Annotated in this window: 46 protein-coding genes and 1 tRNA gene (2 of these 47 cut by a window edge); 21 read left to right on the top strand and 26 right to left on the bottom strand. The window is 72.4% G+C overall.

All coding sequences use genetic code 11. From position 1 onward, the window contains the following. From boxB to Q7A36_RS07155, 3 genes are all read left to right on the top strand, one after another. Window positions 1-296, top strand: partial view of a benzoyl-CoA 2,3-epoxidase subunit BoxB gene (gene boxB / locus Q7A36_RS07165; RefSeq protein WP_305102980.1) — the end only. 1,156 nt of this gene lie to the left of the window's left edge; 296 of the gene's 1,452 nt are visible here — the last part of the coding sequence; its start codon lies beyond the left edge, outside the window; the stop codon is at window positions 294-296. A gap of 10 nt (window positions 297-306) precedes the next feature. Then, window positions 307-1,527: a benzoyl-CoA 2,3-epoxidase subunit BoxA gene (gene boxA, locus Q7A36_RS07160; RefSeq protein WP_305102979.1), complete on the top strand. Its 1,221-nt coding sequence runs from the start codon at window positions 307-309 to the stop codon at window positions 1,525-1,527. A 67-nt stretch (window positions 1,528-1,594) separates the two neighbouring features. Then, the gene (locus Q7A36_RS07155; protein WP_305102978.1) at window positions 1,595-2,041 is read left to right on the top strand and encodes an acyl-CoA thioesterase; all 447 of its coding nucleotides are present in this window, start codon (window positions 1,595-1,597) and stop codon (window positions 2,039-2,041) included. Window positions 2,042-2,067: 26 nt separating this feature from the next. Here the strand turns inward: Q7A36_RS07155 and Q7A36_RS07150 are convergent, their stop codons facing one another. The 5 genes from Q7A36_RS07150 to Q7A36_RS07130 all read right to left on the bottom strand — a co-directional run bounded on the left by Q7A36_RS07150 (window position 2,068) and on the right by Q7A36_RS07130 (window position 8,416). Continuing rightward, window positions 2,068-2,979: a helix-turn-helix transcriptional regulator gene (locus Q7A36_RS07150; RefSeq protein WP_305102977.1), complete on the bottom strand. Its 912-nt coding sequence runs from the start codon at window positions 2,977-2,979 to the stop codon at window positions 2,068-2,070. A 68-nt stretch (window positions 2,980-3,047) separates the two neighbouring features. Beyond that, window positions 3,048-3,569 (bottom strand): signal peptidase II, encoded by a 522-nt coding sequence (gene lspA / locus Q7A36_RS07145; protein ID WP_370655639.1) that lies wholly within the window; start codon window positions 3,567-3,569, stop codon window positions 3,048-3,050. A 4-nt stretch (window positions 3,570-3,573) separates the two neighbouring features. Beyond that, a complete protein-coding gene (ileS, locus tag Q7A36_RS07140; RefSeq protein WP_305102976.1) occupies window positions 3,574-6,525 on the bottom strand; it encodes an isoleucine--tRNA ligase in 2,952 nt (983 codons plus the stop codon). A gap of 158 nt (window positions 6,526-6,683) precedes the next feature. Then, complete coding sequence (locus Q7A36_RS07135; RefSeq protein WP_305102975.1) at window positions 6,684-7,373, bottom strand: hypothetical protein; 690 nt, start codon at window positions 7,371-7,373, stop codon at window positions 6,684-6,686. 161 nt (window positions 7,374-7,534) lie between these two features. After that, entirely contained in the window at window positions 7,535-8,416 is an 882-nt protein-coding gene (locus Q7A36_RS07130) for an aldo/keto reductase family oxidoreductase (RefSeq protein WP_305102974.1), read from the bottom strand. A gap of 93 nt (window positions 8,417-8,509) precedes the next feature. Here Q7A36_RS07130 and Q7A36_RS07125 point away from each other — a divergent pair, with 93 nt between their 5' ends. Then, the gene (locus tag Q7A36_RS07125; RefSeq protein ID WP_305102973.1) at window positions 8,510-9,412 is read left to right on the top strand and encodes a LysR family transcriptional regulator; all 903 of its coding nucleotides are present in this window, start codon (window positions 8,510-8,512) and stop codon (window positions 9,410-9,412) included. Between the two features lie 51 nt (window positions 9,413-9,463). On the opposite strand, the gene Q7A36_RS07120 is transcribed toward Q7A36_RS07125, so the two are convergent. Together Q7A36_RS07120 and Q7A36_RS07115 are read right to left on the bottom strand one after the other, a co-directional pair. Beyond that, window positions 9,464-10,432, bottom strand: coding sequence for a tripartite tricarboxylate transporter substrate binding protein (locus tag Q7A36_RS07120; protein ID WP_305102972.1), 969 nt, complete (start codon window positions 10,430-10,432; stop codon window positions 9,464-9,466). A 93-nt stretch (window positions 10,433-10,525) separates the two neighbouring features. Continuing rightward, complete coding sequence (locus tag Q7A36_RS07115; protein WP_305102971.1) at window positions 10,526-11,695, bottom strand: alpha/beta hydrolase; 1,170 nt, start codon at window positions 11,693-11,695, stop codon at window positions 10,526-10,528. Between the two features lie 114 nt (window positions 11,696-11,809). Between Q7A36_RS07115 and Q7A36_RS07110 the strand changes: the two genes are divergently transcribed. Beyond that, window positions 11,810-12,871: an LLM class F420-dependent oxidoreductase gene (locus Q7A36_RS07110; RefSeq protein WP_305102970.1), complete on the top strand. Its 1,062-nt coding sequence runs from the start codon at window positions 11,810-11,812 to the stop codon at window positions 12,869-12,871. Between the two features lie 131 nt (window positions 12,872-13,002). Here Q7A36_RS07110 and Q7A36_RS07105 read toward each other — a convergent pair whose 3' ends face one another. From Q7A36_RS07105 to Q7A36_RS07060, 10 genes are all read right to left on the bottom strand, one after another. Beyond that, on the bottom strand, window positions 13,003-14,595 hold the full coding sequence (locus tag Q7A36_RS07105) for a zinc-binding metallopeptidase family protein (protein WP_305102969.1): 1,593 nt from the start codon (window positions 14,593-14,595) through the stop codon (window positions 13,003-13,005). Further along, window positions 14,595-16,184 (bottom strand): ABC transporter substrate-binding protein, encoded by a 1,590-nt coding sequence (locus tag Q7A36_RS07100; RefSeq protein ID WP_305102968.1) that lies wholly within the window; start codon window positions 16,182-16,184, stop codon window positions 14,595-14,597. Before Q7A36_RS07100 ends, Q7A36_RS07105 begins: the two co-directional genes overlap by 1 nt. A gap of 103 nt (window positions 16,185-16,287) precedes the next feature. Further along, window positions 16,288-16,437: a hypothetical protein gene (locus Q7A36_RS07095; protein WP_305102967.1), complete on the bottom strand. Its 150-nt coding sequence runs from the start codon at window positions 16,435-16,437 to the stop codon at window positions 16,288-16,290. A gap of 206 nt (window positions 16,438-16,643) precedes the next feature. Next, window positions 16,644-17,117, bottom strand: a complete 474-nt coding sequence (locus Q7A36_RS07090) for a hypothetical protein (RefSeq protein ID WP_305102966.1) — start codon at window positions 17,115-17,117, stop codon at window positions 16,644-16,646. 26 nt (window positions 17,118-17,143) lie between these two features. Further along, window positions 17,144-18,241, bottom strand: a complete 1,098-nt coding sequence (gene mnmA, locus Q7A36_RS07085; protein WP_305102965.1) for a tRNA 2-thiouridine(34) synthase MnmA — start codon at window positions 18,239-18,241, stop codon at window positions 17,144-17,146. A 35-nt stretch (window positions 18,242-18,276) separates the two neighbouring features. Then, entirely contained in the window at window positions 18,277-19,005 is a 729-nt protein-coding gene (gene tenA, locus Q7A36_RS07080) for a thiaminase II (protein ID WP_305102964.1), read from the bottom strand. Window positions 19,006-19,015: 10 nt separating this feature from the next. Beyond that, the gene (locus tag Q7A36_RS07075; RefSeq protein WP_305102963.1) at window positions 19,016-19,345 is read right to left on the bottom strand and encodes a ferredoxin family 2Fe-2S iron-sulfur cluster binding protein; all 330 of its coding nucleotides are present in this window, start codon (window positions 19,343-19,345) and stop codon (window positions 19,016-19,018) included. Between the two features lie 6 nt (window positions 19,346-19,351). After that, entirely contained in the window at window positions 19,352-20,524 is a 1,173-nt protein-coding gene (locus Q7A36_RS07070; protein WP_305102962.1) for a cysteine desulfurase family protein, read from the bottom strand. Window positions 20,525-20,661: 137 nt separating this feature from the next. Next, entirely contained in the window at window positions 20,662-21,747 is a 1,086-nt protein-coding gene (locus Q7A36_RS07065; protein ID WP_305102961.1) for a cysteine desulfurase family protein, read from the bottom strand. A gap of 12 nt (window positions 21,748-21,759) precedes the next feature. Next, window positions 21,760-22,254: an Rrf2 family transcriptional regulator gene (locus tag Q7A36_RS07060; protein ID WP_305102960.1), complete on the bottom strand. Its 495-nt coding sequence runs from the start codon at window positions 22,252-22,254 to the stop codon at window positions 21,760-21,762. Between the two features lie 470 nt (window positions 22,255-22,724). On the opposite strand from Q7A36_RS07060, the gene Q7A36_RS07055 reads away from it, so the two are divergent. After that, window positions 22,725-23,393: an alpha/beta hydrolase gene (locus Q7A36_RS07055; protein WP_305102959.1), complete on the top strand. Its 669-nt coding sequence runs from the start codon at window positions 22,725-22,727 to the stop codon at window positions 23,391-23,393. Window positions 23,394-23,498: 105 nt separating this feature from the next. Here Q7A36_RS07055 and Q7A36_RS07050 read toward each other — a convergent pair whose 3' ends face one another. The 5 genes from Q7A36_RS07050 to Q7A36_RS07030 form a co-directional block, all read right to left on the bottom strand. Beyond that, window positions 23,499-24,218: a nitroreductase gene (locus Q7A36_RS07050; protein WP_305102958.1), complete on the bottom strand. Its 720-nt coding sequence runs from the start codon at window positions 24,216-24,218 to the stop codon at window positions 23,499-23,501. A gap of 58 nt (window positions 24,219-24,276) precedes the next feature. Further along, window positions 24,277-24,353: transfer RNA gene (locus Q7A36_RS07045), tRNA-Met, on the bottom strand. A gap of 70 nt (window positions 24,354-24,423) precedes the next feature. Then, entirely contained in the window at window positions 24,424-25,401 is a 978-nt protein-coding gene (locus Q7A36_RS07040) for a Bug family tripartite tricarboxylate transporter substrate binding protein (RefSeq protein ID WP_305102957.1), read from the bottom strand. Window positions 25,402-25,726: 325 nt separating this feature from the next. After that, window positions 25,727-27,334 (bottom strand): serine hydrolase domain-containing protein, encoded by a 1,608-nt coding sequence (locus Q7A36_RS07035; protein ID WP_305102956.1) that lies wholly within the window; start codon window positions 27,332-27,334, stop codon window positions 25,727-25,729. Then, entirely contained in the window at window positions 27,334-28,308 is a 975-nt protein-coding gene (locus Q7A36_RS07030; protein WP_305102955.1) for a S1C family serine protease, read from the bottom strand. The genes Q7A36_RS07035 and Q7A36_RS07030 overlap by 1 nt, the downstream gene beginning before the upstream one ends. A 107-nt stretch (window positions 28,309-28,415) precedes the next feature. Between Q7A36_RS07030 and Q7A36_RS07025 the strand changes: the two genes are divergently transcribed. The 7 genes from Q7A36_RS07025 (at window position 28,416) to Q7A36_RS06995 (ending at window position 36,349) form a co-directional block, all read left to right on the top strand. After that, a complete protein-coding gene (locus Q7A36_RS07025) occupies window positions 28,416-29,045 on the top strand; it encodes a NeuD/PglB/VioB family sugar acetyltransferase (RefSeq protein WP_305102954.1) in 630 nt (209 codons plus the stop codon). A gap of 50 nt (window positions 29,046-29,095) precedes the next feature. After that, window positions 29,096-30,445: an MFS transporter gene (locus Q7A36_RS07020; RefSeq protein WP_305102953.1), complete on the top strand. Its 1,350-nt coding sequence runs from the start codon at window positions 29,096-29,098 to the stop codon at window positions 30,443-30,445. A gap of 180 nt (window positions 30,446-30,625) precedes the next feature. Continuing rightward, entirely contained in the window at window positions 30,626-31,648 is a 1,023-nt protein-coding gene (locus tag Q7A36_RS07015; protein ID WP_305102952.1) for an ABC transporter ATP-binding protein, read from the top strand. Between the two features lie 17 nt (window positions 31,649-31,665). Then, on the top strand, window positions 31,666-32,931 hold the full coding sequence (locus Q7A36_RS07010; protein WP_305102951.1) for an ABC transporter substrate-binding protein: 1,266 nt from the start codon (window positions 31,666-31,668) through the stop codon (window positions 32,929-32,931). Next, the gene (locus Q7A36_RS07005) at window positions 32,912-33,925 is read left to right on the top strand and encodes an ABC transporter permease (RefSeq protein ID WP_305102950.1); all 1,014 of its coding nucleotides are present in this window, start codon (window positions 32,912-32,914) and stop codon (window positions 33,923-33,925) included. Before Q7A36_RS07010 ends, Q7A36_RS07005 begins: the two co-directional genes overlap by 20 nt. A gap of 3 nt (window positions 33,926-33,928) precedes the next feature. After that, window positions 33,929-34,807, top strand: coding sequence for an ABC transporter permease (locus Q7A36_RS07000; RefSeq protein ID WP_305102949.1), 879 nt, complete (start codon window positions 33,929-33,931; stop codon window positions 34,805-34,807). Between the two features lie 228 nt (window positions 34,808-35,035). Continuing rightward, a complete protein-coding gene (locus Q7A36_RS06995) occupies window positions 35,036-36,349 on the top strand; it encodes an MFS transporter (protein ID WP_305102948.1) in 1,314 nt (437 codons plus the stop codon). A 16-nt stretch (window positions 36,350-36,365) separates the two neighbouring features. On the opposite strand, the gene Q7A36_RS06990 is transcribed toward Q7A36_RS06995, so the two are convergent. Next, window positions 36,366-37,952, bottom strand: coding sequence for an ABC transporter substrate-binding protein (locus Q7A36_RS06990; protein WP_305102947.1), 1,587 nt, complete (start codon window positions 37,950-37,952; stop codon window positions 36,366-36,368). Window positions 37,953-38,039: 87 nt separating this feature from the next. Continuing rightward, a complete protein-coding gene (locus tag Q7A36_RS06985) occupies window positions 38,040-38,933 on the bottom strand; it encodes a fumarylacetoacetate hydrolase family protein (protein WP_305102946.1) in 894 nt (297 codons plus the stop codon). Window positions 38,934-39,124: 191 nt separating this feature from the next. Here Q7A36_RS06985 and Q7A36_RS06980 point away from each other — a divergent pair, with 191 nt between their 5' ends. The 6 genes from Q7A36_RS06980 (at window position 39,125) to bcsD (ending at window position 50,693) form a co-directional block, all read left to right on the top strand. Then, on the top strand, window positions 39,125-40,189 hold the full coding sequence (locus Q7A36_RS06980; RefSeq protein WP_305102945.1) for a glycosyl hydrolase family 8: 1,065 nt from the start codon (window positions 39,125-39,127) through the stop codon (window positions 40,187-40,189). 282 nt (window positions 40,190-40,471) lie between these two features. Then, window positions 40,472-40,933, top strand: coding sequence for a hypothetical protein (locus tag Q7A36_RS06975; RefSeq protein ID WP_305102944.1), 462 nt, complete (start codon window positions 40,472-40,474; stop codon window positions 40,931-40,933). A 16-nt stretch (window positions 40,934-40,949) separates the two neighbouring features. Continuing rightward, window positions 40,950-41,747 carry a cellulose biosynthesis protein BcsQ gene (gene bcsQ, locus Q7A36_RS06970; protein WP_305102943.1) on the top strand — a complete coding sequence of 266 codons (798 nt, stop codon included), beginning with the start codon at window positions 40,950-40,952 and terminating at the stop codon, window positions 41,745-41,747. Beyond that, window positions 41,744-46,276 (top strand): UDP-forming cellulose synthase catalytic subunit, encoded by a 4,533-nt coding sequence (bcsA, locus tag Q7A36_RS06965; protein ID WP_305102942.1) that lies wholly within the window; start codon window positions 41,744-41,746, stop codon window positions 46,274-46,276. The genes bcsQ and bcsA overlap by 4 nt, the downstream gene beginning before the upstream one ends. Further along, on the top strand, window positions 46,273-50,052 hold the full coding sequence (locus tag Q7A36_RS06960; protein ID WP_305102941.1) for a cellulose biosynthesis protein BcsC: 3,780 nt from the start codon (window positions 46,273-46,275) through the stop codon (window positions 50,050-50,052). Before bcsA ends, Q7A36_RS06960 begins: the two co-directional genes overlap by 4 nt. Window positions 50,053-50,219: 167 nt before the next feature. Continuing rightward, entirely contained in the window at window positions 50,220-50,693 is a 474-nt protein-coding gene (gene bcsD / locus Q7A36_RS06955; RefSeq protein ID WP_305102940.1) for a cellulose biosynthesis protein BcsD, read from the top strand. Window positions 50,694-50,789: 96 nt separating this feature from the next. On the opposite strand, the gene Q7A36_RS06950 is transcribed toward bcsD, so the two are convergent. Then, entirely contained in the window at window positions 50,790-52,844 is a 2,055-nt protein-coding gene (locus Q7A36_RS06950) for a hydantoinase/oxoprolinase family protein (RefSeq protein ID WP_305102939.1), read from the bottom strand. Beyond that, the gene (locus Q7A36_RS06945; protein ID WP_305102938.1) at window positions 52,844-54,559 is read right to left on the bottom strand and encodes a hydantoinase B/oxoprolinase family protein; all 1,716 of its coding nucleotides are present in this window, start codon (window positions 54,557-54,559) and stop codon (window positions 52,844-52,846) included. Before Q7A36_RS06945 ends, Q7A36_RS06950 begins: the two co-directional genes overlap by 1 nt. A gap of 98 nt (window positions 54,560-54,657) precedes the next feature. Here Q7A36_RS06945 and Q7A36_RS06940 point away from each other — a divergent pair, with 98 nt between their 5' ends. Further along, on the top strand, window positions 54,658-56,244 hold the full coding sequence (locus Q7A36_RS06940) for an ArnT family glycosyltransferase (RefSeq protein WP_305102937.1): 1,587 nt from the start codon (window positions 54,658-54,660) through the stop codon (window positions 56,242-56,244). A gap of 87 nt (window positions 56,245-56,331) precedes the next feature. Next, on the top strand, window positions 56,332-56,682 hold the start of the coding sequence (locus tag Q7A36_RS06935; protein WP_305102936.1) for an SMP-30/gluconolactonase/LRE family protein. It continues 594 nt past the right edge of the window; the window shows 351 of its 945 coding nt (coding positions 1-351); it begins with the start codon at window positions 56,332-56,334; its stop codon lies off the right edge, out of view.

Below are 56,682 nucleotides of genomic sequence, written 5' to 3'. Positions count from 1 at the left end.
TGATCGAGAAGGCCGGCATCGACTTCCGCCTGACCCTGCCGCATGTCGCCTTCAACCGGAAGATCGGCGAGTTCTCCGGCATCCATGCCGATCCCGAGGGGCGGGTGATCGATGCGGCGACCTGGGCGGCGAACCGCGACCGCTGGCTGCCCTCCGCCGACGACAAGCTCTACATCACCGGGCTGATGACGCCGGTGGACAAGGCGGGCGCCTATGCCTCCTGGATCGCGCCGCCCAAGGTCGGCATCGACAACAAGCCGGGCGACTTCGAATACGTGAAGCTCTGGAACTCGTAAGGGGCACATCATGGACGGCTCGCAGGCGACGGCGGGGCTGAAGCAGCACCTCATCGACCCGGAGATCTGCATCCGCTGCAACACCTGCGAGGCGACCTGCCCCATCGGCGCCATCACGCATGACGACAACAACTACGTCGTCGATGCCGGCACCTGCAACCACTGCATGGATTGCGTCTCGCCCTGCCCGACGGGCGCGATCGACAACTGGTTCCAGGTGGGCGCACCCTTCAGCATCGAAGAGCAGTTCTCCTGGCAGGAACTGCCGCCCCGGCCGGCGCTGGCCGAGCCGGCGGTCGACGCGCTGGACGAGGAAGCCGCCGCGCTGCTCGCCGATGCCCATAAGGGCGCGGGCGGCGCGGCGCGTGCCCCGGCCTCGGCCAGCAAGCCGCGGGTGAACCTGTTCAACCGCGCCGGTCCCGCGACGGCGAAGGTGACGGGCAATATCCGCGTCACCAAGGCCGGCACGGGCAGCGACGTGCACCACATCATCCTCGATTTCGGCACCGTGCCCTTCCCGGTGCTGGAGGGACAGAGCATCGGCATCGTCCCGTCCGGCACCGATGCCAACGGCCGGCCGCATGCCATGCGGCTCTACTCCATCTGCAGCGCGCGCGACGGGGAGCGGCCGAACACCAACAACCTGGCGCTGACCGTCAAGCGCGTGGCGGAACCTCAGCCGGACGGCTCGGTCTTCCGTGGCATCGCCAGCAACTACCTCTGTGACCTGGCGCTCGGCGACACGGTCGAGGTCATCGGTCCCTTCGGCGCCACCTTCCTGATGCCGGACGACCCGGAGGCGGACATCCTGATGCTCTGCACCGGCACCGGCGCCGCGCCCTTCCGCGCCTTCACCGAGCGGCGCCGGCGGCTCGGCACCCAGGGCCGCGGCCGGCTGCACCTGTTCTTCGGGGCGCGCACGCCGCAGGAACTGCCCTATTTCGGCCCGCTGCAGAAGGTGCCGGCCGCCGTGCTCTCGCAACACCTGGTCTTCAGCCGGCTGCCCGAGGCGCCGAAGGAATACGTGCAGGACCGGCTGCGCGCGCAGGCCGAGGAAGTGGCCGCGCTGCTGCGCAAGCCCACCACCCATATCTATGTCTGCGGGCTGCGCGGCCTCGAGACCGGCGTGGAGGAGGCCTTCGCCGCCATCGGGCGGGAGCATGGGATCGACTGGCACGCGCTGCGCGCCGGCATGCGCGAGCAGGGACGCTACCATGTCGAGACCTACTGAGCCGCCCGATCGCCGAAGGGCGGAGGCGGAGCCGAGTACCGCAGGCGTGAATCGGACGGCCCATGGCGTGCCTTTCGTCCATAGCCGTCGTATCCTCTGGGGCGAGACGGATGCGGCGCGCATTGCCTATACCGCGCGCTTCCTCGACTTCGCCATGGAGGCGCTGGAACGCTGGTTCCAGGAGCGGCTGGGCTGCGGCTGGTACGAGATGAATGTCGACCTCGGCATCGGCACGCCCTTCGTGCATGCCTCGATGGATTTCCGGAGCCCGGTGACGCCGCGCGACGTGCTGGACAGCGAAGTGCGGCTGGTGAACCGCGGCCGTTCCTCGCTGCGCTTCGCGGTCACCGGCCGAATCGGCGAGCGCCTAGTCTACGAGGCGGTGCTGGCCTGCGTCTTCGTGGAGGCGGCGGCCATGAAGCCCGTCCCGGCGCCGGAGCGGTTCGCGGCGGCGCTGGCGGCGGAAGACGCGCTGGGGGCGTGCCAGACCCAGGCCGGTCCAGGGGGCGCCTGACCCCCGGCAGGGATGCCCCTCCTTCGCTATCCCGCCTCCGCCAAGGTCACGCCCGGCAGCGCCAGCAGCGCCCGCAGGCTCTCCTCCACTGTCCGGCCGCTGGTGTCCACGGTGAAGTCCGCCTTGGCATAGAGCGCCTCGCGGCTCGCCAGGATGGCGCGCAGGTCGTCCATGGCCCGCTTGTTGTCGCGCATGGGCCGCAGGTCGCCCTGGTCCTGCACCCGGCGCATGTGCTCCTCCGGGCTCGCCCGCAGCCAGACCGTCGCGCAGGTGTCGAGCAGGAACTCGAAGGTCTCCGCCTCCGCCACGATGCCGCCGCCGGCCGCGATCACTGCCGGCGTGCCTTCCCGCACCAGGCGCTGCAGGGCCGCCCGTTCCAGGCGGCGGAAGCCGTCCTGGCCCTGGCTGGCAAAGATGTCGGAGAGTTCCATGCGGCCCTCCCGCTCCACCTCCCGGTCCAGCTCGACGAAACCGATGCCGAGCTTCTGCGCCAGCAGCCGCCCGAGCGTGGACTTGCCGGCACCGCGCAACCCGATCAGCGCGACGCGCCGGCCGCGCGACTGCGCCTCCTGCCGGCCGAAGCGCGCCTGCAGCAGCGCGCGGGCCTCGGCCAGGCGGGATTCCGGCAGTTGCGCCACCACCTGCTCCAGCAGCAGGCGCTCGACGCTGCGCTCCGGCCGCTCCGCGACCAGCTCCTCGGCGCCGATGCCCAGCGCCCGGGCGATCCGCCGCAGCAGCAGGACGGAGATGTTGCCCGTGCCGGATTCGAGCTGCGCGATGTAGCGCTCGCTGACCGCGCTGCGGCGGGAGAGGTCGCGGCGCGTCACGCCGCGGCGGGCGCGGGCCGTGCGCAGGCGCTGGCCGATGGCCTGCAGGAAGGGCGCGTCGCCCGGTTCGCTATGCGCCCGCTCCGGCGGGGCGCGGTCCTCAGGGTCCATGCGGCCAGACTAGGCCAGCGCCGCCCGGCGCGGGAGGCGCTGTCTCGCTTTTCCGGCGCCGGCCGCGTTCAGCCCGGCGCGGGGCGCCGCAGCAGCGCGTCGGCGATCAGCACCGCGACGCCGCAGACGATGGCGGCGTCGGCCACATTGAAGACGTACCAGCTCCAGCCCCAGGCATGGGCATGGATGAAGTCGACCACCGCGCCGAAGCGCAGCCGGTCGATGACATTGCCGATGGCGCCGCCGATGACGGCGCCGAGGGCCACGGCGACCGGCCGCGTCTCCGCCCGCGCCAGCCAGCGCAGCAGGAAGGCGGCGATGGCGGCGGCGAGCAGCGCCAGCAGGACATGGTTCAGCGGCCCCTCGCCCGAGAGCAGGCCGAAGGTCACGCCGCGGTTCCAGACCATGGTGAGGTCGAGGCCGAGCGGCCCCGCGGCCAGCAGCGGGACGCTCCGCAGCTCCGGCAGGCGGAGGCCCTCCAGGATCCACCACTTGCTCGCCTGGTCGGCGGCGAGCAGCAGGAGGGCGGCGAGCAGGCCGAGGCGGAGGCCGCCGCGGACCGGGGCCGCGGCGGTGGTCGTCGCGCTCAAGGCGTCAGGCTCCCCGGGCCTCGACCACCGCCTCGCAGCGGCGGCAGAGCGTCGGGTGCTTCTTCGAGAAGCCGACCTCCGGCAGGACGCGCCAGCAGCGGTCGCATTTGGCGCCGGGGGCGACCTCCACCGTCTCGCCGGTCTCGGCCGCGCGCGCGACCTCGGCCTGGGAGACGATCAGCACCTCCTCCCATTCGGCGGGTGAGAGCACGTCGGCGGCGTCGCCCTCGGCAAAGCGCAGCAGCGCCTTCGCCTGCAGCGAGGAGCCGATGGTGCCGGCGCGGCGCTTCTCCTCGATGTCGCCGGTGACGCTGCGGCGGAACTGCCGGATGGCGGCCCAGCGCGCCGCCAGCGCCTCGTCCTTCCAGCCCTCCGGCACCAGCGGGAAGTCGGTCAGGTGGACGCTCCCTTCCTCGTCCGCGAAGCGGGCCAGCCAGGCTTCCTCCGCGGTGAAGACCAGCACCGGCGCCAGCCAGGCGCAGAGGCAGCGGTGCAGCACGTCCAGCACCGTCCGCGCGCTGCGCCGCCGGTGGCTGTCCGGCGCATCGCAGTAGAGCGCGTCCTTGCGGATGTCGAAGTAGAAGGCCGAGAGGTCCGTCGAGCAGAAGTTGTGGATCTCCGGCACCACGCCGGTCCAGTCGAAGCGCGTCGGGCTGTCCGGGTCGGCCGCGGCGCAGACCTTGGCGTTCAGCTCCGTCAGCCGGTGCAGCACCCAGCGCTCCAGCTCCGGCAGCTCGGCATAGGGGACGATCTCCGCCTCCTCGAAGCCGGCGAGGTTGCCGAGCAGCCAGCGCAGCGTGTTGCGGATGCGCCGATAGAGCTCCGCCTGCTGCTTCAGGATCTCCGGCCCGATGCGCAGGTCGTCCGAGGTGTCGGAGTTCATCACCCAGAGCCGCAGGATATCGGCGCCGTACTGCTTCAGCACATCCTGCGGGGCGGTGGTATTGCCCAGCGACTTCGACATCTTGCGGCCCTGCTCGTCGAGCACGAAGCCATGCGTCAGGACCGACTTAAAGGGCGCGACGCCCCTGGTCCCGACGCTCTCGAGCAGCGAGGAATGGAACCAGCCGCGATGCTGGTCGGAGCCCTCGAGGTAGAGGTCGGCCGGGAAGGGCAGGCTGTGGTCGGGCAGGACGAAGGAATGGGTGCTCCCGCTCTCGAACCACACGTCGACGATGTCCATGACCTGCTCGTAGTCGGCAGGGTTGCGTCCCTCGCCCCCGCCGGCGGAGCCGGCATCACCATTCAGGAAGCGGGAAGCGGCGCCCGGCTGGTACCAGGCATCCGCGCCTTCCACCGTGAAGGCATCGACGATGCGCTGCATGACGGCGGGGTCGCGCAGCACCTCGCCGGTCGCCTTCTCGACGAAGACGGCGATGGGCACGCCCCAGGCGCGCTGGCGGCTGATGCACCAGTCCGGCCGTGCCGCGACCATGCTGCCGATGCGGTTGCGGCCCTGGTCGGGGACGAAATAGGTCGCGTCGATCGCGGCCAGCGCCTTCTCCCGGATGCGGTTGCCGTCGTCCATGGCGATGAACCATTGCGGTGTCGCGCGGAAGATCACCGGCTTCTTCGACCGCCAGCTATGCGGGTAGCTGTGCGTCAGCTTCGCCTTCGCCACCAGCGTGCCGGCCGCCGCGCAGGCGGCGTAGATGGCGTCATGCGCCTTGAAGACATGCAGGCCGGTGAAGCCGGCCGCCTGCCGGGTGAAGGTGCCGTCGTCGCCCACCGTCTCCGGCACCGGCAGGCCATGCGCGCGGCCGAGGTTGAAGTCGTCCTCGCCATGGCTCGGCGCGATGTGGACGAAGCCCGTGCCGGCCTCGGTCGTCACGAAATCGCCGGGCAGCAGCGGCACCGGGAAGTCGTAGCCGCCGACCACCTTCTCGTCGACGCCCGCCGCCTTCAGCCGCGCCTGCGCCAGCACGGCGCTGTCGACCCCGAGCGCCGCGGTAAAATTCGCCGTCGCCATCGGATGCGCCGCGACCGCGCCGGCCAGCTCCGCGCCCTTCAGCACGCGCCGGACGGTATGCGCGCCGAGCTTCGCGTCCTTCTCGAATTGCGGCAGCAGCGGCAGGGCGACCAGCAGCCGCTCGCCCGGGACCAGGTGGCTGCCCTCGGCCACCCCCTCGACATGCACCAGCGCGTAGTCGATCTCCTCGCCATAGGCGATGGCGCGGTTGGCGGGGATGGTCCAGGGCGTCGTGGTCCAGATCACGACCGAGGCGCCGACCAGGTCCTCCGCCGCCGCCTGCCGGACGCGGAAGCGCGCCCAGAGCGTCGGCGAGACATGGTCGTGGTACTCGATCTCGGCCTCGGCCAGCGCGGTCTTCTCGACCGGGCTCCACATGACGGGCCGCAGGCCGCGATAGAGCGAGCCGTTCATCAGGAACTTGCCGATTTCCCGCACGATCGCGGCCTCGCTCGGCAGGTCCATGGTGGCGTAGCGCCCGGCCCAGTCGCCGAGGACGCCGAGGCGCTGGAACTCCTCCCGCTGCACGCCCAGCCAGTGCTCGGCATAGGCGCGGCACTCCGCGCGGAACTCCAGCACCGGGACGTCGTCCTTGTTGCGGCCGCCCTGGTACTTGCCCTTGGGATTCCGGTACTCCTCCTCGATCTTCCACTCGATCGGCAGGCCGTGGCAGTCCCAGCCCGGGACGTAGTCGGCATCGCGGCCGGCCATCTGCGCGGCGCGGTTGATCACGTCCTTCAGGATCTTGTTCAGCGCGTGGCCGATATGCAGCGGGCCGTTTGCATAGGGCGGGCCGTCATGCAGGACGAACGTCTCCCGCCCCTTCGACTGCTCGCGCAGCCTCTCCCAGAGCCGGATGCGCTGCCAGCGCTCGAGCCATTGCGGCTCCCGCTTCGGCAGGTCGCCGCGCATGGGGAAGGGGGTCTCGGGCAGGAAGACGGTGCCGCGGTAGTCGCGGGCGGGGGCTTCGGCGGGTGCGTCGTTCATGGCTTGGATTCCTGGCCGCGGCGGCCTGGCGCCGGCGGAGCGGTGGATGCGCGCGGAGAGGTCCCGGCCCCGGCCTGGCGGGAAGACCGCCTCAGGCGAGGACCGGGCCAGGAATTCGGCCGCTGCCGCTGCGATGCGCCCAACGCTGCATGGGAGGCTTATGGGGAGCGCGGCGGGGCCGGGTCAAGCCGCGCGAGGGCTGGCCGCCGCGCCGGCGGGCCAAGCAGCGCGCCCTCGCACCGGCCGCGCGCCGCCGGCTCCTCCGCCGCGCCCGCCAGCAGGGCGCAGAGCAGCGGGGCGCGCAGGTCCCAGCGCTGGCCCGCGGCAGGCGGCGCGCCGGCGGCGATGCGGAGCGGTCCGCCGAGCGCCGCCGCGGCGGCGAGCGACGGCGCCGGCTCCTCGGCCGCGCGCAAGGCGGTCTCCCCGGCCGGGCCGAGGCCGATGGCGACCAGCAGGCCGGCCCCGGTCTCCGCCTGCAGGGCCTGCAGGGCCGCCCGCAGCGCCGGCCCGGCATCGGCGGGCGGCAGCGCGGCGACGGGCGAGAGGCCCGGCACGCCGGCGCGGGCGGCGTGCGGGTCGAGTTCCAGCACCGCGGCCTCGGCGGCCAGCAGCGCCTCGACCAGCCGCAGGCGGAGCGGCGTGGGCGCGGGGCCGTCCGGCAGCAGGACGACGGCCGCATCGCCCGGCTGCCAGCCGGCGGGCAGGCTGAGCAGGGCAGGGAAGGGGACATCCGCGCCCGGCGGCTGGAGCCAGAGCGGCTCCCACCACGCGACCTCCCCGGCCCGGGCGCCGGGCGCGAGGAGCAGAAGCAGGGCCAGCAGGGCGGCGCGGAGCGGCGGGGTGGGCATGGGCGCGGCTCTCCCTCGGGCGGATTGGGTCCGAGGGTGAGGCAAACGAAGTGGTTACGACAGTGCCGTGGCGCACAGGGAGGGCGCCGTGCCTGGGCGAAAGCGCAGGGGCGCGATCGTGACCGCCATCGGCAGGCCGGGCTCCACCGGGCCGGGATCGGTCAGGCCGTCGCGCCCTCCGCCGCGATCCGGTCCAGCACCGCCACCGTCCCGTCCGGCAGCACGAGCGAGGCGGCGGCAAGGTTCTCCCGCAGATGCGCCACCGAGGAAGTGCCGGGGATCAGCAGGATATTGGGCGAGCGGCGCAGCAGCCAGGCGAGCGCGACCTGCATGGGCGTGGCGCCCAGGCGGCCCGCCACCTCCGACAGGGCCGAGGATTGCAGCGGGCTGAAGCCGCCGAGCGGGAAGAAGGGGACATAGGGGATGCCGGCGCGGGCGAGGTCGTCGATCAGCGCATCGTCGCCGCGATGCGCGAGGTTGTAGTGGTTCTGCACGCAGGCGATGTCGCAGAGCCGGCGGCCCTCGGCCACCTGCGCCGGCGTGACGTTGCTGAGGCCGATATGGCGGACCAGGCCCTGCCGCTGCAGTTCGGCCAGCACGGTGAGCGGTGCCTCGATCGAGCCCTCGGCCGGCCCATGGACGTCGAACATGATGCGCAGGTTGACCACCTCCAGCACCTCGAGGCCGAGGTGGCGCAGGTTGTCATGCACCGCCCGGGTCAACTCCTCCCGCGAGAAGGCCGGGAGCCAGGCGCCCGTCCCGTCCCGCCGGGCGCCGACCTTGGTGACGAGGGTGAGGTTGGCGGGATAGGGCGCCAGCGCCTCCCGGATGAGCTGGTTGGTGACGTGCGGGCCGTAGAAGTCGCTGGTGTCGATGTGGTCGACGCCGCTGGCGACCGCCTCGCGCAGCACGGCAAGCGCCGCGTCGTGGTCCCGGGGCGGCCCGAACACGCCGGGGCCGGCAAGCTGCATGGCGCCGTAGCCGAGCCGCGTCATGCGGCGGCTGCCAAGGCGAAAGGTCCCGGCCTGATGGATGCTGGTCATGGGGGCTCTCCTTCGTGGTGCCCCCTGGCTACGTCCTGTTGCGCTGCGCGATAACAGGGTACAATCCGCACACCCTGTGCGAGATGGCGAACAATGCGGGCCGATCTCGGCGACCTCCAGGCCTTCCTCGCCGTGGCGCGCGCCGGGGGCTTCCGCGAGGGCGCGCGGGTGGCCGGCACCAGCGCCTCGGGCCTCAGCGAGGCGGTGCGCCGGCTGGAGGCCAGGCTCGGCGTCAGGCTGCTGCATCGCACCACCCGCAGCGTCCGGCCGACCGAGGCGGGTGCGCGCCTGCTGGAGCGGCTCGGCCCGGCGCTGGGCGAGGTGGACGCCGCGCTGGACGTGGTCAACGGCTTCCGCGACCGGCCGGCGGGCACGCTGCGGCTCAATGTCCCGGTCAGCGCGGCGCGCCTGGTGCTGCCCCGCATCGTGCCGCCCTTCCTCGCGGCCTTTCCCGACATCCGGATGGAGGTCATCGCCGAGGACAGCTTCGTGGACGTCCTGGCCGCCGGCTGCGACGCCGGCATCCGCTACGACGAGCGGCTGGAGGCGGACATGATCGCGCTGCCGATCGGGCCCCGCATCCAGCGCTTCGCCACGGCCGCCTCCCCGGCCTATCTCCGCCGGCATGGCAAGCCGCAGCATCCCCGGGACCTGCTCGGCCATGCCTGCCTCGGCGGCCGCTTCGCCAGCGGCACTATGATCGCATGGGAGTTCGAGCGGGAGGGCGAGGTCGTGCGGGTCGACCCCAGGGGGCCGCTGCTCGTCAGTCTCGGCGCGGCGACCGATCTCGCCGTGGACGCCGCCATCGCCGGCACCGGCATCATCACCCTCTTCGAGGACTGGCTGCGCCCACACCTCGACAGCGGTGCGCTGGAGGCTGTCCTCGAGCCCTGGTGGCCGTCCTTCTCCGGACCTTTCCTGTATTATCCTGGGCGTCGCCTGGTGCCCGCCCCGCTCCGGGCCTTCATCGACTTCATCAGGGCTTCGGCCGGATGACCGCCGCAGGCCGGGCGTCCGGATCGGACTCGGCGCGGCATTGAGCGCGGCTCAGTCCCGCCAGGGATGCGCCGCCCAGAGCTTCTCGTAATGCGCCCGCAGCGCCACCAGTTCGGCGCGGAACTCGTCCGGGCCCAGCAGCCGGAGCGGCAGGGCAAGCTGGGTCGCCACCGCCTGCCATTCCGGGTCCGCCGCCGCCTGGCGCGCGGCCTCGACCAGCCGCTCCAGCACCGGCCGCGGCAGGCCGGCCGGGGCGGCGAGGCCGCGCATCGAGCCCTCGACCACGTCGAAGCCCTGCTCGCGGAAGGTGGGCACGTCGGGCATCACCGGCCAGCGCGCGGTGCCCATCTGGCCGATGGGCCGGAACAGCCCCTGCCGGTAGTCGCCGATCGCCTCGCCCATATTGGTCACCGCCAGCTCGATCTGCTTCGACAGCGTCGCGGTGCGCACCGGCGCGCCGCCGGCGAAGGGGATGTGCAGGAACTTCGTCCCCGTCACCCGCTCCAGCGCCAGCACGGCGAGGTGGTCGTCCGAGCCGATGCCGGAGGTGCCGTAGGCGATCTGCCCCGGGCGCTTCTTCGCCTCCGCCACCAGGTCGGCGACGCTGCGGATCGGGCTGTCGGGCAGCACCCAGATGGCGCCGGGGTCGTCCACGATGTTCAGGACGGGGGCGAAGTCGTCGAGGCGGAAGCGCGCCTGCGGCCGCTCGATCGGGATGGTGACGATGGTGGGCGTATTGATGAAGCCGATGGTGTATCCGTCGGGCCTGGTGCGGGCGAGCTCGGTGAAGCCGATCTCGCCGGAGGCGCCGGGGCGGTTCACCACCGCGATCGGCTGGCCGAGGTAGCGCTCCATGATCTTGGCCAGCGGCCGCGCCGCGACATCGGTGCCGCCGCCGGCCGGGAAGGCCAGCACCATGGTCAGCGGCCGGTCGGGAAAGCCTCCCCCGCTGCCCTGGGCCAGGGCGGGCGCGGCCGGGGGTGCGGCCGCCAGCGCGGCCAGCAGGGTACGACGATGCATGGCGGATCCTCCCGTCCGGCGCGCTCTGGCGCGCTCGTGCTTCGGCGGCGATCGGACCATGCGGCCGCGGCCTTGGCAACCGCGGCCGGCGGCTCAGCGCAGCTTCGCACCGAGCCAGTCGTCCACCAGCCGTGCCGTCTGGACGTTGTTGAGCTCCGACGGGATGCCGTGGCCATTGCCATGAATGCCCCGCGCCTCGAGCCGGATGTGCTCGACCGCGACGCCCGCCTGCGCCAGGTAGCGCGCGGTGCAATGGTCATAGGGCGCGTGGTAGGAGGCCTCGCCGGTGATGATCGCGACCGGGATGCCGCGCAGGTTGGGCAGGCTGCGCGGCGGGCCGGACTGCAGCCAGCAGGGGACGAGGTTCGGTGCCTCCGGCTCCGCCTGCCGCTCCACCGCCAACTGCGCCGGGTCGGTGACGGGCGGGTCGTAGGTCAGGCGGATATCGGCCGGACCCCAGGGGCGGGCGCGGCCGGTGGCGTTGACCTGGTTCTCGAAGGGTGGGCCGGAGGGCTCGATGGCGACGATCCCCTTGACGAGATTCGGCCGCGCATCCGCCAGCAGCCAGCCGAAGGGGCCGGCCTGGGAATGCGTCACCAGGATCGCCGGCCCGATCCGGTCGAGCAGCGCGGCGCCGGCCTGCTGCACGAGGTCCTGGGTCTCGTGATTGCTGGCGAGGTAGGGGACGCTGCGGGCGAAGCCGGCATCGAAGACCGGGTTGCCCTTGCGGCCGCGGTCCGGGCCTTCGCCGGGATACTGCGTGTGCAGCTTCGCCTGCGGCCAGGTGCCGGCCTCCCGCGCATTGGTGTTGTTGCGCTCGGTCCCCGCGACGGTGGCGGCGATCTGCCTGCCTTGAAGCGCCGCCTGGTAGGCGGACCGGCCGCGCGCAGGCTGGTCCGTGATGTAGACGATGTAGCCCATGTCGACGAAGAGATGCGCCCAGCCCTTGCGGCCGTCCGGCGTCTGCATCCAGGTCGTGCCGGTGGAACTGGCGCCGTGGAAGAGGACGAGCGGGTAGGGATGCTTCACCTCGCGTGGGGCCCAGACCTCGACATAGATCTGGCCCAGCATGACCTCGCGCCCCGGCTCCCCGGCATAGCGGCCGCCCACGTAGAAATAGCCCTGACGCGCGACGTTGCTCTCGACAGCGGGGACGGAGGACGGGAGGGTCGCGGGCGGCGGGTTGCCCTGCGCCGCGGCGCACAACGGGCTGGCGAGCAGCGCGGCCAAGGCGGCCGCCAGCCCGGTGCGGATGGGGTGCATCGTTTCCTCCTTGTCTCGTTGGGGCAAGCCTAGCGCGGCACGGCGCCATTGCCAGCCGCGGCGCGGCGCGCGAGCCTGCGCGGCAGCAACAACGATAGGGGAAGGAAAGCCAGGATGAAGCTCGGCCTGTCCATCGGCTATTCCGGCGCGCATCTCGACCTGCCGGTCGCGCTGGTCCAGCGCGCGGAGGCGCTGGGCTATGACAGCGTCTGGACGGCGGAGGCCTATGGCACCGATGCCGTGACGCCGCTCGCCTATCTCGCGGCGGTGACGAAGCGCATCAGGCTCGGCACCGGCATCATGCAGCTTGCCGCGCGAACCCCCGCCAATGCGGCGATGTGCGCGGCGACGGTGGATGCGCTGGCCGGCGGCGGCCGCTTCATCGCCGGCCTTGGCGTCTCCGGCCCGCAGATCGTCGAGGGCTGGTACGGCGAGCCCTGGGGCCGGCCCTATTACCGCCTGAAGGACTATACCGAGATCATGCGCAAGATCTTCCGCCGCGAGGCGCCGGTCGTGCATGAGGGCCGCGAGATCAGCCTGCCCTATACGGGCGAGGGCGCGCTCGGCGTCGGCAAGCCGCTGAAATCCATCCTGCACATGAACCCGGACATCCCCATCTGGCTCGGCACCGGCAACGAGGCAACGGTGAAGCTGACCGGCGAGATTGCCGATGGCTGGCTGGCGCTGGGCTTCGTCCCGGGCTCGCTGCCCGAATACCTGCCCTGGCTGGAGGAAGGCTTCCGCCGCGCGGAGAAGGCGACCGGGCGGCCGAAGACCCGCGCCGACTTCACTATCCAGGCCTCGGTGCATGTGGAGGTGACGGAGGACGTGTCGGCGGGGCTGGCGAAGCTGAAGCCGGAGGTCGCGCTCTATGTCGGCGGCATGGGCCACCGGGACAAGAATTTCCACAAGGACATGATGATCCGCCGCGGCTTCGGCGAGGCGGCGGACCGCATCCAGGACCTCTACCTCGCCGGGCGGAAGGAGGAGGCGATCGCCGCCGTGCCCGACGAATGGGTGGACTGGAAGTCGCTGGTCGGCCCGCCGGCGCGCATCCGCGAACGCTGGCGGCCTTGGGCGGAGTCGGGCGCGGATGCGATCACCGTCCGCTCCCGCCAGCCCGAGGCGATCGAGGTCATGGCGCAGGCCGCCGGGCTGAACGGGCCCGGCGAATAGTCTTGTTCCACATGAATGCTGTCGCATTCATGTGGCCTCAATCGCCGGCACCGCTCCGCGGCTTGGCTACGCGCCGTCTGGCGCGGCGCCCATTCGGGCGCTCAGCCGCCTGCGGCGGCTGCAATTCTGGATTACAGCGGCTCCCCGGCGCCGGTGCCGTGGTGCGGCGTCGGGAAGGTCCATTCCTCGCCGCGCGGCGTCGCCACGTATTCCGGCCAGCGCAGGTCGACCGGCGGGTGGAAGTCGCGCGGCAGCAGCGGCGGCACCCAGTCCGGCGTGCCGGGCTTCGTGCGTTCACGGAACTCCGCCTGCGCCGCCGCCAGCACATCCGGCTGCGTCGCCAGGTCCACCAGCGTCAGCGCCATGGTCTTCGCGGCCACGAACAGGCCGGGATCCATCGCGGCGGGCAGTCCGCCGAGCGCATTGTAGGTCCAGTTCGGATAGGCATAGCCCGGCGCGGGCGGGCGCAGCCGCGGCCGCGCCGCCAGCAGCCGCACGGTCGGCGCGTGCCAGCAGAACTCGACATAGTCGTCGGCGCTCAGGTGCTTCTGCCAGTCGGGCAGGGCGGCGCGCAGCTTCGCCTCGTTCTCCTCCGGCGGCGTCAGCCGCGTCACCGTCGGGATGAAGGGATCGTCCATGGGCTCGAGGCCGAGATGCCGCTGCATCTGCCGGCCGAATTCCAGCGCCTCTTCCGGATAGCTCGGCGCGCCGACCGCCTGCAGGTTCTTCCAGGTCAGGTCGGTCATGACCGCATTCGGCACGCCCACACGGGTCTTGGTCACCCAGCGCACGAAGGCCTTGCAGCCCGTGATGCCCGCGACGTGCCGGGCATTGTTCGCCAGCACGCGCCAGATCTGCTCCTGGATGCCGAGCGAGGAGGAGCGCCAGGAATACTGGATCTGCGAGAAGCGCGGGGTGAGGTTGTCGGAGGTCGCGCCGGCATCGCCCAGGACGTATTCGTTCAGCGTCCAGGACCCGGCATGCGGGAACATCGCCTCCTTGGTGTACTTGGTCGTGGTGTACATCAGGCAGAGCGCGTCCAGCGCGCCGGGGCAGCGCGCCACGGCATGCGCGGCGTCGATCGGCATCAGCATGGGATCGACCCAAGCTTCCGGCGCCGGCGCCTCGAAGGTGATGATCGCGCTCCAATAGGCGCCGAACTGCGTCTCGGCCGTCACCGTGTTCAGCGGCCAGGGATGCCAGACCACGGCGGCGTCGAGGTCGTCGTAATAGCCCTTGGCGGCGTGGATGGGCTTGGAGCCGCAGACCTTCTCCGCCGGCTCGCCGAAGAGCTTGAGCTGGCCGGCGACGCCATGCGCCTGCATCGCCGCCTTGGCACCGAGCATGGCGGCGAGGGAGGCGGTGCCGAGGACGGAATGCGGGTCGGTATGGCCCGCGGTATAGGGATGCAGCCCCTCTCGCGGCGCCGGATAGGGCACGACCTGCTGCGAATTGCCCGGCACCGCGTCGTACTCGGAGAAGCCGGCGAGCACCGGCCGGCCCTGGCCCCAGGTCGCGACGAAGGCGGTCGGCATGCCGCCCGAGCCGGCCTCCACGGTGAAGCCCTCGGCCCGCAGCAGCTCCACATAGTCGCGGGCGGATTTGTATTCGCGCCAGGCCGGCTCGGCATGGCTCCAGATGCGGGCGTTGAAGTCCGAGAGCCGCGTCTCGTTCGCCGCGATCCAGTCGAGCGCGGTCGCGCGGATGGTGTCGTTGTCGGGCATCAGGCGCGCCTCACATTCCAGAAAGTGGCAAAGCCGTCCAGCACGCCGGTCAGGCTGCTGCGCCAGGCGGTCGGCTGCAGGTACTGTCCCAGCGGGTAATAGGCGACCTCGCGGAAGGCCTCGGCCTGGATCTCCCGGCAGATCGCCTGCTGCGCCGCGAGGTCGGGGGCGCGGAACCAGGCCTCGCGCAACTCCTCGATGCGGGGCATGCTGGCCCAGCCGGCATAGCCCTGCTCGCCGCCGCCGCGCAGCGCGATATGGCCCGCGGGGTTCAGCCAGTCGGAGCCGGACCAGTTGGTCACGAACAGGCTCCAGCCGCCCTCCGAGACCGGGCCGCGGCGGTTGCGCCGCTGCAGCATGGCGTTGAACTCGACGGCATAGACCTCGACCGTCATGCCGATGCGCTTGAGCATGTCCTCGAAGACCGCGCCGAGAGCCATGAGCACGGCGGAGTTGGAGGGGACCATCAGCACGACAGGCTCGCCCTTGTAGCCGGCGGCGCGCAGCGCGTCGCGAGCCTTGGACAGGTCGCGCGGCGCGGTCAGCACCTCCATCCCGGCATCCGACGCCATGGGCGTGCCCGGGGCGAAGAAGCCGAGCGGGACGGTGTATAGGCTGGTCTCGGCCGGGCCGACCACCGCCTGCATGCAGGCCGTCTGGTCGAGCGCATGCCACAGCGCCTGGCGCACCGCGCGGTTGTTAAAGGGGGCCTGGGTGTGGTTCATCCGGACCATGCAGACGAAGCCGGTGCTGTCGAGCACCTTCATCGTCACGCCGCGGGCACGGCGCAGCAGCGGCAACTGGTCGTGATAGGCGTATTCCTGCCAGTCCTGCTCGCCGGCGATCAGCGCGGAGGTCGCGGTGGAGGGGTCCGGCATGCTGCGCCACTCCACCCGGTCGAAATGCACGACCTTAGGCCCGGAGGTCCAGGTGAGCGCGCCGTCCTTGCGCGGGACGTATTTCTCGAACTTGGTGTAGACGTTGAGCGAACCTGGCACGCGCTCATCCGCCTTGAAGCGGAAGGGACCGCTGCCGATCAGCTCCGGCACTTGTTTGAAGGGATCGGTCTCGGCCAGGCGCGCCGGCATCATGGCGCAGACCGGCACGCTGGCCTTGCCGAGCGCGATGGGCAGCAGCGGGAAGGGCCGCTTCAGCCGGAAGCGGATGGTGCGGTCGTCCGGGGCGGAGAGTTCGTCGGTCGCCTCCAGCAGGCTGGCGCCGAAGGGGTCGCGCTTCGCCCAGCGACGGATGCTGGCGACGCAGTCGCGCGCGAGGACCTTCTCGCCATCATGCCACCACAGCCCCTCGCGCAGCGTCAGGTCCCAGCGGAGGCCGTCATCCTCGATCCGGTGACCGTCCACCATCTGCGGCGTCGCCTGGAAATTGGCGTCCATGCCGTAGAGGGTGTCGAAGACCATGTAGCCATGGTTGCGGCTAATATAGGCCGTGGTGGTGACGGGATCGAGCGTCACCAGGTCCTGTTGCGGGGTGAAGCGCAACGTGGTCGCGGCCTGCGCGCGCACCGCGGCCGGTGCGGCGAGCGAGGCGAGGCCGGCACCGGCGGCCTGGAACAAGGTGCGTCTCTGCATGATGACGGGAAATCTCCTGCGGACAGGACCGGCGTGTTTTCGCCGATGCTATCGCGGGATCTCCCGCCCGTAAGGGGGGCGGACCGAAATCCGCCCGTTTGGGTCAGGCGGATTCCTGGGCGGCGCCGCGCGGCAGACGGGCGGTGGCGGCGCGCAGGCTGGCCTGCTCCATCGCGCCGCGCACGGCCTCGCCATAGACGACGAGGGTGCTGCCGAGGAGGAAGGTGAGGAGGGCTCCGATCGCGGAGACCATGGTCGTGTGTCCTTGCTGGCCGGGCGGGGCCGGCGCCCCATGCGCCATCGCCACGCGGCCTGTCGGCAGAACAGATGGGGATTCGCGGGCTGCGCCGAGGCGGCGTGGCGGCGTCGCAGCCATGCGAATCGCGCGTGCCTTGCTTCGTTGCAACGGGCGCCGGCAATGGTCGCCTTCGACGGTGTCGAAGGCACTTCCGCGCGCCTTCAGCGACCGTAACCAAGCTCCTGCAGCCGCGCGATGGACCGCTCGGCGCTGGTGTGGTGGATGAAGACACCGCCCTTCGCCTCCCAGCCCGGGCCGGCCGAGGCGCGGTCGTCCACCAGCACATGGCCGGGGCCGGACCAGCGCGGCTTCTCCCGGCTCATGCAGGTGACGATCGGCACATGCGCGCCGAGCATGCGCGCGACCCAGGCCTTCTTCTGCGCCGGCGCCCATGTGCCGAGCGGCAGGCCGGTCAGGATGGTCGGCCGCAGCGGCGCGCAGAAGGCCCAGAGGTCCTGCGCGTCGTGCATGAACTCGAGCGTGTCGAAGAAGCGCGGGGCGCGGGCCAGCGCCGCCCACATAGTCTTCAGCGGCAGCGCCTCCGGTCGCTGGCCGGTCACCGCCTCCACGCCGCGGTCGAAATCGGCCAGCACGCCGTCGAGGTCGAGGAACAAAGGACCAGGACTGTCCGGCATCGCGCCACCTCCGGACGGCAGAAGCCTCAGGCCGCGGCGCCGGTTGCCGCGGCGGCACGGCGGATGAAGCCGCCGCCCAGCACGCGCTCGCCGTCATAGAGGACGCAGGCCTGGCCGGGCGCGGCGATCGAGGGTTCCGCCGGCGTCACCCGCAGCAGGCCGGCCGCGGTGTCCCATTCGGCCGTCGCGGCGCGCGGCTCCTCCCGCGCGCGCAGCTTCACCTGGCAGCGGAGCGGTGCGTCCGGCGGATCGACCAGCCAGTTCACCTCGGCCACCGTCACCACCGGCTGCGGCAGCGCCGCCCGCGGACCGACGATGACGCGGCGGGTGCGGGCATCGACGCCCGCGACATAGAGCGGCTCCTCGCCATCCCGCGAGGCCTGGCCGAGGCCGCGGCCTTGCCCCACGGTGTAGCGCGCGATGCCCTGGTGCCGGCCGAGCACGCGGCCGTCCAGATGCACGATCTCGCCCGGTGCCACCGCGTCCGGCCGGTGCTTCGCCACGACATCGTGGTAGCGGCCCTGCGGGACGAAGCAGATGTCCTGGCTGTCCGGCTTCTCCGCGACCGGCAGGCCGAGCCGCGCCGCGACCGCGCGCACGGCCGCCTTGTCCGGATAGGTGCCGAGCGGGAAGCGGGAGAATGCGAGCTGCTCGCGCGTCGTGGCGAAGAGGAAGTAGCTCTGGTCGCGGTGCGGGTCGGCGGCGCGGTGCAACTCGGCGCCCTGCGGACCCTCCACGCGGCGGACGTAGTGGCCGGTCGCCATCGCCTCCACGCCCAGGTCCCGGGCCAGGCCGACCAGGTCATGGAACTTCACCGTCTGGTTGCAGCGCACGCAGGGGATCGGCGTCTCGCCGCGGGCGTAGCTGTCGGCGAAGTCCTGCACCACGGCGTCGGAGAAGCGGCTTTCCTTGTCCAGCACGTAGTGCGGGATGTCGAGGCGGTCGGCGACGCGGCGGGCGTCGTGGATGTCCTGCCCCGCGCAGCAGGCCCCCTTGCGGGCGGTCGCGGCGCCGTGGTCGTAGAGCTGCAGGGTGGCGCCGATGACCTCGTGCCCCTGCTCCTTCAGCAGGCCGGCGACGACGCTGCTGTCGACGCCGCCCGACATGGCGACAAGGATTCTCATGGCTGTGCCATGGGTTGGGCGGCGAGGATGCGCAACTACCTTTGGACCTTCTCGTGCGGGACCATGTCGCCCTCGGCGGCATCGAGACCCTGCTGCCAGAACCGCGCCTCCAGCCGCGCGGCCTCGGCGAAGGTCGCGCTCAGGCCGGCGAAGCGGGCATGGCCGCCATGGCTCTCGCCCAGCGCGTCGATCCGCGCCGCGGCGGCCTTCGCCATGGCCTGGTAGCCCGGGTCGGCATAGGTATCGATCCAGGACTGGTAGGGGTTCCCCTCCGCGCGCCGGCGCGGATCGGCGAGGATGCGCTGCGCCACCTCGGCATAGCCCACGGTGCAGGGCGCGAGCGCCACTTCCAGGTCCAGGATGTCGCCGGCCAGGCCGCGATCGATGACGTAGCGGGTGTAGCTGACCGTCTCGGCGCTCTCGGGTGCGGCGCGCACATCGGCCTCCGTCAGCCCCCACGACGCGCAGTAGCGGAGATGCATCTCGGTCTCGGCCAGGATGGCGCGGATCGCCTCGGCCTTCTCGCGCATCGCCTCGACGCTCTCGGCCTTGAAGACCGCCAGCGCCTCGGCCCGGGCGAAATGGATCAGGAAGAGGTAGTCCTGGATCAGGTAGCGCCGGAAGGCCGCGAGCGGCAGCGTCCCGTCGCTCAGGCCCTGGACGAAGGGATGCCAGGTATAGGCCCGCCAGTCGGCGGCGCAGGCCTCGCGCAGCCGGCGGAACAGGCCGCCCTCCTGGCCGAAGCCCTCGGTCCAGGTATCCATCCCTGCGGCCTTACCCGCCCGCGTTCCGGGTGCCGGCGGGGAGCTTCACCACCAGCCCGTCCAGCGCCTCCGTCATGATGAGCTGGCAGCCGAGGCGGCTCGTCTCCTGCAGGTCGAAGGCGAGGTCGAGCATGTCCTCCTCGTCCTCGGTCGGCGCGGCGAGCTTCGTGAACCAGGACGGGTCGACGATGACATGGCAGGTGGAGCAGGCGAGCGAGCCCTCGCAGGCGCCCTCGATGTCGACGCCGTGCTTGTGGGCGATCTCCAGGACCGAGAGGCCGAGCGGCGCATCCACCTCGCGGCGCCTGCCGTCGCGCTCGATGAAGGTCATCCTGGGCATTGTCTCTCAGCGCTCCGCTCGGGCCAGGCGGTGCCAGGCTTCGGCAAGGAGTGCCGCGCCCCGTTCCGCATCAGCGGGCGAGGTAAAGCGGCCCATGCCGATCCGCAAGGTCGCGCGGGCCTCCTCCTCGGGAATCCCGAGGGCGCGGAGGACATAGCTCGGCTCGACCTCGGCGGAGGAGCAGGCGGAGCCGCTGGAGACGCAGACCTCCGGCGCCGCCCGCATCAGCGCCTGGGCATCAACCCCACCGGGGAAGGTGATGTTGAGGTTGCCCGCCACCCGCTGCTCGCGGTTGCCGTTCACCCGCACCCCGGGCACGGCCTTCTCCAGCGCATCCAGGAACAGGTCGCGCTGCCCGGCGATCCGGCCGGCGTCCAGCAGCCCCTCGGTGGCGGCGATGCGCGCCGCCTCCCCCAGCCCCACCACCAGCGGCGCCGGCAGGGTGCCGGAGCGAAAGCCGCGCTCCTGCCCGCCGCCGGAGAAGAGCGGCACGAGGCGGACGCGCGGCCGCCGCCGGACATAGAGCGCGCCGATGCCCTTCGGTCCGTAGATCTTGTGGCCGGAGAGGGAGAGGAGGTCGGCCTTGATCTCCCCGACATCCAATGGGATGCGGCCGGCGGCCTGGGCGGCATCGGTATGGAAGAGCGCGCCCGCCGCCTTGGCGATGGCGCCGATGGCCGCGAGGTCCTGGATGACGCCGATCTCGTTGTTCACCGCCATGACGGTGACCAGCAGCGTCCGCTCGTCCACCGCCGCCCGCAGCGCCTCGAGGTCGGCGAGGCCGTCGGGGCCGACCGGCAGCACCACCGGCTCGAAGCCCTCCATGGCGAGGTCGCGGACGCTCTCCAGGACGCATTTATGTTCCGTCGCCAGCGTCACGATGCGGGTGCGCGCGCTCTCGACGGTGGCGGCGAAGCGGGCGGCGCCCTTGATGGCGAGGTTGTTGGATTCCGTGGCGCCCGAGGTGAGCACGATCTCCCGCGCCTCCGCCCCGATCAGGTCGGCGATCCCGGCGCGGGCGGCCTCGACCGCCTCCTCTGCCGCCCGGCCCATCGTGTGCTCGACGCTGTGGGGGTTGGCGAAATTTTCCTCCCACCACGGCCGCATGGCGGCCAGCACGCGCGGGTCCACCGGGGTGGTGGCGTGGTTGTCCAGGTAGATCGGGCGGTTCGGGCGCATGGACGGAAGATGGGCCAGCCACGGGCGTTGCGGGAGTGGTCGCCCGGGAATGCCGGCGATGCGCCAGACTCAGAGAAGAAGGAGGTGGGGGTTCGGCGCATGCGCCGAACGGGGAGGAGTTCTCTCCTCCCCCGATGCTACGCTGCCCCCCTGCGCAGCCGGTCGCGCATCGCCCCCCAGGCCGCCAGGAACCGCTCCGCCGCATCCGCCGGCGCGTTCCAAGGCAGGGAGACGCGGATGCCGCAGCCGGCATCCTCGCCAAATCCCATCGCGGCCAGCACCGGGCTCTGCCCCACCTTGCCGGAGGAGCAGGCCGCCCCGGCCGAGACCCTGACCCCTGCGAGGTCGAGGGCGATCACCTGCGTCTCCGCCGGTACGCCGGGGAGGATGACGTTCACCGTGTTCGGCAGCCGCGGCGCGCCGGCGCCGGCGATCACCGCATCCGGAGCGATCGCGCGCAGCCCTGCCTCGATCCGGTCGCGCAGCGCCGCCAGGCGCGCCGTCTCCCCGGGTTCCGGCACCGCGGCGGCGAGGCCCGCGATGGCCGGCAGCGGCTCGGTCCCGCCGCGCCGGCCGCGTTCCTGGCCGCCGCCCGCGACCAGCGCCGGCAGGTCCAGCCCCGGCCGCAGCAGCAGCGCGCCCGCGCCGGGAGGCCCGCCCAGCTTGTGGCCGGAGAGGGCCAGCGTGTCGTAGTTGGCGGGCAGCGGCACCCGTCCGGCCGCCTGCACCGCGTCCACATGCAGCAGCGCGCCCTGTGCGCGGCAGAGCGCCGCAACCTCTGCCAGCGGGTGCAGCACGCCGGTTTCGTTGTTGGCGGCCATCAGGCAGACCAGGGCCGGGCCGCCCGTGGCGAGCCGCCGCGCCAGGGCGTCGAGGTCGGCGGTCCCGTCGGGCAGGACCGGCAGCACCTCCGCCTCCGGCGCCGCGGCCAGCACCGCGGGGTGCTCCGTCGCGCCCACCAGCAGGCGCCGGCCGCGGGACAGGCCGCGGACGGCGATCGCATTCGCCTCCGTCCCGCCGGCGGTGAAGACCAGGTCCCCCGGCCTGGCGCCGAAGCGGGCCGCGACGGCCTCGCGCGCCTCCTCCAGACGCCGCCGCGCGGCGCGGCCATCGGCATGGACGGAGGAGGGATTGCCGCCGGCCTCCAGCGCCGTGATCACCGCCGCCCGTGCGGCCGGCCGCAGCGGCTCGGTCGCATTGGCATCGAGATAGAGAGGCTCCACCTGCGGCCGGCGCTACTGCGCCGCCTCCGCCGGTACGTCGACCACCGCCTGGTCGCGCGGCGCCACCGCCCGGCCGGCGATGCGGCCCGCCACCACATCGGCCAGCGTCACATGCGCGAGGAAAAGGCGGATCTGCTCGCCGAGTTCGGACCAGAGGTCATGCGTCAGGCAGCGCTCGCCGCCGAGGCAGCCGGGCGAGCCCTGCTCGCAGCGCGTCGCGCGGATCGATTCGTCGACCGCGTCCACGATGTCGGCCACAGCGATGGTCTCGGCCGGCCGCGCCAGGCGATAGCCACCCCCCGGTCCGCGCGCGGAGGCGACGAGGCCCGCCCGGCGGAGATGGCCGAAGAGCTGCTCGAGATAGGCCAGCGACAGCAATTGTGCTTGCGCAAGTTCGGCGAGACTGACGGGCCGTCCGATGCGCGGGTCGGTTGCGCATCCCTGCTGGCGGGCCGCCAACTCGACCATGGCCATGACGGCATATCGCCCGCGGGTGGAAAGTCGCATGGCTGGAATCCCTAGCGCGCTGATTCTTGTATACCGGCATACGGGCCAGGAGCAGGAAACATGGGCGCCATGCCTTGATTCCGTTATGAAAGTCTCACTCGCATCTCTATAGTCCCGCCGGCCCAGGGGTTCGGGAGACTGCCCCCGGGATGCTGGACGACACCGGGATCGAGTGCCCGCGCCAGTGCCACCCCCGATCTGGGGTGGACACCGGCCGGACGCTAGATTGACCGACCACCCCGGTCAACAATTGGGGCTCGGACGGTGCCGGTCGGCCAGGGGGCTGAAGGGCCCGGGCTCCTCTCGGCATTGTGTGCTGCCGCACCCTGATGCCGAGGGGAGCCCAGGCGTTGTCAGCCAGGTCTTCCCCACCAAGCGCCACGACGCGCCTGGCTTGCCTGCGGGGTGGCTCCTCATCCCACTGGCATTCGGGACGTGCCTGGCACAACCGGAATTGGACCCAAGGGACGATGCCTGAGGTCATGTTCGCCGGCCCCGATGGGCGGCTCGAAGGGCGCTACCATCACTCGAAGCAGCCGAACGCGCCGGTGGCGTTGCTGCTGCACCCGCACCCCCTGCATGGCGGGACGATGAACAACCGGGTGATCCATGCCCTTTATCAGCGTTTCCAGGCCCTGGGGTTTTCCACCCTGCGGTTCAATTTTCGTGGGGTCGGCCGCAGCCAGGGTCGTTATGACGGCGGCATCGGTGAGATCTCGGATGCGGCCGCGGCGCTCGACTTCCTGCAGGCGGTGAACCCGAACGCCCATAGCCTCTGGGTCGCGGGCTATTCCTTCGGCGCCTATGTCGGCATGCAGCTCCTCATGCGCCGGCCGGAGATGGGCGGCTTCGTCTCCATCAGCGCGCCGGCCAGCCATTACGACTTCGGCTTCCTCGCCCCCTGTCCCTGCAACGGCCTGATGCTGCACGGGGCGGAGGACGAGCTGGTGCCGGAGAGCTCGGTACGGAAGCTGGTGGACAAGCTGAACACCCAGAAGGGCATCAGCATCGACTACCGCGTGATGCCCGGCGCCGGCCATGTCTTCACGCCGGAGGAGACCGAGAAAGTCGTGGACGCCACAGAGGACCACGTCCTCGCTAGGCTCAACCGCAGCCGGATGGCGCTGGCCGCCGATTAAGGCCGGCATCCGCTTGGCGAATCACCTGTAGCACGCGCGCGACGCGGCCCGAGGCCGCATGGCGCAATGTGTCGGGCTCAAGGCCCGAACCCAGGTCGGCTGCCGTCATGGCTGCCGACCAGCGGTCCCGCCCGGGGCGCCGTGGAACGTGCAGAAGGCCTCCACCGGTTCGCGCGGCGAAACGAGGGCATTGGCCGGCGCCGCCGGGTCGGCATGGCCGAGCGCCATGCCGCAGATGACGATCTCCTCCGGCGGGATGGGCAGGTGCCGGCGGATGATGCCGTGCCAGTTCATGAAGGCCGCCTGCGCGCAGGTATCGAGGCCGCGGGCCCGGGCGGCCACCATGACGTTCTGCAGGAACATGCCGAGGTCGAGGTAGCTGCCGGCGCCGAGCGACCGGTGCAGGGTGACGATCATGCCGACCGGCGCGCCGAAGAAGTCGTAGTTGCGGCGATGCTGGCGGGCCGTCGCCTCCCGGTCCCCCTTGGCGATGCCGAGCAGCCCGTAGAGCGCCCAGCCGATCCGCCGCCGCCGGTCGAGGTAGGGGCTCAGCCATTCGCGGGGGTAGTAGTCGTAGTCCGGCTCGGGATGCTCGCCCGCGGCATGCGCCGCAACGATCTCCCGGCATAGCGCGTCGCGCGCCGCGCCCATCAGCACATGCACGCGCCAGGGCTGTGTGTTGGTCATGCTCGGCGCGCGGCTGGCGACGGCCAGGATGTCGCGCACGACCTCAGCCGGCACCAGATCCGGCCGGTAGCCGCGGATGCTGCGGCGGGAGGTGATGGCGCGATCGACCGCCGCTTGGTCGGGGAGGGGCTCGGTCATGCCGCGCAGGCTCCCCCGCCCGCAATGCGGGGGCAAGACGCCGAAACGAGGAGCCGGGTGGTACCTGGGGCCGGACTTGAACCGGCGACCCCGGCATTATGAGTGCCGTGCTCTAACCAGCTGAGCTACCCAGGCGCGGGGGCGGGGTATGGCGGCTTTGCCGGCGGAATGCAAGGCCGCTGCCGCCGCAATCGCCTCCCGCCGCCTACTGGACCCGGATGTTCCGTGCGCGGACGATCTCCGCCATCTTGCGGCTCTCCGCCGCTAGGTAGGACGGCCATTCCGCCAGGGGCCGCGCCTCCGCCGTCACCACCTGCTTCTCGATCGCCGGGGTCATGTCGGGCGCGGTCAGCGCCTTGCGGCAGGCGGCGTTGAGCGTCTCGAGGATCGGCTGCGGCGTGCCGGCGGGCGCGAGCATGGCGATGTGCTCGATGATCTCGACCTGCGGATAGCCCTGCTCGGCGAAGGTCGGGACCTCCGGCGCCAGCGGGGTCCGCTGCGGCGAGGCGACAGCCAGCGCGCGCAGGTCGCCGGAGGCCATCAGCCCCATCACGCCCGCGGCCGGCATGCAGAGCATGCCCGCTTCCCCCGCGACGACGGCCTGGATCGCCGGGCCGCCGCCGCGATAGCCGATATCGGCCACCTCGATGCCGGCGGCCTGCAGCAGCATCTCCGTCGCCAGGTGGCTGGTCGCGCCGATGCCGGCATTCGCATAGGTCGGCTTCATGCCCGGCCGCTTCGCCAGCGCGACATACTCGGCCAGCGTCGTCACCGGCGTCGCCCGGCCCACCAGCATGAACATCGGCATGGAGACCAGCAGGCCGACGCCCGCGAAGGCCTGCTCCACCGTGAAGCCGAGCGGGTAGAGGTGCGGCGCGACGGCATAGGTGCTGTTCGGCAGCACGATCACGGTATAGCCGTCCGGCCGGGCGCGGGCAGCGGAGGCGAGGCCAATGGTGCCGTTGGCGCCGGTGCGGTTGTCCACCACGAAGCCCTGGCCGAGATCGGCCGAGAGACGCTGGGCGAGCAGGCGGGCGAAGGCATCGGTCGAGCCGCCGGCGGCCCAGGGCACCACCACCGTCACCGGGCGGCTCGGGTACGGCCCTTCCTGGGCGCGGAGCGCGGCCGGCGCGGCGAGCAGCGCGGCGGCACCGGCCAGGACGGCGCGGCGGGTCGTGGTCATCGGTCGGTCCCTCCCTGCCGGGCCGCGGCGGCCGGCGGCCCTTTCCGGCAGCGTAGCGCATCGGATGCGCCGCGGTCGCGGGGTGGCGACGCGGACAAAGGCAGGCGGGGCGCCCAGGCGATCAAGGGCGTAAGGCTTGCGCACGGGTCACCGAGGGGCGGCGGCCCAGGCGTGACCGGCAACGGCTGCCTGCACCGCTGCGCTGCCCGCCGGGGATGGCAACCGCCCGCATCGCCTCTACCGCGGCGATGCCGTCTCCCGCCCTGCGGGTTAAGTGGGCCGCTTCAGGTCTCCGCGCCCTGCGGCGCTTCGGCCATTGGCCTGCTCAGGCGTCGCGCCCGAACCGCAGGCCGCGGGCGCGGCTGCCGTTCACCAGGAAGCCCGCGACCCGCCCGGCCGCATCGCGCACCGCCTGCGCATCCACCCAGCCCTGGAACAGTGTCGCCGGCGTCAGCACGCGGAAGCAGTCGCCCTCGATCGGCAGCACCGGCCAGGGGCCGTCCGAGCCGACCGGGCCGCGGACCCGCAGGACGAGGCCCTCGGTCCCCGGCGCGATGGTCCAGGTCGCGTCCAGCTCGGCGCAGGTCCAGGCGCCCTCCAGCCCTTCCGGCAGCCTGGCCTCGGTCGCCGCGCGGCGGAAGGAGGTGATGATGCCGGCATCGGTCTCGACCAGCAGCCGCCCATCCTCCGGCAGGGAGAGCGCGAAGGGGAAGGCGCCGCGCTGCGCGACCAGCCTTCCATCCTCCGCCGGCGCCAGGGTGAAGGGCAGACCGTGCTGCGTCGCCCTAGGCGTGCCGTCCGCCGTGAGCTCGATTTCCAGCGTGGTGCCGCTCTCCGGCTCCAGCCAGCGGCCGGTCAGCGCCTCCAGCGCCGGGCGGGGCGGCAGGGCTGGCACGGGGTGGATGCCCGGCCGGCCCTCGACCGCGGCGTCCAGCATCCGGTGGCCCAACTGGTGGACGTCGATGCCGCCATGGTTGGCGATGACGATCACCGTCAGCCCGGCCTCCGGCGCGCGGAGGAAGCAGGTCCGGTAGCCCGGCCAGAGGCCACCATGCGTCTCGGTACGGAGGCCTCGGTAGTCCGCGACCTCCAGCCCGCGGGCATAGAGGTTCAGCCGGCCGTTCCCGAAAGGCACCCGCTCCGCCAGCGCCCGGCCCAGGGCGACGCCGCCGACCAGCCCGGTCGAGAAGTTGCGGTCCCACAGCGCCAGGTCCTCGACACAGGAAACCAGCCCGCCTTCGCCGCCCAGCGCGAAGCCGTGCGGCGCACGGACGAAGCCCTCGCCCTGCGGGAAGTAGCCGGTGGCGAGGCCGGGCACGACCTCCGCGACGGAGGGCGTGTGGCGCGTGCGGGTCATGCCGAGCGGCGCCAGGATCCGCCGCTCGAGGAATGTCGCCAGCGGCTCGCCCGCGGCCGCCTCCACCACCCGGCCCAGCAGCAGGAAGCCCGAGTTGGAGTAGAGGAAGCGCGTGTTCGGCGCGAAGTTCAGGCTGCGCTGCCGGCCGATGGCGTCGAGGAGCTGCTCCGCCGTGGCGGGCTGGCCGAGACCAGTGCCGGCGAAGCGCATCAGCTCCAGCATGTCCCGGAGGCCGGAGCAGTTGCGCATGAGATGGTCGAGCGTGATGCGCGCGCCGAGGTCCGGCAGCCCGGGCAGGTGCCGTTGCACTGCGTCCTCGCGGGAGAGCCGGCCCTCCGCCTCCAGCAACAGGATGGCGGCGCAGGTGAACTGCTTGCTGACCGAGGCGATGCGGAAGCAGGTCTCCGGCCCGATCGGCAGGCCGAGCTCGAGGCTCGCCGCGCCGGCGCTCTCGTGCAGCGCCAGGGCGCCGTCCCGCACCAGGCCGATGGTGGCCCCCGGGCTTTCCCCGCGATCCCAGGGCGCGAGCAGCCGCCGCGCCGCCCGGCGCAGGGCCAGCAGGCCGAGATCGGTCATCAGTGGAGCCTCGGCGCCTTGAGGAAGCTGCGCCGGTCGATGGAGGTGACCACCAGGTCCTTCGGGCCGGCATCCCGGCCGATGGTCAGCCGCACCCGGGCGCCGGCCGTACCGGCGGCCCAGACCGCGCGCCAGAGGCCGGCGAGGTCGGAGACCCGCGTGCCGGCCACGGCAAGGATGCGGTCGCCCTCCTGCAGGCCCGCCTTCTGCGAGGGCGCGTTGCGGGCGAGGGAACTGACCAGCACGCCGGCCTCGTCCTCGGTCGCGTAGAGGCCGAGCCAGGGCCGCGCCGGGCGGTTCGGCCGTCCATAGGCGAGCAGGTCACCGAGGATCGGCGGCAGCAGGCTGGCCGGCACCACCATGTTGAGATCGACCCGCCGCCCCTTGCCGTCCTGCTGCTGCATGACGAGGGAGCCGATGCCCATCAGCGTGCCGTTGCCGCCGATCAGCCCGGCCCCGCCCCAGGAGGGGTGCGCGGGCGCGGTGTAGATCGCGTCCTCCAGCATGTATTCCCAGTAGCCCGCGAATTCCTGCCGCGCCGCGATGGTGCAGCGCAGCGCGTGCTTGCGGCCGCCGGCGGAGGCCAGCACGCAGGTATCGCCCGGCCGCGGCAGGTCGCCGGTCTCGACCGGCAGGGCCGGCAGGTTGAGCTTGCCGAGCGCCTGGATCAGGCCGAGGCCCGTCTCGAAATCATAGGCGAGGGCATGGCCCGGGATGGCGCGCCCGTCATGCGTGGTCAGCCAGATCGTCTCGGCTTCCGTCACGAGGTAGCCGATGGTGGCGATCAGCCCGTCCGGCCGGATGACCACGCCGCTGCCCGCGCGCTCCGTGCCGAGGGTCTGGGCGGTGAAGGCATCCGGCGGGACCAGCGCCTTCACCGCGACGACGGAGCGCAGCACCTGGTCCAGGTCGAACTCATGCTCGGAGGGATCCGGCTGGAGGTCCGACGGGATTTCCCATTCGCTGCTTGGCATGCCTGTATATCCGCTCCGCCCTTCGGGGATGGTCCTGGATTGGCCTTGGGGTCCAATATCGGCCCATCCGACGGCTTCGCCAACGCGGGAGATGGCAGGAGGGAGCGATGGCGGGGAGGCTGGTGGTCCTCGGCTCCGGCGGCCATGGCCGGGCGCTGATCGAATTGCTGCGGGACCTGCCGGCCTGGGAGATCGTCGGGCTGGTGGATGCCGTCCCGCGGGCGCCGGTCATGCTCGGGGTGCCGGTCCTGGGCGACGAGGCCGTGCTGCCCGCCTTGCGTGCGGCAGGGGTGGACCAGGCCTGCCTCGCGATCGGCGATGCCGCGGCGCGGCTGGCGGCGGCCGCGCGCCTAGCCGCCCTCGGCTTCGGCTTCCCGATGCTGATCCATCCCTCCGCCATCCGGGCGCGCAGCGCGGAGGTCGGGGAGGGGACGGTGGTGCTGCCGCGCGCGGTCCTCGGCGCCGCCGCCCGCATCGGCCGGTTCTGCATCGTCAATACCGGCGCGATCCTGGAGCACGACGTGGAGGTCGGGGAGGGCGCGCATTGCGGCCCGGGCTGCGTGCTGCCGGGCGGCGTCAGGGTCGGCGCCCGGGCGCTGATCGGCGCCGGCGCGGCCTGCCGGCCCTATGTGACGATCGGGGCGGGGGCCGTGGTCGGCGTCGGCGCGGCGGTGACAGAGGAGGTCCCGCCCGGCGCCGTGGTGGGCGGGGTGCCGGCGCGGCCGCTGCCCGGCTGAAGCCCGGACGGGGGCGGCTGCGTTGGCGTCCCGAACCGCGGGAGGAAGCCATGCCGCAACAACCCAGCGCCGACGTCCAGGAATTCCTCGACGCCCACCCCGTCTCCGGCTTCCAGTGGCTGGTCTTCGTGCTGTGTTTCTGCGTCGTCCTGCTGGACGGCTTCGACACGGCCGCCATCAGCTACATCGCGCCGCGCCTGGTGGCGGAATGGGGGATCGAGCGGCCGGCGCTCGGCCCGGTGCTGAGCGCGGCGCTCTTCGGCCTGGCCTTCGGCGCGCTGGCGGCCGGGCCGCTGGCCGACCGCTTCGGTCGCAAGCGCGTGCTGGTCGGCTCCGTGCTGCTGATCGGCGCGACGAGCCTCGCCTCCTCCTTCGCCGGCAGCCTCGGGGCGCTGACCGCTTGGCGCTTCGCCACCGGCCTCGGCCTCGGCGCCGCCATGCCGAATGCCGTGACGCTGATGAGCGAGTATTGCCCCGCCGCGCGGCGGGCGACGCTGACCAATGCGATGTTCTGCGGCTTCCCGCTGGGCGCGGCCTTCGGCGGCTTCCTCGCGGCCTGGATGATCCCGGCCTTCGGCTGGCGGAGCGTGCTGCTGCTGGGTGGCGTCGTGCCGCTCGCGCTCGGGCTGCTGCTGGTCCTGCGGCTGCCGGAATCGGTACGCTACATGGTGGCCAAGCGGCATGCGCCGGAGCGCATCCGCGCCGTGCTGCGCCGCATCGGGCCGGAGGCCGCCGAGGCCGCCGACTTCACCCTCGCCGAGGCGACGCCGGCGCAGCGCGGCGGCATCCGCCTGGTGCTCTCGCGGCCCTATGCGCTGGGCTCGGCGATGCTCTGGCTGACCTATTTCATGGGCCTCGTGATCTTCTACGCGCTGCTGAACTGGATGCCGATCCTGTTCGGCGATGCCGGGCTCGACCCCCGCACCGCGGCGCTGATCGCAGCACTCTTCCCGCTGGGCGGCTTCGGCGCGATCCTCTGCGGCTGGCTGATGGACCGGATGAACCCGAACCTCGTCATCGCCGCGGGCTTCGCGCTGACCAGTCTCGCGGTCTGGGCGATCGGCCAGGCGGCCGGCAATCTCAGCCTGCTGATGGCGGCGGTCTTCGTCGCCGGGACGCTGATGAACACCGCGCAGTCCTCCCTGCCGGCGCTGGCGGCCGGTTTCTACCCGACCCAGGGGCGGGCGACGGGCGTTGCCTGGATGCTCGGCCTCGGGCGGTTCGGAGGCATCGCCGGGTCCTTCCTGGTGGCCGAACTGGCGCGGCGGCAGATGGGGTTCGGCGCGATCTTCACCGTCATGGCGATCCCTGGCCTGGTGGCCGCGGCGGCGCTGCTGGTGAAGCAGGCGGCGCGCCCGGGCGAGGCGGCGCCGCGGGCCGAGGCCGTGCTGGGCCACTGACCCGGGTGCCGTCTGCCGCCGCTTCCGGCAGATTGCCGCAAGCCTGGGCAGGCCGCAGGGTTTCGCCTGCGAAGGAAAGGACTTTCCAGGCGCCGTCGCTGGCACGCATGCTGCAAGGCGGTGGCGCCGCCCTCTCCTTCCTTTGGGCGGACCAAGCCGGAGACCGCGGACCTGCACGGCATGACCACCCTGCGCCCGACCGCCGCCAAGGCGCGCGGTGCGATCGAATTCGCCGCCGTCACCAAGCGCTTCACGGGCGGCGCCGTCGCCGTGGATGCGCTCGACCTGCGCATCGCCGCCGGCAGCTATGTCTGCCTGCTCGGCCCCTCGGGCTGCGGCAAGACCACCACGCTGCGCCTGCTCGCCGGGCACGAGCTGCCGACCACCGGCGACATCCTGCTGGACAATGTCCCGATCGTCGGCCTGCCGCCGGCCCGCCGCGGCACGGCGATGATGTTCCAGTCCTATGCGCTCTTCCCGCATCTGAGCGTGCTGGACAACGTCGCCTTCTCGCTCCGCATGCGCGGCGTCGGCAAGGTGGAGCGCCACGCCAAGGCGCATGAGGCGCTGCGGCTGGTGGAGATGGATACCTACAGCGCGCGGCTGCCGGCGCAGCTCTCGGGCGGGCAGCAGCAGCGCGTGGCGCTGGCCCGCGCCCTGGTGACCAACCCGGCGACGCTGCTGCTGGACGAGCCGCTCTCGGCCCTCGACCCCTTCCTGCGCGGCCGTGTCAGGGCCGAGCTGAAGCGCTTCCAGCGCGAGCTGCAGATCAGCTTCGTCCATGTCACCCACAGCCAGGATGAGGCGCTGGCCCTGGCCGACCATGTCGTGCTGATGCGCGCCGGCCGGATCGAGCAGCAGGGCACGCCGGAGGAGATCTTCGACCGTCCGCGCACCGCCTTCGTCGCGCGCTTCATGGGCGGCCACAACGTCTTCGCCCGGCCGGACGGCAGCCTGATCGCGGTGCGCAGCAACCGCACGCATATCGCGGATCATGGCCAGCCCGCGACCGTCACCGGCGTCGAGTATACCGGCACCGGCTTCGGCGTGACCCTGGCAGGGTCCGGCGCCGAGGAGTTCACCGTCGCGCTGACCGAGGCCGCGCTGCATGCCCGCCCCGTCGCGCCGGGCGACGCCGTGCACCTGGCCTGGGACGAGGCCGATATCCGCCCGCTCGCGGACAGCACCGCGGCCGGGCACTGACCCGAGGAGTGGGGACCATGAAGGAGAAGACGGGGATGGGCATCGCCAGACGCGACGCGCTGAAGGCGGCGGCGGCCCTCGCCGCGGCCGGGCTGGCGGCGCCGGCGGTGCACGCCCAGGGGGCGGTGACGCTGCGCTATGTCGGCACCGCGGTGAACCAGCACCAGGGCATCAGGGACAAGGTCAAGGAAGACCTCGGCATCACCCTCGACTACATCCCGGTCACCTCGGACGACGTGGTGCGCCGCGCGGTGACGCAGCCGAACAGCTTCGACGTCCTCGATTCCGAATACTGGATGCTGAAGAAGATCGTGCCGTCCGGGAACCTGGTCGGCATGGATGCCAAGCGCATCAAGGAAGCCGGCAACATCACCAGCGTCTTCCTCAAGGGCGAGGTCGGAGCCAAGAAGATCGGCGGCCAGGGCACCGCGCCCTGGAAGGTGCTCTACCTGCCGGAGCGCGAGGCGAAGACCTTCGCCCCCTCGCAGACCGAATACCTGACGCTGATCCCGACCACCTACAATGCCGATACCCTCGGCATCCGGCCGGACAAGATCGGCCGGCCCATCACCTCCTGGGCCGAGCTGCTGAACCCCGAGTTCAAGGGTCGCGCCTCGATCCTCAACATCCCGTCCATCGGCATCATGGACGCGGCCATGGTCGTCGAGGCGACTGGGCAGCACAAATATGCCGACAAGGGCAACATGACGAAGGCCGAGATCGACCTGACCATGAAGGTCCTGACCGAGGCCAAGCGCGCCGGCCAGTTCCGGGCCTTCTGGAAGGACTTCAACGAGAGCGTCAACCTGATGGCCTCGGGCGAGACCGTCATCCAGTCCATGTGGTCGCCCGCGGTCACCAAGGTGCGCAGCATGGGCGTGCCCTGCATCTACCAGCCGCTGAAGGAGGGCTACCGCGCCTGGGCCGCCGGCTTCGGCCTGCCGAAGACGCTGACCGGGCGCAAGCTCGACGCCGCCTACGACTTCATCAACTGGTTCCTCTCGGGCTGGGCCGGCGCCTTCCTGAACCGGCAGGGCTACTACTCCGCCGTGCTGCCGACGGCCAAGGCCAACATGCAGCCCTACGAATGGGACTTCTGGATGGAGGGCAAGCCGGCGGCGCAGGACATCAAGGCGCCGGACGGCACGGTGATGGAGAAGGCCGGCAGCGTGCGCGACGGTGGCAGCTTCGAGGCCCGCATGGGCGCCGTCGCCTGCTGGAACGCCGTGATGGACGAGAACGACTACATGGTCAGGAAATGGAATGAGTTCATCGCTGCCTGATCCCGTGGCTGACGTGGCGGGGAGGGTGGCGACGCCCTCCCCGGCCGAGGCCATCGAGGCGGAATTCGTGCCGGCGGCACCCGCTGCCGAGGCGGCCCCGATCCTCGCCGCCGCCCCGCCCGCGCGGCGGTCCTGGGCGCCGCTGCTGCAGGCGGCGCCGCTCTGGGCCGTGCTGCTGCTGTTCTTCGTCTTCCCGCTGCTGGCAACCGGCGTCGTCAGCCTGTGGAACTACACCGAATACTCGCTGGTCCCCGACGTGACGCAGCGCAACTACGTCGAGATGTTCGAGGGCTGCGGCAACCTCTCCGACGGGCTCTGCACCACCTTCCGCACCTATATCTCCACGCTCCGGCTCTGCGGCATGGTCTGGGCGATCACCCTCGTCCTCGGCTTCGCCGTGTCCTACTTCCTCTGCTTCCACGTCCGCTCGGACGGCGTGCGCATGGCGCTGTTCCTGGTCTGCACCGCGCCCTTCCTGACCTCGAACGTCATCCGCATGATCTCCTGGGTCCCGCTGCTGGGCCGGGAGGGGGTGGTGAACAATGCGCTGCTCGCGCTCCGGGTCGTGGACCAGCCGCAGGACTGGCTGCTCTTCTCGGAATTCTCTGTGGTCCTCGCCTTCGTGCACCTTTACACGCTGTTCGTGGTGGTGCCGGTCTTCAACAGCATGATGCGCATCGACCACCGGCTGCTGGAGGCAGCACGGGACGCCGGCGCCAGCGCCTGGCAGACCACCTGGCACGTCGTGGTGCCGCTCGCCAAGCCCGGCCTCGTCATCGGCTCCATCTTCGTCATCGTGCTGGTGATGGGCGATTTCGTGACCATCGGCGTCATGGGCGGGCAGCAGATCGCATCCGTCGGCAAGGTCATCCAGGTGCAGATGTCCTACCTGCAATTCCCGGCCGCCGCGGCCCAGGCGATGGTGCTGCTCGCCCTCGTGCTGCTCATCATCGCGGTCATGACCAAGCTGGTCGACATCCGGCGGGAGCTCTAGGCCATGGAGGAACGCCGGCCCCTCGGCTTCTGGCTGCTCGCCCTGGTCTTCGCCGCCTTCGTGCTGTTCCTCTACGGCCCGACCCTGACCATCCTCGTCCTCTCCTTCCAGGGGCCGGAGGGCGGGCTGACCTTCCCGATGCAGGGCGTCTCGGCCCACTGGTACCAGACGCTGTGGAAGGGCGTCGGCGTGGTGGACATCTGGGCGGCCTTCCGGCGCTCGGTGAAGCTTGGCCTCGTCGTCATGGTGCTGACGACGCTGATCTCGCTGTCGGCCGGCTATGCCTTCCGGCGGCGCTTCCCCGGCCAGTCCGCGCTGTTCCACCTGACGGTCGCCAGCCTGATCGTGCCCTCCATCGTCGTCTCGCTCGGCATCGCGCTCGAGTTCCGCCTGATCGACGATGCGGTGAAGGCCTGGGCGGAGGCGCATGAGGTCGCCTGGGTTGCCGAGGGCTACACCACGGCGATGGGCCTCTTCACCTCCGGCCTCGGCGCGCACCTGACCTGGACGCTGCCCTTCGGCCTGCTGATCATGTTCGCGGTCTTCAACCGCTTCCCGGCGCAGCTCGAGGAAGCGGCGCGGGACCTCGGCGCCTCCCCCTGGCAGGTCTTCCGCCATGTGGTGCTGCCGCTGATCGGGCCGAGCCTGGTCGGCGTCGCGCTTTTCGGCTTCACCCTCTCCTGGGACGAGATCGCGCGGTCGTCGCAGGCGATCGGCGACCTGAACACCCTGCCGCTCGAGCTGCAGGGGCTGACGACGACGGTGACGACGCCGGAGATCTACGCGCTCGGCACGCTGACCACCGGCGTCTCGGTGCTGGTGATTGGCCTGTCCTTCGCGGCCATCGCCCTCTGGCGGCGGCTCCGCCTGCAGCGGGGCTGAGGCGCGCCGCGGCGAGGGAGGGCGCGGGCGGCGGCGCCCTCCCCCGCCGCCAACCCCCGCCCGGACATGACGATTTGGATTGCAACGCCGGCCGCGATGGGCGGAACCTGCGGCGTCGCTCCGGACCGGTGGCATAACCAAGACATTCCAGTGCCGGGACAAGCCTCTATCGCCTGAGCACCGAAGCTCCTGCGCGGCAAGAAGAAGGATCCGACAGGGAGGATCAGCATGTCCGGCGCAGGGCAGGGGGCGCAGGCTGTCCCCTGGTGGAAGGAACCCACCAAGGACCAATGGTATGCCTATCTGGCGGCCTGGCTCGGCTGGACGCTGGATGCCTTCGACTTCACCATCTTCCTGCTGATCATGGTGCCGATCAGTCAGGAATTCGGCGTGCCGCTCACCGCCGTCACGGCGGTCTTCGCGGTCACCCTGTGGCTTCGCCTGGTCGGTGCCACCGCCGCGGGCTGGATGGCCGACCGGATGGGCCGCAAGGCCCCGCTGATGATCTCCATCCTGTGGTACTCCGTCTGCAACCTGATCGCCGGCTTCTCGCCGAGCTTCGCCTTCCTGTTCCTCTTCCGCGCCCTGCTCGGCATCGGCATGGGGGCGGAGTGGCCGGCAGGCGCGGCGCTCGCCATGGAATCCTGGCCGGCCCGTTCGCGCGGCCTGATGTCGGGCGTTCTGCAGGGCTCCTGGGGCCTCGGCTATGCCCTCTCGGCCGCCGCATACGGCCTGCTCTACGAACCCTTCGAGGCGATGGCGCCGGGCTGGGGCTGGCGCGGCATGCTCATCCTCGGCGTGCTGCCGGCGCTCGTCTGCGTCTGGATCCGGATCTACGTGAAGGAGCCGGAGGTCTGGGCCGAGAACCAGAAGATCCAGGCCGAGACGCAAAAGGCGGTGCGGCTGCCGCTGTTTGCCATCTTCCGGCGGCAATACTTGTGGAATACGCTGACCGGCTGCCTCTGGATGGCGGCCAATTTCTGCGTCTACTACTCGATCTGGGCGCTGCCCGGCACCTATCTGCAGAAGGAGCTGGGCTGGACGCCGGCGCAGGTCGCGACCCCGCTCTTCTGGGGCAATATCCTGGTCTTCGTCTCGGCCGCCTTCTGGGGCGGGCTGTCGGACCGGATCGGGCGGCGCTGGGCGCTGATCATCCCCTGCACCGTCGCCATCTTCATCACGCCGATCTACCTGACCACCACCGACCCGATGGTCTTCACCCTCGGCTTCCTGCTGCAGGCGCTGGTTGTCGGCGGCAAGGACACGCTGAACCCGTGCTGGCTGTCGGAGCGCTTCCCGACGGAGATCCGCGCCTCGGCGGCGGGCTTCGTCTATCACCAGGGCGCCATCTGGGGCGGGTTCGTGGCGCCGGTGCTGACCTACTACGCGGTCAACCAGGGCATGGGCTTCGCCGCGCCCATGATGTACGCGACGATCGGCTCGCTGATCGTGTTGATCATCGGCGTCTGGCTGGGACCGGAGACCAGGGGGAAGGTGCTGATCGCCGATCTCGAGGTCTATGGAAGGGAGGAATACCCGTGACGCCGGGGGCCGCGCCTCACGCCCGCCGGATGTTCCAGGGATAGGGCGAGGTCCCCTTCAGCACCCCCGTCACCCCGCGATGCGCGGTGCGGATGAAGAACTGGCCGAGCGGGAGGAAGGGCACCTCCCGCCAGCTCTCCTGCTGGATCTCCTCGGCGATGCGCTTCTGCTCCGCCTCGCCCTCCGCCACCAGCCAGGCGGCGTTCAGCGCCTCGACCTTGTCGTTCCTGTACCAGCCGAACCAGCCGCGCTCCCCCATGCCGCGGATCGGCGCGTTCACCGCCGGGTTCATGATGGAGATGCCGGGCCACCAGGTGTGGAAGATGCTCCAGCCGCCCTTCTCCACCGGCTCCTTGCTGACGCGGCGCTGCACCAGGCTGCCCCAGTCCATCTCCTGCAGGTCCACGTTCATCCCGCAGCGGCGCAGCACGTCGGCGATGATCTGGCCGAAGGGCCCGATGGTCGGAAAGTCGGTCGGGTTGATGACCACGACCTTCTCACCCTTGTAGCCCGCCTCCTCCAGCATCCGGCGCACGCGCGCGGGGTCGCGCGGGCCGGCCAGCGCCTCCGACCCCGTGGTGGTCGCATAGGTCGTGCCGCAGGGCCACATGGAATGGCAGGTCCGCCAAGCCTCCGCGTCGTTGTTCGTCACCGCGCGGACGAAGTCTTCCTGGTTGATGGCATGCAGCACCGCGCGGCGGATCGCCGGGTTGTCGAAGGGCGGGTGGAGGAAGTTGAAGCGGCTGAAGCCGATATAGCCGAGGGTATTGATGATCTCGACGGTGATGCCGCGGCTGCGGCGCAGCGCCGGGATCAGGTCGGCATTCACCTGCTCCCACCAGTCCACCTCGCCGGCCTGCAGGGCGGCGGCTGCCGTCGCGCTGTCCGGGATGACGGTCCATTCCACGCGGTCGAAATGCGCCACCTTGCCGCCGGCGGTGCGGCTCGGCGGCTCCTGCCGCGGGACGTAGCGGTCGTGCTTCGCATAGACCACCCGGCTGCCGGAAACGTACTCGTTCGCCACGAAGCGATAGGGGCCGGAGCCGACGATCTCGGTCACCTGCTGGAAGGGGTCCGTCCTGGCGATCCGTTCCGGCATGATGAAGGCGGCATTGGCGAAGGGTTTCGCCAGTGCCTCGAGCAGGAGGGGGAAGGGCGACTTCAGCCGGATGCGCAGCGTCCGGTCGTCCGCCGCCTCGAAGGCCTCGGCGACCGCACCGAGCGACTGGCCGAAGGTGTCGCGCTTCGCCCAGCGCGCGAGGCTCGCGGCGCAGTCCCGCGCCAGCACCGGCTCGCCGTCATGGAAGCGCAATCCCTCCCGCAGCCGGATGGTCCAGGTGCGGCGGTCGTCGGAAACCTCCTGGCCCTCCGCCATCTGCGGCCGGACCTTGAGGTCGTCCGTCGTGCCGTAGAGCGTGTCGAAGACGGTCCAGCCGTGGTTCTCGGTGACGCCCGCGGTGGTCCAGATGGGATCGAGCGAGGTGAGGTTCGCCTGCGGCACCATGCGCAGCGTCCGCGCGCGCAGGTCCTGGCCGATGGCGGGGCCGGCCAGGCCGGCGGCGGGCAAGGCGGTGGCGGCCCTGAGCAAGCTGCGTCTCTGCATGGAAGCTCCCCCGGGATCGTCTTGCGGGGGAGCCTGCCATTGGAACGATGCCGCCGGATAGCCCCCGGCGGCCGGGGAAGGGGCCGCCTACTCCGCCTTCACCGTGTTGCGCAGGCGGCCGATGCCGTCGATCTCGCACTCGATCACGTCGCCGGGCTGCAGCGTCTTCGGCGGCTGCATGGCGTAGCCCACCCCCTCCGGCGTGCCGGTGATGATGACATCGCCGGGCTTCAGCGTGAAGCCGATGGAGAGCTGGTGGATGATCTCCTTCACGTCGAAGATCATCTTCGAGGTGTGGCTGTCCTGCCGCTTCTCACCGTTCACCCAGAGCCGGATGCCGGTGTTCAGCGCGTCCAGCTCCGCCGCCGGGATGATCCAGGGGCCGAGCGGGCAGGAGCGGTCCAGCGACTTGCCCTTGAACCACTGGCCGTAGCGACGCTGCAGGTCGCGCCCGGTGACGTCGTTGCCGATCGTCCAGCCGAAGACGTGCTCGAGCGCCCGCTCCTTCGGGATGTCGCGGCCCTCGGTCCCGATGATGACGGCGAGCTCCACCTCGTAATCCAGCCACTGGGTCACGCCGGCATGCGCGGGGATCCAGTCCTCCGGCGCGATGACGCAGTCCGGCGCCTTGGTGAAGAATTGCGGGTATTTCGGCAGCTCGGAATTGGCGATGCCGCGCGTGCGGTCGCCCTCCGCGACATGGTCCATGTAGTTGCGGCCGACGCAGAAGACGTTGCGGCGCGGGCGCGGGATGGGGGCGAGCAGCGTCCAGGCGCCGGCCGGCAGGATCGCGGCCGCCGGCGGGTCGGCGGCGAGGGCGCGGATGGCGGCGAGGGCGCCGGGCCCGGCCGCGATCAGGGACAGCATGTCGCCGGCGCCGGGCACGCCCGGGACGGCGGAGAGGTCGAGCATCCGGTCGCCTTCCAGCACGCAGCCGATGCGCACGCCCTTGGTGTCGGTGAAGGTGGCAAGCCGGGTCATGGACGTTCCCCTGTACAACGAGTCGCGGCCGGCAGGGGACCGCGCGCCGGCCGCTCTGGCAAGTCCCCGCGGCGGGAGCCCACGCTGCCAGGGTTGTCGTGGGCACTGAAAATACTACCTTAAGTTGATGATGCGCTGCCGATCTGCCAGTATACCGCCGGCCGGTCCCCATCGGGGCGGCGGAGTGCCCCATGCCGACCGGTTCGCCAATGCCAGCCCCCCTGCGCCGCCGCGCCCTCCCGGTCCTGGTGGCGCTCGGCCATGCCCGGCCGGCGGCGGCGCAGGCGGAGGCCTGGCGCGCCGCCTGGGCCGCCTTTCAGTCCCGCTTCGTCGCGCCGGAGGGGCGGGTCATCGACACCGGCAATGGCGGCGTCTCCCATACCGAGGGGCAGGGCTGGGGCATGCTGTTCGCCTTGCGGGCGCAGGACCGCCAGGGTTTCGAGCGCCTGCTGGCCTGGACCCGGCGGACGCTCGCGCGCCCCGGGGACAGCCTGCATGCCTGGCGCTACCGGCCCGATGGCGGCCTGCGGGTGGACGACCTGAACAATGCCACGGATGGCGACCTCTGCATCGCCTGGGCCCTGCTGGAGGCCGGGGCGCGGTGGCGCGCACCGGAGCATCATGCGCTCGGCAGCGCCATAGGCCGGGACGTGCTGCGCCTGCTGGTGCGGCAGGCCGGTTCCATCAGCCTGCTCCTGCCGGGGGCTCTGGGCTTCGAGCGGGCCGACAGGTTCGTGATAAACCCGTCCTACTACGTCTTCCCGGCCTTCCGCTGGCTGGCCCGGGCGGTGCCGGATCCTGCCTGGGCCCGGTTGGCGGCCGACGGCTTGCTGCTGCTGCGGCAGGCCCGTTTCGGCCGCTGGGAACTCCCGCCCGACTGGCTGGAAGTGGACCGGAGGTCGGGGATCCCCGCGATCGCGCAGGCCTGGCCACCGAGGTTCTCCTACGACGCCGTGCGGGTTCCGCTCTGGCTGGGCTGGGCCGGCTTGCGGGACGAGCCGACCTTCCGGAATGCGAACCGGTTCTGGTCCGGCCGGGCGGCGCTGCCGGCCTGGGTCGATCTCACCTCCGATGTCTCCTCGCCCTACTCCGCCTCCGCCGGCGTCGCCGCGCTGGCCCAGCTTGTCGCCGGCGGCAGCGGGACCCCGGCACTGCCTTCGCCGCGCAGCCTCCTGCTGGCGCAAAAATATTACGACGCTGCACTTACCATGCTGGCCGCGGCCGCCGCGGAGGGGAACCAGCCAGCCCAGGACTGAGATTTCGGCTGCCAGCGAGAAAGAGCGTTCACTTTTTCAACGCATAATTGCTGCTGGCTTGCTGGTGGAAGGTGCAGAAACGGAATGTCGCAGGACACCGATATCAACCGGGTTGCGAACTCCCTGAGGACGACCGGGCTGCGCTACCGCAGCTTCGGGAACGAGCCCGTGCGCCCGGTCATCCCGCCGCAGGCAAACGCCGCGGTAACGATTTCTCGCCTAGATGCGCCTGAGGAGAGCGCGGCAGACGCGCCGCCTGTGCCGGAGGGTGCGAGACCAACCATGAAGCTGCTTGTCGAGGCGATGGGCAAGGATGCCGCGCCGACCGCGTCCGCGCCCGCCGGCGCGCCGGACAACCCCGCACAGGCCTGGCCGCTGCTGCAGACGCTGGACCAGCCGCCGGCCGCCACCGAGCCGCAGGCCGGGACCCTGGTCCGGCTCTTCGGGAACGAGCCCGCGCCGGCCCCGCAGGTGCCGCCCATCGTCGCCCGCGGACCGGTCCCGTCCTTCATGGCGCCGCCGCCCGTTGCCCCGGCCGGCCCCTTCGGCCAGGTCTTCGGCGCGCCACCGCAGGCGCCGGTGCCCGATCCCCGGGCGACCGCCGCGCCGCCCGCCCTGGTACCGGCCGAGCGCGTCACCACGCCGCTCGCCGAGATCCTGCAGCGACTGGCCCGGGGCGCGAGCATCCCCGCATCGCCCTTCGCCGCGCTCCGCCTGCCGGGCTCCACGCCCGGCTTCCGCTGACCCGGCGGGGTAGCCGATGCCCCTGCTCTGCATCGCATCGCCCAAGGGGGGCGTGGGGAAGACCATGCTCACGGCCAATCTTGCCGATGCCTTGCGGCGGCAGGGCCGGCGCGTGCTGGCGCTCGACCTCGACCCGCAGAACGCGCTCCGGCTGCATTTCGGCCTGCCGCCGGCGGACGGTGCCGGCTTCGCCGTGGAACTGCTGCATGGCGGCCCCTGGCGCCCGCATATCCGCCAGACCCCGGCGGGGGTCGCGCTGCTGCCGCATGCCACGGTGACAACCGAGGAGGCGCTCGCCCTCGCCGCCGCGCTGGAGCAGATGCCGGAGCGCCTGACCGCCCCGCTGCGGGAGATGCTGGCGGACCGCGACATGATCGTGGTGGTGGACCTGCCGCCCGGGGCGTCGCGCGCGCTCGACCTCCTCGCGCCGCTGTCGGACCTGACGATCGTGGTGCTGCTCGCCGATGGCCACGGCGCCGCCCTGATGCCGGACATCGATAGCGGCCGCTTCCTCGGCCTCGGCGCGCTGCCGGGCGCCCGTCAAGGCCGCCTGCGGCTGGTGCTGAACCAGGTCGACTATACCTCGCGCCTGTCGCGCGCGGTGGCGGAGGCGATGGCGCGCCATCTCGGCCCGCGGCTGCTGGGCGCCGTCGCGCGCGAGGACGCGGTGGCCGAGGCGCTGGCGGCCCAGCGCCTCATCCTCGATAGCGCGCCCTCCAGTCGGGCGGCGCTGGATCTGCGGGAACTCGGCGGGGCCGTGGCCGGCATGTTGCCGCAGCCCGCCGAAGCCGCCCAGGCATGGTGGTCCCGATGAGCGCCGCACGTCATCCCGAACGCCTCGCGCGCATCCCCTTCGTGCGCAACCGCTATGCCGGGGCCGCGATGGCCGCGCTCGGCCTGCTCATCGCCGGCGTGGTCATCACCGCGCCGCTGCAAGCGGAGGAGCAGCTTGTCTTCGCCATCGCGGGCTTCCTGGCCTCGCTGCTGCTCGACCGCCTCAAGGGCCATGCCGTCACGCTCGCTCTCGCCGGCGTCTCCTGCATCGTCTCGCTGCGCTACCTCTTCTGGCGCCTCACCGACACGCTCGACTTCACCTCCTGGAGCCAGGCCTTCCTCGGCCTCGGCCTGCTGGCGGCGGAGATCTATGCCGTCATCGCGCTCGTCATCGCCTATATCCAGACCGCCTGGCCGCTGCACCGCAGGCCGGTCCCGCTGCCCGACGACGTCTCGCAATGGCCGCATGTCGACGTCTTCATCCCGAGCTACAACGAGTCGCTCGACATCGTTAAGCCGACCATCTTCGCCGCTCTCGCGCTCGACTGGCCGGCGGACAAGCTGCATGTCCATGTGCTGGACGACGGCCGCCGCGCCGACTTCCGGGAGTTCTGCGCGCAGGTCGGCTGCGGCTACATCATCCGGCCGGACAACAAGGGCGCCAAGGCCGGCAACATCAACCACGCGCTGACCAAGACCACGGGCGAATACGTCGCGATCTTCGATTGCGACCACGTGCCGACGCGCGCCTTCCTGCAGCTCACCCTCGGCTGGATGCTGCGCGACCGCGGGCTCTGCATGGTGCAGACGCCGCACCACTTCTACTCGCCCGACCCCTTCGAGCGGAACCTCGCCAGCGGCGAGAGCGTGCCGAACGAGAGCCTGCTGTTCTACGGCCTGATCCAGGAAGGCAACGACTTCTGGGGCGCCACCTTCTTCTGCGGCTCCTGCGCCGTCATCCGCCGCACCGCGCTCGAGGGCATCGGCGGCGTGCCAACCTCGACGGTGACGGAGGATTGCCACGCCTCGCTGCGCATGCAGCGGGCGGGCTGGCGCACCGCCTATCTCCGCATCCCGCTCGCCGCCGGCCTCGCGACCGAGCGCCTGATGCTGCATATCGGCCAGCGCCTGCGCTGGGGCCGCGGGATGATCCAGATCCTGCGGACCGAATGCCCGCTCTTCATCCGGTCGCTGAGCTGGTCGCAGCGCCTCTGCTACTTCATGGCGATGTACCACTTCCTCTTCCCGCTGCCGCGCTTCGTCTTCCTGACGGCGCCGCTGGCCTGGCTGCTGCTGGGGGAGAATGTCATCGCCGCCTCGCCGCTCGCCATCCTCGCCTATGCGGGGCCGCACATCCTGCACTCGACCACCACGGGCAGCCGCATCCAGGGGCATGTGCGGCACTCCTTCTGGTCGGAGATCTACGAGGCCGTGCTGTCGGTCTACCTGCTGCCGGTGACGCTGGCGACGCTGCTCGATCCCAGGAAGGGAAAGTTCAACGTGACGGACAAGGGCGGAACCCTGCAGGAGGGCTATTTCGACCTGCGGGCCGTGGGACCCAACATGGTCCTGGCCTTCTTCCTCCTCGTCGGCGTGCTCTGGGGCGTGGTCGGCATGGCCACCAACCCCGTCGGCTCGCTGGAATTCCAGGCCTTCGCCCTGAACCTCTTCTGGGCGATGCTGTGCCTGCTGACCGTGCTCGCCGGCCTCGCCGTGGGCCGGGAACGGCGGCAGGTGCGCGAGCGTGCCCGCATCGGCGCGCAGGTGCGCGCCACCATCCGGCTGGCCGACGGGCGGATCGTCGAGGCCGGGACGCGCGACCTCTCGCTCGGCGGGGCGGCGCTCGACGCCCTGCGGCCGGATGGCCTGCCGGACGCCGGCGAGGTGATGCTGACGCTCGATGTCGGCGCCGGCAGCGTCACCTTCCCGGCCGAGATCCTCCGCTGGACCGGGGATCGCGCGCAGCTCCGCTTCACGCCGCACGACGTGCAGGACGAGGGCAATGTCGTGCGGGCGGTCTTCGGCCGCGCCGATGCCTGGGTGGACTGGGACGACCTCCGCCGGGACAGGCCGCTGCGCGCCTTCATCGAAGTTATGCGCAGCGTGACCGGCCTGTTCCGCGGCGGCTCGCAGTTCTCGCTGCGCAAGGCGCAGCGGTCGGCGGCGCTGCCGGCCGCCAGGACACCCGCCCTGGCGCCCGACAGGACGGCGCCGGAGGCCGCGCCGGCGCCCGCCGCGCCGGTGGTGCCGCCGCTGCGGGCCTCGCGCGCCGCGGCGGTGCTGCTGGCCCTTGGCCTGGCCCTGCCCGGCACCGCGCTGGCGCAGGCGCGGATCGGCCAGCAGCCCTTGCCGGCGCCGCAGCCCGCGGCGCCGGCCCCTGCCACCGCGCCCGCGCCCGTCGCGCCGGCGCCGGTCGCCGCGCCGCAGGAGGGCGCGGGCGCGCGCCGCGTTGCCTATACGCTGCGCCAGCTTGGCCTGCGGTCGCCGATGCAGCTCCGCGGCACCACCGACCTGCAGGGCGTGCTCTTCGGCGTCCGCGGCGACGAGGTGGTGACCCAGGCCCGGCTGGTGCTGCAGGGCGCTACCTCCCCGGCCCTGCTCCCGGAGCTCAGCCAGATCGCCGTCACGCTGAACGAGCAGTTCATCGGCGCGATCCAGCCCGACCGTTCGCGGCCGAGCTTCGGCCCGATCGAGTTCCCGGTGAATCCGGTCTTCTTCGCCGACACCAACCGGCTGAACATGCGCTTCTCCGGCCGCTATGCAGTGGAGTGCAACGACCCGCTCTCCGGCCTGCTTTGGGCGACGGTGTCGGACACCTCGACGCTGCACCTGCTGCTCGAGAAGCTGCCGCCGGTGCGCGACCTGGCCCGGCTGCCGGAGCCCTTCTTCGATGCGCGCCTGACCCGCGACCCGCTGGTCCTGCCGGTGGTGGTGCCGGAGGGCGCGGGGAACGAGGTGGTGCGGGCGGCGGTCGTCGCGGCCTCCTGGTTTGCGGTGCAGGCCGATTACCGCGGCGCGCAGTTCTCCGTCTCCGGTGCCCTGCCGCCGCGCGGCCATGCGGTGGTGATCGCGGCCGGGCCGGATGCCGTGCCGGGCCTCAGCCTGCCGCGCTTCGACGGGCCGACCATCGCCCTGGTGCCGCACCCCTCCGACCCCTATGCGGCGGTGCTGGTCCTCGGCGGGCGCACGGGCGCGGAGGCGGCGGCGGCGGCGACCGTCCTCGCCGTCGGGCGGGAGGCGCTGTCGGGCGAGGCGGCGCTGGTGCAGGCGCCGGAGCTCCGGCCGCGCGCGCCCTACGATGCGCCGCGCTGGGTGCGCACGGACCGGCCGGTCCGGCTGGGCGACCTGGTCGACCCGTCCGAGCTGCAGGCCTTCGGCTATGCGCCGGGCGCGATCTCCATCCCCTTCCGCACCGCACCCGATCTCTACACCTGGCGCAGCCGGCCCCTGCCGCTGACGCTGGCCTATCGCACGCCGCCGGCGCCGATCGCCGATGCCGCGGTCTCCCGCCTCGACGTCTCGATCAACGACCTATACCTGCGCAGCCTGCCGCTGCAGGGCGCCGAGCCCTCCTGGCCCTGGTCCTGGTTCGTGCAGCAGATCGGCCGGGCCGAGCGGCGCGAGGGCACGGCCGGCATCCCGCCCTGGAGCGTGTTCGGCCAGAACGACCTGCAGCTCCGCTTCGACATGCGCCCGATCGCGCGGGGCGACTGCACCGGCATTCCCTCCGACATCCGGGCCTCGATCGATCCCGACAGCACGCTCGACCTGTCCCGGGCCCATCGCTTCACCACGCTGCCGAACCTCGCCTTCTTCGCCGGGTCGGGCTTCCCCTTCACCCGGCTCGCCGACCTCTCCGGCACCGCGGCGATCCTGCCGGACCGCCCCTCGCCGCAGGAGCTCTCGGCCTTCCTCACCCTGATCGGCCGGCTCTCCGCGACCGTCGGCCATCCGGCGACGGGCCTGCAGGTGGTCAGGCCGCAGGCCCTGCAGCAGGTGGCCGGCCTCGACCTGATCGTGGTCGGCGCGCTCGGCCGGCAGCCGGCGCTGGGCCAGCTCCTGCACGACGCCCCGGTGCAGCTCGATGGCAACCGGCTGACCGTCGCCACGCCCGATGCGCTCGCCGATATCCGCCACATCTTCGGCGGCGGCGACCGACGCGGCGCGGCGGAGCGGGCAGCGGCGCAGCTCGCCTCGCCGGGCGAGGGGCTGGGCGCCCTGATCGGCTTCGAGTCGCCGCTCACCGCGGGCCGCTCCGTGGTCGCGCTGACCGGCAGCACGCCGGCGGCGGTGGAATCCATGGTGCTCGCGCTGCGCGACCCCGAGCAACTGCCGCGGGTCCAGGGCGACCTCGCCCTGCTCTCCGGCGGCCGGGTGCAGGGCTATGCGCTCGGCGGCCGCTACACCCATGGCGAGTTGCCCTTCTGGCTCTGGCCGCAATACCTGCTGGGCGACGATCCGGTCGGGCTGCTCGTCTTGCTGTTCCTCGGGCCGCTGCTGGTCGCGGCGCCGCTCTTCTGGGTCCTGCGGCGCCGGGCCGTGCGCCGCCTGCGTGAGAGGACGACGTGAGCCGCCCCGTTCGTCTTGCCGGTGTCGCCGTCGCCGCGGCCCTGGCATCCGGCCCTGCCCCTGGGCAGACGCTGGCCGCCCGTGCCACGGTTTCGGAGGCCGCCGTCGCCACCCTGCTGGAGCAGGCGAATTACTGGCGCCTGCAGAACCGCCCGGACCAGGTTGCCCGCGCGCTCGACCGCGTGCTGGCGGTCGACCCGCAGAATGCCGAGGCGCTGGCCGGCGCCGCCCAGGCCCAGGCCCAGCTCGGCAACCGGGCCGCGGCGGATGCCCTGATCGCCCGGCTGCGCGCCGCCGCGCCCGCCGATCCGCGGCTGCAGGAGACCGACCTCGCCCTGCGCGCCTCCACGGTGGATCCGGCCGCGCTCGCCGAGGCCCGGCGCCTCGCCCAGGCCGGCCGCGCGGCGGATGCGGTCGCGCGCTACCGGGAGGTGTTCCGCGGCAGCACGCCGCCGGACCCCTTCGCGCAGGAATACTATGCGACGCTCGCCGGCACCGATGGCGGCTTCGAGGAGGCGCGCAAGGGCCTCGCCCGGCTGGCCGAGCGCGCGCCGGCCGATGCCCGGCTGCAGCTCGCCTATGCGCAGGTGCTGACCTATCGCGACGGCACCCGGGCCGAGGGCATCGCGCGGCTGCGCCGGCTTGCCGCCGGGGCCGACAAGGGCGGTGCGGTGACCGCGGCCTGGCGGCAGGCGCTGCTCTGGCAGGGTGCGGGCCCGGCGCTCATCCCCGATCTCGAGGCCTTCCTCGAGCGCAACCCGAACGATCCCGCCATCACCGGCAAGCTGGCCGAGGCCCGCACGCCACCGGCGCCGGGGGCCGCCGGCCCGCCGGACGAGGCTGCCGCGGCGCGGCTCCGCGGCTTCGATCTGCTGAACGCCAACCGGGCGCGCGAGGCGGGCCGCGACTTCGAGGCGGCGATCGCGCGCAATCCGGAGGATGCCGATGCGGTCGGCGGCCTCGGCATCGTGCGGCTGCGCGAGGGCCGCTTCGGCGAGGCGCGCAGCCTGCTCGAGCGCGCCATCCGGCTCGACCCCGCCAAGCGGGCCAACTGGCAGAAGGCGCTCGACGGCGCGAGTTATTCGGCCGAGCTCGCCGCCGCCCGCGGCCAGATCCAGCAGGGCGACCTCGACGCCGCCGAGCAGAGCCTGCGCCGCGCCCTCTCCCGCGGCCCGAGCGACAGCGCGGATGCCGAGGCGCTGCTCGGCGACATCGCGCGCCGGCGCGGCGACCTCGAGGGGGCGGAGGCGCGCTACCGTGCCGCGCTGTCGCGCCGGCCGAATCTCGGCGCGGCGACCAGCGGCCTCTACGAGGTGCTGCAGCAGCAGGGCCGTTTCGCAGAGGCCGAGGCGCTGCAGGGCCGCGCCGCCCGCGCCGCCAACGAGGCCGGCGCGAATGCCGCCCGCGCCAACCAGCTCCGCACAGAGGCGCAGCGCGCCAACGACCCCGAGGACCAGCTCATCCGGTTGCGGGAGGCGATGACGCTCGATCCGGCCAGCCCCTGGATCCGGCTCGACCTCGCCCGCGCCCTGGCGCGCCAGGGCCAGCAGGCGGAGGCGCGCCAGTTGATGGAGGCCGCGGCTGGCACCAATGCGGCCGAGGCGCTGCATGCCGCCGCGCTCTTCGCCGATGAGGACGGCCGGCCGGGCGATGCCGCGGCCGCCCTGAACCGGATCCCGGCGCGGCTGCGGAGCGCCGATATGAACCGCCTGCTCGCCCGCGGCCGGGTCGCGGCGGAGGTGGATCACGCCACCACGCTCTGGCAGTCCGGCCGGCAGGCGGAGGGGCGGGCGGCGCTGGTCGCCATTGCCGCGCGGCCGGACCCGACCGGCGGCGCCGGCGCGCTCGCGGTGCGGGCGCTCGGCAGCCTCGGCGACCGGGAGGGCGCGGTGCAGGCGGGGCGGGCGGCGGTCTCCGCCAATGCCGCCGCCCCGCCCGCGGCGCGGCTCGCTGTCGCCGGCGCGCTGCTCGGCGCGGGGGCGGAGCAGGAGGCCGGGCAGATCGCCCGCTCGGTCGAACTGCTGCCCAACCTTTCGGCCGAGGATCGCCGGCAGGCCACCTCGCTGCAGGCCGGCTTCGCCATCCGCGCCTCCGACCGGCTCAACGAGCAGGGCAACCAGGCCGCGGGCTACGAGGCGCTGGCGCCGGTGCTGAGCCGCGACCCGACCAATCCCGCCGCCAATCTTGCCCTGGCGCGGCTCTACCAGGGGGCGCGGCAGCCGGAGCAGGCGGCGCAGATCGCGGATACCGTGCTGCGCAGCAATCCCGGCAACATGGAGGCGCGCGTCGCCGCGGTGGATGCCGCGATCGCGCAGCGCGACTGGGACCGGGCCGAGGCGCTGCTGCTCGAGGCGCGCGCTTTCAACCCGGGCGATGCACGCGTGCCGCTGATGGAGGCGCGGATCGCCCGCGCGCGCGGCTACAATGCCCGCGCGCTGCGGGCGCTCGAGCGGGCGCAGGAGCAGGCCGCCGCCCGCGGCGGCGTGACGCCGGTGGCGGCGGCCGGCGCCGTCCCGACGGGCAATCCCTTCCGCCAGGTCGGCACGGCCGTGGCGGCCGGGCCGGGCACGCTGCCCGCGGGCGACCCGGTAGTGGCCGAGATCCAGCGCGAACTGGCCGCGGTGCGCGAGGAGGCTTCGGCATATATCCAGGGCGGCGTCGCCGGGCGGTTCCGCTCGGGCACCGCGGGTCTCGACAGGCTGTCGGACTTCTCCGCGCCGATGACGGCGAGCCTGCCGGTCGGCGGGATCGGCGGGCGGCTGACGGCCACCATGGCGCCGGTGACCATCGATTCCGGCAGGCTCGACAACGGCAACCTCAGCACGTTGCGGAGCTTCGGCACCAATGCCCTGGTGCCGGACCTGCGGCAGCCCGCCGGGCAGCAGACCGGGCCGAGCCAGGCAATCCGGGAGCGCTATACCCCGCGCGACGACAGCGCCGCCGGTCTCGGACTCGGCCTGGCCTATACGCGCTCGGCCTTCAGCGCCGATGTCGGCACCACGCCGCTCGGCTTCCGGCAGCAGAACGTCATCGGCGGCATCGAGATCGCGCCCGCGCTGACCAACACGCTGCGGCTGCGCCTGACCGGCGAGCGGCGGCCGGTGACGGACAGCCTGCTCTCCTGGGCCGGCGCGCGCGACCCGAGTTCCGGCCAGGTCTGGGGCGGCGTGGTGCGCACCGGCGGCCGCGCACAGCTCGAGATCGGGACGCAGCCCGTCTCCTTCTACGTCGCCGGCGGCTATTCGACCTTCCAGGGCGATCGGGTGCAGAACAACAGCCGGTTGGAGGCGGGGGCCGGTGCGTCCTGGACCGTCTACCGCGAGCCGAACGAGCAGCTCACCGCCGGGCTCGACCTCGTCTACTTCGCCTATGACAAGAACCAGCGGCTCTTCACGGTCGGCAACGGCGGCTATTTCAGCCCGCAGAGCTATCTCGGCGTGAACCTGCCGGTGGACTACCGCGCGCGCAGCGGCAACCTCGCCTACCATCTGGGCGGCACCATCGGCTACCAGAGCTATCGGGAGGATGCGGCGAAGTACTTCCCGCTGGATCCCGGCCTGCAGGCGCAGGCCGAGCTGGCGGCGGCGGGCGATGGCACGCTGCGCGCCGGACTGCCCGCCTCGCAGAGATCCGGCATCACCGGCGGCCTGCGGGGCGACATCGAGTACAGCATCACGCCGCAGCTCCGGATCGGCGGGCTGCTGCGCTATGACCGGACGGCGAACTGGAACGAGGCGCGGGGCATGCTCTATGCGCGCTACCGGTTCGACCGCTGATCGCGCATGGATCGGCACAGCATTCAAGCGGGATGCGTACGGGCCTGCCGCCGCGCCCTGGCACGCCCGTCGCCCGGGCCCTTTCACCGGGCCGGCATGATCGCCGGTCCCATCTGGAATCTCCACGGCGGGGCCATGCCTGCCGCCGCGCCAAGCAGAGGTGTTGCATGACAGCCGTCACCGATTTGCGCTCCGTTTCCTACCTCGCCCGCCGGGGCGTCTCCGCCCAGTGGCGCGGCTTCCTGCAGGCACTGATCGAGACGCTCGACGCCAATCTCGACACAGCGTCGCGCGATGCGCTGCTGTTGGCAGTCGGCGCGCGGCTCGGCGGGCTCATGCCGCTGCCCTCCTGCGCCAGCCTCGGCGAGTTGGAGACGCGCATGAACGAGGCGCTGGCCGGCTGCGACTGGGGCTGGGTCGAGGTCTCGCTCGACCCGCAGGACCGGTCCCTTGTGCTGACCCACAGCGCGGCGCCCTCGATCGCGGCGGGGACGGAGGCGAACGGCGCCTGGATCGCCGCGGTGCTCGAAGGGCTGTATGGCGCCTGGCTGGGCGGCCAGCCCGGCGCGGATGCCGGCCTGTCGCCCCGCCGGGTCGGTGGCACCTCCGCCACCGTGACGCTGCGCTACGGCCGGGGCTGAAGCGCGCCGATGACCGAAGGGCCGGATGGCCCGGAGGTCTGAATGGGCTCGCCCAACATACAAGGCGGCCGCGCCGACGCCGCGCCGCCTCCGGCTTCAGCCGGCGGGCGGCACCGCGATCTCCAGCCAGCCGCGGCCATCCATGCGCGCGGCATCGCCGGTGCGCAGCAGTACGGTCGTCGTCGCGCTCTCGACGATGGCCGGGCCGGCGATCGCCTGGTCCGGCACCAGCGCCTCGAAGCGGTGGACCGGCGCGAGGACGGGATTGCCGTCCAGCAGGATGCGGCGCGGCGCGGCCGGCATGGCCGGCGGCGGCGCCGTGCCGATCGCCGCGGCCTGGCGCGGCAGCAGGCCCGTCACCGCGACGCGGGCATTGACCAGCACGACCTCCTCCTCCGGCAGATCGTAGGTGAAGAGCGCGCGATGCCGGGCATGGAAGGCGGCGCGGACCTGCCCGCCGGGGTCCGGCCCGTTCCAGTCGATGGCGTCGAGCGGCACGGCGATCTCGAAGACCTGCTCGCCGTAGCGCATGTCGGCCGAGCGCCGCGCCGCGACCTCTCCGCCATGCCAGCCGGCCATGCGGGCGCGGCCATCCGCTTCCAGTTCGTCGAACATGGCGCGGAGCGCCGCGTCCTCGGGCAGGCCGGTCGGAGTCACGGCGCTGCGCGAGAGCTCGTAGCGCAGGTCGGTGTGCAGCATGCCCCAGGCGGAGAGGCCGGCGGCGAAGACCGGCACGGCGGCCTGGCGCAGGCCGAGCTCGCGCGCCACCGCCGTCGCATGCAGCCCCGCCGCGCCGCCGAAGGCCAGCAGCGCGAAGTCGCGCGGATCGACGCCGCGGCGGACCGTCGCCAGCCGCACGCCATCGGCCATGCGGGCATTGACCAGGGCGTGGATGCCGGCGGCGCAGGCCTCCGGTGTGAGGCCCAGCCGCGCCGCCAGCCCCGCGACCGCCTGCCGCGCCGCCGCCAGGTCCAGCCGGCGCGCGCCGCCCAGGAAATTGTCGGCATCCAGGTAGCCGAGCACCAGGTTGGCGTCGGTGACGGTCGGCGCCGTCCCGCCCTGCCCGTAGCAGGCCGGCCCCGGCACCGCGCCGGCTGATTGCGGCCCGACCTGCAGCGTCCCGCCCGGGCCGAGATGGGCGATGGAGCCGCCGCCGGCGCCGAGGGTGACGATGTCGAGGCTCTCGAGCGCGATCCGCTCCCCGCCCACCACCCGGCCACGGCCGAGCGTGGCCTCGCCCGCCGTGACGAGAGCGATGTCGGTCGAGGTGCCGCCCATGTCGAAGGTGACGAGGTCCTGGCCGAGCCCCTCCGCCGCCAGCGCGACCGCCGCGGCGACCCCGCCGGCGGGGCCGGAGAGGGCGGTGCCGACCGCGAGCCGGGCCGCCTCCTCGACCGGCGCGACGCCGCCATGGGAGAGGATGACGAAGAGCGGCCCGCCGAAGCCCGCCTCCTCGAGCCGCCCGGCGAGGCGGCCGAGATAGCGGGAGACCACCGGCCCGACATAGGCGTTCACCGCGGCGGTCGAGAACCGCTCGAACTCCTTGATCTGCGGCAGGACATCGGCTGAGCAGGTGACGAAGGCGCCGGGCAGGGCGGCGGCAACCGCCGCGGCTGCCGCATGCTCGTGCTGCGGGGCGGCCCAGCTATGGAGGAAGCCGATGGCGACGCCCTCCACCCCCTCGGCCTGCAGGCGCGCGATGGCGGAGTCCAGCGAGGCCTGGTCCAGCGGCACCTCGACGCGCCCGTCCGGCCGCAGGCGCTCCCGCACCCCCAGGCGCAGGCGGCGCGGGACCAGGGGCTCGGGGGCGGGCAGGCGGAGGTCGTAGCGCTCGGGCTTCAGGCCCTCGCGCATCTCGATGACGTCGCGATGGCCCTCGGTGGTCAGCAGGCCGATGCGGGCGCCCTTGCGCTCGAGCAGGGCATTGGTGGCAACCGTGGTGCCGTGGACGATGCGGGCGGTCTGCCGCAGCAGGTCGGCGAGCGTCAGGCTCAGGGCCTCGGCAAGGTTCCGCAGGCCCTGCACCACGCCCTCCGACTGGTCGGCCGGGGTGCTGGCGGCCTTGGCGAGGGTCTGGCTGCCGTCGGCGCCGATCCCGACCACGTCGGTGAAGGTGCCGCCGACATCGATGCCGATGGTATAGGCGGGCATCAGACATAGCCCTCCGCCGCGTCGCGCGCCCGTGCCTCGGGCGAGCGCTGCTCCGACGGCCCCCAGCCGCCCCCGCCGCCGGCCTCGACCAGCAGCCGGTCGCCGGGCTCGACGGGGATGCCGACCTCCTTCGTCTTCAGCACCCGTTCGGTGCCGTCGGCATGGCGGAGGCGGTAATGGTGCGGCCTGCCGTCCTGCCCGCCCAGCATGCCGGCCGCGCCGTGCCGCACGCCGTCGCCGGCGGTATTGGCCCGGCAGGGGCCGACGGACTCGATCTTCAGAATCAATTGCCCGCCCAGGCCGCCGCGGTGCCGGCCGTCGCCGGCCGAGCCGGGCAGGAATTCATGCCGCTCGAAGAGCAGGGGGAAGCGGGCCTCGGCCATCTCGACGCTGCCGAATTTCAGCCCGCCGGCGGAATGCCACTCGCCGGCGGTGGACCAGCCATCGCCGCGGGACGAGCCGCCGCCGCCCGGCCGGGCATGGAACATGTGCCATACGAACCTGCGCCCCGGCCGTCGCGCGTCCTGGCCGGTGATGGCCACCCGGAAGCGCCGGCCCCAGCCGCCCATGGCCCGCTCCGGGCATGCATGCTGCAGGGCGCGGATGATCGCCTCGACGATCTCGTTGGAGCAATGGCTGGTGCACATGGTCACCGGCGCGCCCTCCCGCGCCCAGACCACCGTGCCCTCCTTCGCCACCACCTCCAGCGGGCGGAAGGCGCCGTCGTTCTTCGCCACCTCCGGGTCCAGCAGGAAGGCGAAGGCCATCGCGGTGGCGCTGCGCATGTTGGGGTAGCTGGAATTGACGAAGCCGGTCGCCTGCGGGTCGCTCTCCGTGAGGTCCACGGTCAGGCTGTCGCCGCGCTTGGTGCAGCGGGCGCGGATCGCGATGTCCTGACGCCCGAAGCCGTCATCGTCGAGGAAGGCCTCGCCCAGCCAGGTGCCGTCCGGCCAGGCCGCCAGGAGGCGGCGGGCATGCGCCTCCGACAGGTCGAGGATGGCGGAGACCGCCGCCTGCATCGCCGCCGCGCCGTATTTCGCCAGCAGCGGCTGCAGGCGCTGCTCACCAAGCCGCGCGGCGCCGATCATCGCCATCAGGTCGCCACGGAAATCCCGCGGGATGCGGGTATTGGTGGCGAGCATGCGGATCAGGTCCTCCCGCAGCGCGCCGCCCTCGCCCAGGCGGATCGGCGGGATGCGGAGGCCCTCCTGCCAGATTTCCGTCGCACCAGGGTTGTAACCTCCATGAGTGGCGCCGCCGATATCCGACTGGTGGGCGCGCACGACGGACCAGAAGCGCAACACCCCTTCCGCGAAGACGGGGATGATGATGGTGAGGTCGGGCAGGTGGCTGCCGCCGTGATAGGGGTCGTTCAGCAGGAAGGTGTCGCCGGGGCGGATGTCGCCGGCGAAGGCCTCCGCCGCGGCCTTCGCGGCCCAAGGCATGGCGCCGACATGCACCGGGATGTGGTCCGCCTGCGCCACCAGGCGGCCCTCGGCGTCGCAGAGCGCGATGGAGAAGTCGCGGGAGGAGTTGAGGATCTGGCTGTAGGAGGTTCTGAGCATCGCCTCGCCCATCTCCTCGACGATGGCGCGGAGGCGGTTGTCGAGCACGGCGAGGGTGACCGGGTCGGGCGCCCCGCTGGCGGATGCGGGGGCGGCGGGCATGGGGACGGGCATGGCGGAACGGTCGGCCGGGCCGGCCGTGGCCGTCAAGCCACGCCGCCCGGGCATCGTATCCGCTCGTCGTGGATCCGTGATATGCGCGCGCTTTCGCGCGCGTCCCAGGACGCCGGCCTGCCGGCATGGAGAGCATGAGCACCACTTATCTGCGCAGCCCCGAGGCCGGCCTGCTGGCCACGCCGCGACCGGCCGCTTCGCCTGCCCTGCGCCTGCGCGCCCTGATCGAGGCAGCCTTCGTTCCGTTGCTGATGCTGGGCGCCTCCCTGCTGTTCCGCAGCATCGGCTTCACCGTGACGGTGATCGATACCGACGAGGGGCTGTACCTGGTCCAGGCGCGGGAATGGCTGCGCGGCGGCTGGCCGCTGGTCGCGGTCTGGGACATGCACCCGATCGGCGCGCCGGCGGTCTATGCCGCGGCCATCGGGCTGTTCGGCGACAGCATCGCCACGATCCGGATGCTCGGCATCGCCTGCGTGGCCCTGGCGGCCTGGGCGCTCTACGGCGCGGTGCGGGCGGCGGGCGGAGTGCGGCCGGTCGCCGTGGCGGCCGGGCTGCTCTACATCGCGCATACCGTCCTGCTCTTCGGCCTGGCGAGCAACACGGAGGTGCTCTTCGCGCCCTTCGTGGTGGCCACCGTCGCGCTCGGTCTCCGGGCTGGGGTGCGGGCGCTGGAGGGCGGCGCCGGCCCTGGCTGGGGCGAACTCGCCCTGATGGGCCTGCTGATGGGCTGCGGCTTCGCCATCAAGCCGGTGGTGACGCCGGAGGGGTGCCTCGCTTTCGCGCTGCTGACCTTCCCGGCGCTCTGGCGGCGCGTGCTGCCCTTTCGGCGGTTCCTCGGCATGGCGGCGGCCTATGCCGCGCTGGTGCTGACGCCGACCACGCTCTTCGCCCTGGCCTATGCGGCGCAGGGCGACCTGACGGAGTTCCTCGACGGCAGCTTCCTGGCGCCGCTGCGCTATGCCGAGGCGCGGCTCTCCCTGCACGATGCGGCGCAGCGGGTGCAGGTGGCGGTCATGGTGCTGCTCTGGCCGCTGCTGCTGGCCGGCCTCACCCTGGCGCGCTGGGGGCTGCGGCGGGGGCGGGGCGGGCGGCTGGCGCGCGTCGCGGTGCTGTGGTTCGCCTGCGGCAGCCTTGCCATCATCGGGCCGGGCTTCTTCTACCCGCACTACTTCCTGATCTGGATGCCGCCCATGGCGATCCTGGCCGCCATGGGCGCCTGGCGCCTGGCGCGGTTCGCCCGGCCGCGGCGGGCCATGGCGGCCTTCGTGGCGCTGGTCGCCCTGGTGGCGGCGGAGGCCTGGCGGCAGGAGGCGACGGTGCGCATCGGCCGCGGCACCGGCATCTACGGGCCGGATCCGGTCGCCGAGGTGGCGAAGGCGGTGAAGGCGCGCCTGCAGCCGGGCGAGGCCATCTTCGTCGCCAACTACCACCCGGTGATCTATGCGCTGACCGATGCCGCGCTGCCGACGCGCTTCGTCTTCCCCGAGCACCTCACGGGCGGCTTCACCCAGGTCTCCGACATCGACACCGATGCCGAGTTGCGGCGGGTGCTGGCGATGAAGCCGCGCATCGTGGTGGTGGACCGCGGCTGGTGGTGGCATCTGCGCCCGAGCGCGGCGGCGATCCTGACCGAGGTGCTGGGCCGCGACTTCGAACTCGAGGCGACGGTGGCCGAGGAGCGCGGGCCGGTCGAGCTCTGGCGGCCGAAATCCTCCTGACGCGGCGGCGCGGCACCGGCCGCCGCCTGGGTTTGCATCGCCGCGCCGCCGGCGCATCATCCCCGGACAACACCGGGGGAAACGTGCATGAGCGACGCGACGGGCCTGACCATCCTGGCCGAGGGGCTTCGCTTCCCGGAAGGGCCGATCGCCCTGCCGGATGGCAGCGTCATTCTCGTCGAGATCGCGGCCGGGCGGATCACCAAGGTCGGACCGGACGGCGGCAAGACGGTGGTGGCGACGCCGGGCGGCGGGCCGAACGGCATCGCCATGGGGCCGGGCGGGAAGATCTATTGCTGCAACAATGGCGGCTTCCTCTGGCACGAGGGGCCTGAGGGCCTGCGTCCCGCCGGCGTGCCGGCCGATTATGCCGGCGGCCGGATCGAGGTCATCGACCCCATGACCGGCGGCGTCACCCGCCTCTACGACCGCTGCGGC

Source organism: Paracraurococcus lichenis (assembly GCF_030657435.1).
Taxonomy (GTDB): Bacteria; Pseudomonadota; Alphaproteobacteria; order Acetobacterales; family Acetobacteraceae; genus Paracraurococcus; species Paracraurococcus lichenis.
This window is presented reverse-complemented; position numbering and strand designations above follow the sequence as displayed.

What these genes read in the sequence shown, in the direction of transcription:
- Q7A36_RS07095 (WP_305102967.1), bottom strand. Translation starts at nt 16,437, where the DNA reads ATGGTCTCCGCGATCGGAGCCCTCCTCACCTTCCTCCTCGGCAGCACC.
- Q7A36_RS07105 (WP_305102969.1), bottom strand. Translation starts at nt 14,595, where the DNA reads ATGCCCGACAACGACACCATCCGCGCGACCGCGCTCGACTGGATCGCG.
- Q7A36_RS07000 (WP_305102949.1), top strand. Translation starts at nt 33,929, where the DNA reads ATGGAGGAACGCCGGCCCCTCGGCTTCTGGCTGCTCGCCCTGGTCTTC.
- Q7A36_RS07115 (WP_305102971.1), bottom strand. Translation starts at nt 11,695, where the DNA reads ATGCACCCCATCCGCACCGGGCTGGCGGCCGCCTTGGCCGCGCTGCTC.
- Q7A36_RS07035 (WP_305102956.1), bottom strand. Translation starts at nt 27,334, where the DNA reads ATGACCGATCTCGGCCTGCTGGCCCTGCGCCGGGCGGCGCGGCGGCTG.
- Q7A36_RS07150 (WP_305102977.1), bottom strand. Translation starts at nt 2,979, where the DNA reads ATGGACCCTGAGGACCGCGCCCCGCCGGAGCGGGCGCATAGCGAACCG.
- Q7A36_RS07110 (WP_305102970.1), top strand. Translation starts at nt 11,810, where the DNA reads ATGAAGCTCGGCCTGTCCATCGGCTATTCCGGCGCGCATCTCGACCTG.
- Q7A36_RS06950 (WP_305102939.1), bottom strand. Translation starts at nt 52,844, where the DNA reads ATGCCCGCCTATACCATCGGCATCGATGTCGGCGGCACCTTCACCGAC.
- ileS (WP_305102976.1), bottom strand. Translation starts at nt 6,525, where the DNA reads ATGAACGACGCACCCGCCGAAGCCCCCGCCCGCGACTACCGCGGCACC.
- Q7A36_RS06985 (WP_305102946.1), bottom strand. Translation starts at nt 38,933, where the DNA reads ATGACCCGGCTTGCCACCTTCACCGACACCAAGGGCGTGCGCATCGGC.
- Q7A36_RS06940 (WP_305102937.1), top strand. Translation starts at nt 54,658, where the DNA reads ATGAGCACCACTTATCTGCGCAGCCCCGAGGCCGGCCTGCTGGCCACG.
- Q7A36_RS07100 (WP_305102968.1), bottom strand. Translation starts at nt 16,184, where the DNA reads ATGCAGAGACGCACCTTGTTCCAGGCCGCCGGTGCCGGCCTCGCCTCG.
- boxA (WP_305102979.1), top strand. Translation starts at nt 307, where the DNA reads ATGGACGGCTCGCAGGCGACGGCGGGGCTGAAGCAGCACCTCATCGAC.
- Q7A36_RS06980 (WP_305102945.1), top strand. Translation starts at nt 39,125, where the DNA reads ATGCCGACCGGTTCGCCAATGCCAGCCCCCCTGCGCCGCCGCGCCCTC.
- Q7A36_RS07135 (WP_305102975.1), bottom strand. Translation starts at nt 7,373, where the DNA reads ATGCCCACCCCGCCGCTCCGCGCCGCCCTGCTGGCCCTGCTTCTGCTC.
- Q7A36_RS07130 (WP_305102974.1), bottom strand. Translation starts at nt 8,416, where the DNA reads ATGACCAGCATCCATCAGGCCGGGACCTTTCGCCTTGGCAGCCGCCGC.
- Q7A36_RS07125 (WP_305102973.1), top strand. Translation starts at nt 8,510, where the DNA reads ATGCGGGCCGATCTCGGCGACCTCCAGGCCTTCCTCGCCGTGGCGCGC.
- bcsD (WP_305102940.1), top strand. Translation starts at nt 50,220, where the DNA reads ATGACAGCCGTCACCGATTTGCGCTCCGTTTCCTACCTCGCCCGCCGG.
- Q7A36_RS06975 (WP_305102944.1), top strand. Translation starts at nt 40,472, where the DNA reads ATGAAGCTGCTTGTCGAGGCGATGGGCAAGGATGCCGCGCCGACCGCG.
- Q7A36_RS07020 (WP_305102953.1), top strand. Translation starts at nt 29,096, where the DNA reads ATGCCGCAACAACCCAGCGCCGACGTCCAGGAATTCCTCGACGCCCAC.
- Q7A36_RS07050 (WP_305102958.1), bottom strand. Translation starts at nt 24,218, where the DNA reads ATGACCGAGCCCCTCCCCGACCAAGCGGCGGTCGATCGCGCCATCACC.
- Q7A36_RS07030 (WP_305102955.1), bottom strand. Translation starts at nt 28,308, where the DNA reads ATGCCAAGCAGCGAATGGGAAATCCCGTCGGACCTCCAGCCGGATCCC.
- bcsQ (WP_305102943.1), top strand. Translation starts at nt 40,950, where the DNA reads ATGCCCCTGCTCTGCATCGCATCGCCCAAGGGGGGCGTGGGGAAGACC.
- Q7A36_RS07055 (WP_305102959.1), top strand. Translation starts at nt 22,725, where the DNA reads ATGCCTGAGGTCATGTTCGCCGGCCCCGATGGGCGGCTCGAAGGGCGC.
- bcsA (WP_305102942.1), top strand. Translation starts at nt 41,744, where the DNA reads ATGAGCGCCGCACGTCATCCCGAACGCCTCGCGCGCATCCCCTTCGTG.
- mnmA (WP_305102965.1), bottom strand. Translation starts at nt 18,241, where the DNA reads ATGAGAATCCTTGTCGCCATGTCGGGCGGCGTCGACAGCAGCGTCGTC.
- Q7A36_RS07070 (WP_305102962.1), bottom strand. Translation starts at nt 20,524, where the DNA reads ATGCGCCCGAACCGCCCGATCTACCTGGACAACCACGCCACCACCCCG.
- tenA (WP_305102964.1), bottom strand. Translation starts at nt 19,005, where the DNA reads ATGGATACCTGGACCGAGGGCTTCGGCCAGGAGGGCGGCCTGTTCCGC.
- Q7A36_RS07005 (WP_305102950.1), top strand. Translation starts at nt 32,912, where the DNA reads ATGAGTTCATCGCTGCCTGATCCCGTGGCTGACGTGGCGGGGAGGGTG.
- Q7A36_RS07010 (WP_305102951.1), top strand. Translation starts at nt 31,666, where the DNA reads ATGAAGGAGAAGACGGGGATGGGCATCGCCAGACGCGACGCGCTGAAG.
- Q7A36_RS06995 (WP_305102948.1), top strand. Translation starts at nt 35,036, where the DNA reads ATGTCCGGCGCAGGGCAGGGGGCGCAGGCTGTCCCCTGGTGGAAGGAA.
- Q7A36_RS07075 (WP_305102963.1), bottom strand. Translation starts at nt 19,345, where the DNA reads ATGCCCAGGATGACCTTCATCGAGCGCGACGGCAGGCGCCGCGAGGTG.
- Q7A36_RS06990 (WP_305102947.1), bottom strand. Translation starts at nt 37,952, where the DNA reads ATGCAGAGACGCAGCTTGCTCAGGGCCGCCACCGCCTTGCCCGCCGCC.
- Q7A36_RS07060 (WP_305102960.1), bottom strand. Translation starts at nt 22,254, where the DNA reads ATGCGACTTTCCACCCGCGGGCGATATGCCGTCATGGCCATGGTCGAG.
- Q7A36_RS07090 (WP_305102966.1), bottom strand. Translation starts at nt 17,117, where the DNA reads ATGCCGGACAGTCCTGGTCCTTTGTTCCTCGACCTCGACGGCGTGCTG.
- Q7A36_RS07120 (WP_305102972.1), bottom strand. Translation starts at nt 10,432, where the DNA reads ATGCATCGTCGTACCCTGCTGGCCGCGCTGGCGGCCGCACCCCCGGCC.
- Q7A36_RS07015 (WP_305102952.1), top strand. Translation starts at nt 30,626, where the DNA reads ATGACCACCCTGCGCCCGACCGCCGCCAAGGCGCGCGGTGCGATCGAA.
- Q7A36_RS07040 (WP_305102957.1), bottom strand. Translation starts at nt 25,401, where the DNA reads ATGACCACGACCCGCCGCGCCGTCCTGGCCGGTGCCGCCGCGCTGCTC.
- Q7A36_RS07025 (WP_305102954.1), top strand. Translation starts at nt 28,416, where the DNA reads ATGGCGGGGAGGCTGGTGGTCCTCGGCTCCGGCGGCCATGGCCGGGCG.